50 protein-coding genes and 2 tRNA genes (2 of these 52 cut by a window edge) are annotated in these 57406 nt (G+C 67.4%); 26 read left to right on the top strand and 26 right to left on the bottom strand.

What is annotated here, in order from left to right; genetic code table 11:
- A protein-coding gene (locus MEU52_RS12220; protein ID WP_238122568.1) for a tetratricopeptide repeat protein crosses the window boundary here: on the top strand, positions 1 to 448 show its 3' portion. Its footprint begins 218 nt before the window's first position; only the last 448 of its 666 coding nucleotides appear in the window; the start codon falls outside the window, past its left edge; it ends in the stop codon at positions 446 to 448.
- Positions 445 to 1542, top strand: coding sequence for an alpha-hydroxy acid oxidase (locus tag MEU52_RS12215; protein ID WP_238122567.1), 1098 nt, complete (start codon positions 445 to 447; stop codon positions 1540 to 1542). Before MEU52_RS12220 ends, MEU52_RS12215 begins: the two co-directional genes overlap by 4 nt.
- Positions 1543 to 1549: 7 nt before the next feature.
- Here the strand turns inward: MEU52_RS12215 and MEU52_RS12210 are convergent, their stop codons facing one another.
- The 7 genes from MEU52_RS12210 to MEU52_RS12180 all read right to left on the bottom strand — a co-directional run bounded on the left by MEU52_RS12210 (position 1550) and on the right by MEU52_RS12180 (position 10053).
- Entirely contained in the window at positions 1550 to 3796 is a 2247-nt protein-coding gene (locus MEU52_RS12210; protein WP_238122566.1) for a PepSY domain-containing protein, read from the bottom strand.
- A gap of 296 nt (positions 3797 to 4092) precedes the next feature.
- Positions 4093 to 5439 carry a c-type cytochrome gene (locus MEU52_RS12205; protein ID WP_238122565.1) on the bottom strand — a complete coding sequence of 449 codons (1347 nt, stop codon included), beginning with the start codon at positions 5437 to 5439 and terminating at the stop codon, positions 4093 to 4095.
- 19 nt (positions 5440 to 5458) lie between these two features.
- The gene (locus MEU52_RS12200) at positions 5459 to 7231 is read right to left on the bottom strand and encodes a GMC family oxidoreductase (RefSeq protein ID WP_443266828.1); all 1773 of its coding nucleotides are present in this window, start codon (positions 7229 to 7231) and stop codon (positions 5459 to 5461) included.
- A 3-nt stretch (positions 7232 to 7234) separates the two neighbouring features.
- Positions 7235 to 7936, bottom strand: coding sequence for a gluconate 2-dehydrogenase subunit 3 family protein (locus MEU52_RS12195; protein ID WP_238122564.1), 702 nt, complete (start codon positions 7934 to 7936; stop codon positions 7235 to 7237).
- 333 nt (positions 7937 to 8269) lie between these two features.
- Positions 8270 to 8345 (bottom strand) — tRNA-Ile (locus MEU52_RS12190).
- Positions 8346 to 8511: 166 nt separating this feature from the next.
- Positions 8512 to 9516, bottom strand: coding sequence for a polysaccharide deacetylase family protein (locus MEU52_RS12185; protein ID WP_238122563.1), 1005 nt, complete (start codon positions 9514 to 9516; stop codon positions 8512 to 8514).
- Between the two features lie 114 nt (positions 9517 to 9630).
- Positions 9631 to 10053, bottom strand: coding sequence for a VOC family protein (locus MEU52_RS12180; protein WP_238122562.1), 423 nt, complete (start codon positions 10051 to 10053; stop codon positions 9631 to 9633).
- A gap of 56 nt (positions 10054 to 10109) precedes the next feature.
- Between MEU52_RS12180 and MEU52_RS12175 the strand changes: the two genes are divergently transcribed.
- The 3 genes from MEU52_RS12175 (at position 10110) to MEU52_RS12165 (ending at position 12092) form a co-directional block, all read left to right on the top strand.
- Positions 10110 to 10880 carry an SIR2 family NAD-dependent protein deacylase gene (locus tag MEU52_RS12175; RefSeq protein WP_238122561.1) on the top strand — a complete coding sequence of 257 codons (771 nt, stop codon included), beginning with the start codon at positions 10110 to 10112 and terminating at the stop codon, positions 10878 to 10880.
- A 136-nt stretch (positions 10881 to 11016) separates the two neighbouring features.
- A complete protein-coding gene (locus MEU52_RS12170; protein ID WP_238122560.1) occupies positions 11017 to 11574 on the top strand; it encodes a cold-shock protein in 558 nt (185 codons plus the stop codon).
- A 2-nt stretch (positions 11575 to 11576) separates the two neighbouring features.
- Positions 11577 to 12092: a DUF192 domain-containing protein gene (locus tag MEU52_RS12165; protein ID WP_238122559.1), complete on the top strand. Its 516-nt coding sequence runs from the start codon at positions 11577 to 11579 to the stop codon at positions 12090 to 12092.
- A 24-nt stretch (positions 12093 to 12116) separates the two neighbouring features.
- Here MEU52_RS12165 and MEU52_RS12160 read toward each other — a convergent pair whose 3' ends face one another.
- The 17 genes from MEU52_RS12160 to MEU52_RS12080 all read right to left on the bottom strand — a co-directional run bounded on the left by MEU52_RS12160 (position 12117) and on the right by MEU52_RS12080 (position 30304).
- Complete coding sequence (locus MEU52_RS12160) at positions 12117 to 12644, bottom strand: chromate transporter (protein WP_238122558.1); 528 nt, start codon at positions 12642 to 12644, stop codon at positions 12117 to 12119.
- Positions 12641 to 13255, bottom strand: coding sequence for a chromate transporter (locus tag MEU52_RS12155; protein WP_238122557.1), 615 nt, complete (start codon positions 13253 to 13255; stop codon positions 12641 to 12643). Before MEU52_RS12155 ends, MEU52_RS12160 begins: the two co-directional genes overlap by 4 nt.
- 44 nt (positions 13256 to 13299) lie before the next feature.
- A complete protein-coding gene (locus MEU52_RS12150) occupies positions 13300 to 14136 on the bottom strand; it encodes a hypothetical protein (protein ID WP_238122556.1) in 837 nt (278 codons plus the stop codon).
- A 102-nt stretch (positions 14137 to 14238) separates the two neighbouring features.
- Positions 14239 to 14523 (bottom strand): hypothetical protein, encoded by a 285-nt coding sequence (locus MEU52_RS12145; protein WP_238122555.1) that lies wholly within the window; start codon positions 14521 to 14523, stop codon positions 14239 to 14241.
- A gap of 126 nt (positions 14524 to 14649) precedes the next feature.
- Positions 14650 to 18261, bottom strand: a complete 3612-nt coding sequence (locus MEU52_RS12140; RefSeq protein WP_238122554.1) for a hydantoinase B/oxoprolinase family protein — start codon at positions 18259 to 18261, stop codon at positions 14650 to 14652.
- 136 nt (positions 18262 to 18397) lie between these two features.
- A complete protein-coding gene (locus tag MEU52_RS12135; RefSeq protein WP_238122553.1) occupies positions 18398 to 18763 on the bottom strand; it encodes a 2Fe-2S iron-sulfur cluster-binding protein in 366 nt (121 codons plus the stop codon).
- Complete coding sequence (locus MEU52_RS12130; RefSeq protein ID WP_238122552.1) at positions 18763 to 20460, bottom strand: FAD-binding protein; 1698 nt, start codon at positions 20458 to 20460, stop codon at positions 18763 to 18765. The genes MEU52_RS12135 and MEU52_RS12130 overlap by 1 nt, the downstream gene beginning before the upstream one ends.
- 17 nt (positions 20461 to 20477) lie before the next feature.
- The gene (locus MEU52_RS12125) at positions 20478 to 21008 is read right to left on the bottom strand and encodes a winged helix DNA-binding protein (protein WP_238122832.1); all 531 of its coding nucleotides are present in this window, start codon (positions 21006 to 21008) and stop codon (positions 20478 to 20480) included.
- Between the two features lie 322 nt (positions 21009 to 21330).
- Positions 21331 to 21822 (bottom strand): MarR family winged helix-turn-helix transcriptional regulator, encoded by a 492-nt coding sequence (locus MEU52_RS12120; protein ID WP_443266818.1) that lies wholly within the window; start codon positions 21820 to 21822, stop codon positions 21331 to 21333.
- Positions 21823 to 21837: 15 nt separating this feature from the next.
- A complete protein-coding gene (locus MEU52_RS12115; protein ID WP_238122550.1) occupies positions 21838 to 22542 on the bottom strand; it encodes an ABC transporter ATP-binding protein in 705 nt (234 codons plus the stop codon).
- Positions 22539 to 23321: an ABC transporter ATP-binding protein gene (locus MEU52_RS12110; RefSeq protein WP_238122549.1), complete on the bottom strand. Its 783-nt coding sequence runs from the start codon at positions 23319 to 23321 to the stop codon at positions 22539 to 22541. The genes MEU52_RS12115 and MEU52_RS12110 overlap by 4 nt, the downstream gene beginning before the upstream one ends.
- The gene (locus tag MEU52_RS12105) at positions 23318 to 25216 is read right to left on the bottom strand and encodes an ABC transporter permease (RefSeq protein WP_238122548.1); all 1899 of its coding nucleotides are present in this window, start codon (positions 25214 to 25216) and stop codon (positions 23318 to 23320) included. Before MEU52_RS12105 ends, MEU52_RS12110 begins: the two co-directional genes overlap by 4 nt.
- Before the next feature lie 180 nt (positions 25217 to 25396).
- Complete coding sequence (locus MEU52_RS12100) at positions 25397 to 26593, bottom strand: ABC transporter substrate-binding protein (RefSeq protein WP_443266813.1); 1197 nt, start codon at positions 26591 to 26593, stop codon at positions 25397 to 25399.
- Positions 26594 to 26666: 73 nt separating this feature from the next.
- Positions 26667 to 27251 carry an amino acid synthesis family protein gene (locus MEU52_RS12095; RefSeq protein ID WP_238122547.1) on the bottom strand — a complete coding sequence of 195 codons (585 nt, stop codon included), beginning with the start codon at positions 27249 to 27251 and terminating at the stop codon, positions 26667 to 26669.
- Positions 27248 to 27832 carry an amino acid synthesis family protein gene (locus MEU52_RS12090; protein ID WP_238122546.1) on the bottom strand — a complete coding sequence of 195 codons (585 nt, stop codon included), beginning with the start codon at positions 27830 to 27832 and terminating at the stop codon, positions 27248 to 27250. The genes MEU52_RS12095 and MEU52_RS12090 overlap by 4 nt, the downstream gene beginning before the upstream one ends.
- Positions 27825 to 28760, bottom strand: a complete 936-nt coding sequence (locus tag MEU52_RS12085) for a UPF0280 family protein (RefSeq protein ID WP_443267086.1) — start codon at positions 28758 to 28760, stop codon at positions 27825 to 27827. The genes MEU52_RS12090 and MEU52_RS12085 overlap by 8 nt, the downstream gene beginning before the upstream one ends.
- A gap of 47 nt (positions 28761 to 28807) precedes the next feature.
- Positions 28808 to 30304 carry a 6-hydroxynicotinate reductase gene (locus MEU52_RS12080; protein WP_238122544.1) on the bottom strand — a complete coding sequence of 499 codons (1497 nt, stop codon included), beginning with the start codon at positions 30302 to 30304 and terminating at the stop codon, positions 28808 to 28810.
- Positions 30305 to 30612: 308 nt separating this feature from the next.
- Between MEU52_RS12080 and MEU52_RS12075 the strand changes: the two genes are divergently transcribed.
- The 6 genes from MEU52_RS12075 to MEU52_RS12050 all read left to right on the top strand — a co-directional run bounded on the left by MEU52_RS12075 (position 30613) and on the right by MEU52_RS12050 (position 37555).
- A complete protein-coding gene (locus tag MEU52_RS12075; RefSeq protein ID WP_238122543.1) occupies positions 30613 to 31149 on the top strand; it encodes a (2Fe-2S)-binding protein in 537 nt (178 codons plus the stop codon).
- Positions 31142 to 34696: a molybdopterin cofactor-binding domain-containing protein gene (locus MEU52_RS12070; protein ID WP_238122542.1), complete on the top strand. Its 3555-nt coding sequence runs from the start codon at positions 31142 to 31144 to the stop codon at positions 34694 to 34696. Before MEU52_RS12075 ends, MEU52_RS12070 begins: the two co-directional genes overlap by 8 nt.
- A 175-nt stretch (positions 34697 to 34871) precedes the next feature.
- Positions 34872 to 35201: a ferredoxin FdxA gene (gene fdxA / locus MEU52_RS12065; protein WP_238122541.1), complete on the top strand. Its 330-nt coding sequence runs from the start codon at positions 34872 to 34874 to the stop codon at positions 35199 to 35201.
- Positions 35202 to 35226: 25 nt separating this feature from the next.
- On the top strand, positions 35227 to 36000 hold the full coding sequence (locus MEU52_RS12060) for a ferredoxin--NADP reductase (protein WP_238122540.1): 774 nt from the start codon (positions 35227 to 35229) through the stop codon (positions 35998 to 36000).
- Positions 36001 to 36117: 117 nt separating this feature from the next.
- Positions 36118 to 37317, top strand: a complete 1200-nt coding sequence (locus MEU52_RS12055) for an amidohydrolase family protein (RefSeq protein WP_238122539.1) — start codon at positions 36118 to 36120, stop codon at positions 37315 to 37317.
- Positions 37318 to 37478: 161 nt separating this feature from the next.
- Positions 37479 to 37555, top strand: a tRNA-Pro gene (locus MEU52_RS12050).
- Positions 37556 to 37609: 54 nt separating this feature from the next.
- On the opposite strand, the gene MEU52_RS12045 is transcribed toward MEU52_RS12050, so the two are convergent.
- Positions 37610 to 38527: a LysR family transcriptional regulator gene (locus MEU52_RS12045; RefSeq protein WP_238122538.1), complete on the bottom strand. Its 918-nt coding sequence runs from the start codon at positions 38525 to 38527 to the stop codon at positions 37610 to 37612.
- Between the two features lie 222 nt (positions 38528 to 38749).
- On the opposite strand from MEU52_RS12045, the gene MEU52_RS12040 reads away from it, so the two are divergent.
- The 3 genes from MEU52_RS12040 (at position 38750) to MEU52_RS12030 (ending at position 42134) form a co-directional block, all read left to right on the top strand.
- Positions 38750 to 39052, top strand: coding sequence for a DUF485 domain-containing protein (locus MEU52_RS12040; protein WP_238122537.1), 303 nt, complete (start codon positions 38750 to 38752; stop codon positions 39050 to 39052).
- The gene (locus MEU52_RS12035; RefSeq protein WP_337927143.1) at positions 39049 to 40551 is read left to right on the top strand and encodes a sodium:solute symporter family transporter; all 1503 of its coding nucleotides are present in this window, start codon (positions 39049 to 39051) and stop codon (positions 40549 to 40551) included. The genes MEU52_RS12040 and MEU52_RS12035 overlap by 4 nt, the downstream gene beginning before the upstream one ends.
- 98 nt (positions 40552 to 40649) lie before the next feature.
- A complete protein-coding gene (locus MEU52_RS12030) occupies positions 40650 to 42134 on the top strand; it encodes a CoA transferase (protein ID WP_238122536.1) in 1485 nt (494 codons plus the stop codon).
- Positions 42135 to 42324: 190 nt separating this feature from the next.
- Here the strand turns inward: MEU52_RS12030 and MEU52_RS12025 are convergent, their stop codons facing one another.
- Positions 42325 to 43719 carry an LLM class flavin-dependent oxidoreductase gene (locus tag MEU52_RS12025; RefSeq protein WP_238122535.1) on the bottom strand — a complete coding sequence of 465 codons (1395 nt, stop codon included), beginning with the start codon at positions 43717 to 43719 and terminating at the stop codon, positions 42325 to 42327.
- Between the two features lie 150 nt (positions 43720 to 43869).
- Between MEU52_RS12025 and MEU52_RS12020 the strand changes: the two genes are divergently transcribed.
- The 12 genes from MEU52_RS12020 to MEU52_RS11965 all read left to right on the top strand — a co-directional run.
- Entirely contained in the window at positions 43870 to 44529 is a 660-nt protein-coding gene (locus MEU52_RS12020) for a cysteine dioxygenase (protein ID WP_238122534.1), read from the top strand.
- Positions 44526 to 46160, top strand: a complete 1635-nt coding sequence (locus MEU52_RS12015; protein ID WP_238122533.1) for a rhodanese-like domain-containing protein — start codon at positions 44526 to 44528, stop codon at positions 46158 to 46160. The genes MEU52_RS12020 and MEU52_RS12015 overlap by 4 nt, the downstream gene beginning before the upstream one ends.
- A gap of 240 nt (positions 46161 to 46400) precedes the next feature.
- Entirely contained in the window at positions 46401 to 47396 is a 996-nt protein-coding gene (locus tag MEU52_RS12010; RefSeq protein WP_238122532.1) for a Bug family tripartite tricarboxylate transporter substrate binding protein, read from the top strand.
- Positions 47393 to 47890 carry a tripartite tricarboxylate transporter TctB family protein gene (locus MEU52_RS12005; protein ID WP_238122531.1) on the top strand — a complete coding sequence of 166 codons (498 nt, stop codon included), beginning with the start codon at positions 47393 to 47395 and terminating at the stop codon, positions 47888 to 47890. Before MEU52_RS12010 ends, MEU52_RS12005 begins: the two co-directional genes overlap by 4 nt.
- 71 nt (positions 47891 to 47961) lie before the next feature.
- Entirely contained in the window at positions 47962 to 49449 is a 1488-nt protein-coding gene (locus MEU52_RS12000; RefSeq protein ID WP_238122530.1) for a tripartite tricarboxylate transporter permease, read from the top strand.
- A gap of 14 nt (positions 49450 to 49463) precedes the next feature.
- Positions 49464 to 50825: an MmgE/PrpD family protein gene (locus tag MEU52_RS11995; protein ID WP_238122529.1), complete on the top strand. Its 1362-nt coding sequence runs from the start codon at positions 49464 to 49466 to the stop codon at positions 50823 to 50825.
- 23 nt (positions 50826 to 50848) lie between these two features.
- Positions 50849 to 52192, top strand: a complete 1344-nt coding sequence (locus MEU52_RS11990; RefSeq protein WP_238122528.1) for an LLM class flavin-dependent oxidoreductase — start codon at positions 50849 to 50851, stop codon at positions 52190 to 52192.
- A 587-nt stretch (positions 52193 to 52779) separates the two neighbouring features.
- A complete protein-coding gene (locus MEU52_RS11985; RefSeq protein WP_273546315.1) occupies positions 52780 to 53832 on the top strand; it encodes an ABC transporter substrate-binding protein in 1053 nt (350 codons plus the stop codon).
- 11 nt (positions 53833 to 53843) lie between these two features.
- Entirely contained in the window at positions 53844 to 54872 is a 1029-nt protein-coding gene (locus MEU52_RS11980) for an ABC transporter permease (protein WP_238122526.1), read from the top strand.
- Positions 54866 to 55669 (top strand): ABC transporter ATP-binding protein, encoded by an 804-nt coding sequence (locus MEU52_RS11975; RefSeq protein WP_238122525.1) that lies wholly within the window; start codon positions 54866 to 54868, stop codon positions 55667 to 55669. Before MEU52_RS11980 ends, MEU52_RS11975 begins: the two co-directional genes overlap by 7 nt.
- A gap of 99 nt (positions 55670 to 55768) precedes the next feature.
- Positions 55769 to 56878: an ABC transporter substrate-binding protein gene (locus MEU52_RS11970; protein WP_238122524.1), complete on the top strand. Its 1110-nt coding sequence runs from the start codon at positions 55769 to 55771 to the stop codon at positions 56876 to 56878.
- 197 nt (positions 56879 to 57075) lie between these two features.
- Positions 57076 to 57406, top strand: the 5' portion of a protein-coding gene (locus tag MEU52_RS11965) for an LLM class flavin-dependent oxidoreductase (RefSeq protein WP_238122523.1). Its footprint extends 1013 nt past the window's final position; the window shows 331 of its 1344 coding nt (coding positions 1-331); the start codon lies at positions 57076 to 57078; its stop codon lies beyond the right edge, outside the window.

Raw genomic sequence — 57406 nt, 5'->3', positions numbered from 1 at the left:
ACGCGCAGTGGATCTGGGGGACGGCTGGGCCATGTTCAATCTGGCCGATCTCCACCTGCGTGGCATCGGCGTGCCGCAAAGTGACGAGGCCGCGCACGGGCTCTATGTGCGCGCGGCCCGGAAGGGCAACAGCAAGGCGTTGACCATGCTCGGCCTGCTGTACGAGGACGGGCGGATTTCCGGGCCCACGCTCCGCGATGTCGCGGCCCTCTATGAGGCCGCGGCGGAAGGCGGAGACGGCTGGGGCGCGCTGAACCTCGCGCGGCTGCTGCTGGGCGGCGGAGATGTCGCCAGCGCCTGCCTCTGGCTGGAGCGCGCCCTCGCCCACGGTTTCGGCGATCTGTTCCGCGCCATGGCCGAGCTCCTGCACGATCAGCCCGATCCCCGCATCCGCGCACTGGCGGAGCAGGCGGCCCGGCGCGGTCAGCTGGAGGCCCGGTGCGCATGATGACGGTGCCCGCCGACTGCGTCTGCGCCCAGGATTATGAGCACTATTTCGCCGCCCGCGTCGACCCGGCGGTGCGGGCCTATGTGGACGGAAGCGCCGCCGACGGTCTCACCGCCGCCCGCAACCGCGCCTCTTTCGACCGGCACCTGCTGATGCCCCGCGTTCTGCGCGACATGCGGCAGGCCTCGGCTGCCACCACGCTGTTCGGGACACCGTTCGCCTTCCCGCTGGGGCTTGCGCCCACCGCCTATCATAAGCTGGTGCACCCGGACGGCGAGGCCGCCACCGCGCTGGGCGCCGCGCTCACCGGCACGCCGATGATCGTCAGCACCCTGTCGAGCACGCCGGTGGAAACCCTCGCGGCCATCGATGGCGCGCACCTGTGGTTCCAGCTCTATGCCCAGCCCCGCTGGCCCGACACGGTACGGCTGCTGCGGCGGGCGGAGGCGGCGGGGTGCCGCGCCATCGTGATGACGGTGGATGCGCCCTTGAACGGCATCCGCAACATGGAGCAGCGCGCCGGCTTTCGCCTGCCTGCCCACATCGAGGCCGTGCACCTTCGGGACATGGCGCCCCTCGATGGCCCCGCCATGGCCCCGGGCAGCCCGGTGTTCCAAGGTCTTCTGGCCCATGCCCCCACCTGGGACACGCTGGCGGCCGTGTGCGCGGCGACGGCGCTGCCGGTGCTGGCGAAGGGCATCCTCGCCCCGAACGACGCGGAGCAGGCGGTGGCCGTCGGGTGCGCCGGCATCATCGTGTCCAATCATGGTGGGCGTGTCCTCGACAGCACGCCCGCTGCATTGGAGATGCTGCCCCATGTGGCCGCCACCATTGATGGCCGGGTGCCTCTTCTTGTCGACGGCGGCATCCGGCGCGGCACCGACATTCTCAAGGCGCTGGCGCTGGGTGCGCGCGCCGTGCTGCTGGGGCGGCCGGTTCTGCATGCCCTTGCGGTGGGCGGCCCGGCCGGCGTCGCCCACCTGTTGACGGTGCTGCGCACCGAGCTCGAGGCGGCCATGGCCCTCACCGGCTGTCCGCGCATCTCCGACATCGACGCCGGCGTGCTGGCGGCAAGCACTGTCTCGCCGCGCTGAGCCCCCCTCAGTCGAAGGCATCGACGCGCAGGCGCCCCGAGGCGCGCCAGCGCGCGATTTCGACCGCAGCGACGTTTATGGGCAGCACCGTGGCCTGGGCCAAGATCTCCGTCAGGGTCTCTTCAACGGCACGGGCCATGGCGCCCGCACCGCAGATGTAGACCCGCGCCTGCTTGTTCTGCAGCCAATGGACCACCTCATCCGCCGCCTCCCGCAGGCGATGCTGGACATAGCCGGCCCCCTCGCTGTCACGGGAGAAGACCGTGTCGCAGCGGGTCAAGCTCCCATCCCGCAGGGCGGCACCGAACGCCTCTGCCCACAGATGGTCGCCCGCGCGGTGACGATTCCCGAAGATCAGCCACGCCGGGCCCGCCCGCCCACTGGCCGCCCGTTCCGCCACGAAACCGGGGAACGGCGCGATGCCGGTGCCGGTGGCGATCATCAGCAGCGGCTGTGCCTCGTCCTCGGGGGGATTGAACGCGGGGTGACGCTGCAGATCGGCGACAAGCTGCCCGCCTACGGCCAGGCTGCGCACGAGAAATCCCGAAACCTCGCCGAGCTGCGTAGAGCCCATGGCATCCCGCCAACTGTGGAGCCCCACCGTGAGGCGAATGACCCGCGGCTCCAACCGGCTGGAACTGCCGATGGAATAGGCGCGGGCCCGCCCGCCCTCCGGCGGGGTCAGGCGCAGCAGGTCACCCGGGCGAAACGCCACGTCGCGATCCGCGGCGAAGGCGAGGCTCCAGGTCTCCCGTGTTTCCCCCGCAGTGGGGTCATCCAGGCGCTGGCGCTCCAACAGCCGAAGGCGGACCGGAACACCGGCCTCAATGCGCGGCTGACCGGCCCAGCGCAGACGGAGGGTGTCGCGCAGGCCGTCGATCCAGTGGGACCACCCGGCCTTCGGATCGCCATCCACCCGCGCCAAGGGCAACGCCTCGCGCGCGCCGGCGGCCACCAGAGCATCGCGCAGGATCACCCCGCCCCGGCAGAAGTGCGCATAATGGCGTTCGCCGAGCGCCAGAACCGCGATCCGGGTGCCCGACAGATTGTCCTCAGCTAAGCACTGAGGTACCCGCCTTGCTCCGTCCGGCACCTCGCCATCGCCGGTGGTGGAGGCGACCAGCAAGATGAGTGGAAAGCCCCGCAACTGGGCGGGGGTGAGCGACCCGAGCGGCGCCAGTGCCACGCTCTCGCCGCCCGCCACCAGGCCATCGCGGGTGGCGGTGGCGAGGCGGGCGGCGGTACCGGTCTGGCTGGCATAAGCCACCAGAATATTGCCCGCGAGCGCCCCGCGTCGCCTCCGCCGAATGGCCCGTGCGAGCCACGACCACAGCCCGGTGACGGTCAGCAGCAGCAAGGCGCCCGAAGCCAGGAGATTGAGGAGGCCGGACCAGGCGCCGCCCCAGGTGCCCTCGTGCAGTTGCTTCACCAGATTGGGTGGACGCGTAAGGGCGCTGACGCCCCGCCCGCTGACCATGTGGACAGAGGGACCGGGCCGCGCCAGTTGCACCATCACCACACCGCCCCGCACGCGCCGTGCGCCACGAAACCCGGTGAGGTCCAGCTTGCCCGCCGCCAGCGCCAGGGCTGCGCTCATGCTCGCCGGCGCGTCAGCGCGGGATGGACGTGGCGCCTGCCCTGGCCCACCGCCCTGCCCCACATGCAGCGTCATCAGGATCGCGGTGGCGGGCGACAGAGCGATGAGCGGGAACAACAGCCAGCCGACCGCCGTATGCCAGCCCAGGAGGGTGTTGCGGAAGCGCAGCCACGCCAGCAGCGGCCCCACCAGCACCACCGCCAGCATCACATAGGTCGCCGCCTCCACCACACCCGCGAGACCCACCAGCAAGGCCTTGTGCAGTCGTTCGGCCGTGCGAAAGACATCCGGCCAGAGCGAGGCCTCGCCGCGCCGCGCGGCGGAAGCCAGGTCCCAGCGCCCGGTGAGGCCCGCAGCGCGCCCGCGGACATCCACCGCGGTCCCGTCAGCCACCAGGCTCAGGCTGTCCATCGGCCCCAGACGCTCAAGCCCCTCCACCAGCACCACCAGAGCCGGAACATCCACCCTCACGCTCTCGGCTGGGGTCGCCGACCACTCGGCCACCACCGGCTTCAGCGAGAGCACGGCCCCGGAGAGGATGACCGCCAGAAACACCGGCGTCAGCAGCAGCGCCAGCCAGCGATGCGCAAAACGGAGCGCCTTGCGCAACCCGCCCATGGAAACGGCCCGGCCGCGGGCAACCACGGTCGCGCTCATCACCGGGTGCCCCCATGGGCAGGCGAGTGGCGACCCATGGAATGGCAAAAGCAAGCGCGCACCCGCAAAGGATGCGAGAGAAAACAATAGAACATAACGGGCAAATTCTTGAGCAAGTGGAGAGACTAAAGAGGCCGTCTACTTGTCTGGTTTTGGCCCTTGGCAATGTCAAACAGGATGATTTTTAACCGGTCCAAGTTGCGCCGACGGCAACGCCTTCAGCCGCAGCCTTGGAGGCGATCCGCCCGCTCGGACATGGTGTCCGAGCGGGCGGATCGTGTGGTTGGCGCCGGACGTCAGTGCCGCTGCGCGGCGACCGCCTCCGGTGTAACGGCGGGAGCACTGTTGCCCCAGGCGGTGCGCAGGAAGGTGGTCAGGGCCGCCACATCCGCATCGGACAGACGACCGGCGAAGGCCGGCATCCGCAGCTTTTCCGGCCGGGTGATGGTGGACGGCATCTCGGCGCCATTGAGAATGACGTCGATGAGGCCGGTGGTCTGCTTGGCGGTGACGATGCTGTTGCCCACGAGGGAGGGGAACACCCCCTCGGCGCCGCGCCCGTCCACCATGTGGCAGGCGTTGCAATTGTCGAGATAGAGCAACTCGCCGTGGGTGAGATCCCGTGCCGACTTCAGCTTGTCGGTTGTGGGTCCTGTTGCGGCCGCCAACCGATCGCCCAGGCTCTCCTTGAGACTGGCCGGAGACGGCGCCGGCATCGGCTTGTGCGGCACATCGGAGATCGCCCGCAGGAACGCCACCATGGCGTTCGCGTCGTCGTCGGTCATGTATTGGAGCGAGTCGCCCACCACCAGTGTCATCTCACCTGCGACCGCCGTATGGCTGTTACGCCCGCTGATGAGATACGCCTTGAGGTCCGCATCCGACCACTGCTGCAGGGCCGAATGCGCGGTGCGCAGATCCGGCGCCGACCAGCCGCCGATGGTGCCCCCGGTGAGGAAGGCCGGCGACGTGGGATTGGTGCCATCCTCCGACATGATCAGCGTGCGCGGGCTGTGGCAGGCCGCGCAGTGCCCGGGCCCTTCCACCAGATACGCGCCACGGCTGAGCTGCGCGCTCGCCGCGATCTTCTCCGGCTTGGGCTCGAAGCCCGGCTTGCCCAGCGCCACCCAGTTCCAGAGGCGCATGCCCCAGCGCTGGTTGAACGGGAAAGCCAGCTTGGTCTCCGGCACCCTGTTCGCCACCGCAGGCACCTCGGTCATGAGGTAGCTGTAGATGGCGCGGATGTCCTCTTCCGAGAGCTTGCGATAGTTCTCGTACGGCATGGCCGGATAGAGATGCACGCCGCCGGGCGCCACCCCATCCACCAGGGCGGCGCGGAACTGGTCGAGGGTCCAGTTGCCGATGCCTGTCTGCTTATCGGGCGTGATGTTGGATGCCCAGATCGTCCCCATGGGGCTGTTGATGGCCAGGCCACCGGCGAGCAGCTTGCCGCCGGGCGCCGTGTGACAGGCTGCGCAGTCGGCCATGCGGGCCGCGTACTGGCCCTGCCCCGCTGCCGGCTTCCAATCGGCCGGGAGGGCCTGCACGGGCTTGGTCAGTTGCGGGGGCACGAAGATGATCGCCAGCAACGCGACCACCCCGAGCACCACCAGTCCGACGAGGATGCGAAGAAGTTTGGACATGGTCTTGTTCTCCCTCACATCACATCAGCGGCCGGGGCGACTTGAGGTAGTCCTTGCGGAGCGCCTCGGCCGCCCAATAGGCCAGGCCGCCGAGCGGCCCCGTGGGGTTGTACTGCGTGTTCTGGGGGAAGGCGGAGGCGCCCATGACCCACACGTTGTGACAATCCCAGCTCTGCAGATAGCGGTTGATGGCTGAGGTCTTGGGGTCCGTGCCCATCACCGCGCCGCCCACATTGTGGGTCGACTGATAGGGGCGCACATCGAAATGGGACCCGTCCGCCTTGTAGCCGGCGGAGATCTTGTCCGGCTTGAGGCTGCGGGCGATCTCCTCGATCTTGCCCTTCATGAACTGCGTCATGCGGATGTCGTTCGGCTTCCAGTCGAAGGTCATGCGCATGAGCGGCCGGCCGTGGCGATCCTTGTAGGTGGGATCAAGGTCCAGGTAGCAGTCGCGATACGACATGTTGGAGCCGTGCGAGCCGATGGACATGTTGTGCCCATACCAGTCGCCCGCGGCCTGCTTCCATCCGGCGCCCCAGCTCGGCGTGCCCGGAGGCATAGACAGCTGCTGGATGGGCCGCCCGCCGGTGTGGGAGCCGGTGATGTAGCTGCCGCCGATGAAGCCCTCCTTGGCGAAGTCGATCTGGCCGATGGAGAAGTCATCGATGGACATGCCCCCGGAGCCGGTGCCCACAAACGGGTTGAACACCTTGTCCTTGAACCAGAGGCCGGTGCCACCGGTCATCTGATAGGCATAGTTGCGACCAACCACCCCTTCCCCGCTCACCGGGTCATAGGGCTGCCCGATGCCCGAAAGCAGCAGGAGATGCACATTGTGCAGCGAGAAGGCGCAGACCAGCACCACATCCGCCGGCTGGAACACCGTGTCACCGGAGTTCTCGTCGAAATAGGTCACGCCGGTCGCGGTTTTCCCGTCCTGCGCCTTCTCGATCTTCAGCACTTCGCAGCGGGTCTTGTAGGCGAAGTTGGGCTTGCGCTTGAGCGCATCGAGAATGCAGACCTGCGGGGATGACTTAGAATAGTTGTTGCACCCGAACCGCTCGCAGAATCCGCAGTAATTGCAAGGGCCGAGCTGCATGCCATAGTCGTTCACATAGGCCCGGCTGGCATTGGCGGAGGGGCGTGGGAAGGGATGATAGCCGAGCTTACTGGCGGCATCCGCGAACAGCTCGGAGTCCCAGGTATTCTTCAAGGGAGGCAGCGGATAGTCTTCCGAACGCTCGGCCTCGAAGGGGTTGCCACCCTCCTGGATCTGCCCCTTGATGTTGCCCGCCTTGCCGGAGATGCCGGCCACCCGTTCAAACTTGTTCATGAACGGTTCCATTTCCGCGGCGGTGACGCCCCAGTCCTGGATCTGCATGCCCTCGGGCATGATGTTGGCGCCGAACGCTTCCTCCACATAGGATTTCAGGCGATATTCCACCTCGAGCGGGCGCCAGCTCTGGCCGTTCCAGTGCACGCCGGCTCCGCCCACGCCATCGCCCGGCAGGAAGGCACCGAGGTGCCGGTAGGGTAGCGCCGTTTCCGTGAGATTGCGGCGCACGGTCAAGGTGGACTGCGCCGGCTTCTGCATCAGGCCATAGCGGATGCCGTATTTCAGCTCGTCAAAGGCGTCCGGATATTGAAAGTCCGGCACGGTGTTGCGGTCCGCCCCGCGCTCCAGCGCCAGGATCTCCAGCCCGTCCTGCGCCAGCTCCATGCCGAGGATAGAGCCAGTCCAGCCCAGCCCGATGATGACCACGTCCTTCTTGGGATCGGTTCGCGTCGCCATGGCTCAGGCCCTCTTTCCATCGAGGGCGACCGGGCCCAGCGGGTATTTGACGTTTTCCCGTCCAGCCCACTCGGGGAAGGCCCCGCGGGCGCCGGGAAAGCCGATGTAGACCCAGGCCTGCATCTTGTAATTGCCGCCGTGGCTCGGGTCGGCGAAATAGCCTTCCTTCGTGTTCTGCAACAGCAGGCTGAAGAAGTCGCGCTGCTCGGGCGCCAGCCCGACCTCGCCCTTCTGCAAGGACGTCAGTGCGGCATCCTGCTTCTCCGCCGTCAGCTTGGCGAAGCCAGCGCCATGATGATCGGCGCACCAGGCATCGAACAGCGGAATGGCCTTGCGATAGACCTCTGCGGGCGTGAGCGGGCTCTGATAGCCGAGGCGCGGATCCGCCGCCGGCTCGAACGGGCCTTCCATGTACCAGGTCTCGGCCTTGCCGAACGCCCCGGCCAGTTGCCGATCGATGAACACCGGGACGCGGCACTCGATGGCCCCCGGTCCGTTGCCGTCCGAGGGAATCAGGCGCGCGCAGGCTGCCATGACGAACGCCCACTCCGGAGCGGTGAGATATTGCGGCTTGTATTGATCGAGCGGAGGGAGATCCGGGAGGGTTTCCGCTTGGGCGGGAACCGCCAGGGGAAGGAGCGCCGCACTCGCGACCGAGCCCTTGAGAAAGCCGCGCCGCGAGGGGCGGCCTGGCAGATCCGTCATTGCCTGGTCCTTTCACCGGACGAGCCGGGAGTGATCGAACTGGGTTCGGCACCCGCGACGATTCGCGCGCGCCGAGCGACTTGATCTTTACTATTCCTTTGATTCGGCAAGGCAAGTGCCGCACGCTTCACATCTTGCGGCAACTGCTGCGAGTCCGGCCGCCGCGACGGGCCACCGATTACGTTTGAATCAACGTGATTCCGTGGGCTTGCGGTATCATCGGGCGCGGCACCCGCCGGGCATGGCGCCATCGTCCCAGGGGGAGAAAGAATCGTGGACGAAACCGATCAGGCATCGCGGAAGTGGAGCAGCATCCGCCCACAACCGGATTTGTGGTGGGCCTGGCAGGACTCGAACCTGCAACCAGACCGTTATGAGCGGTCAGCTCTAACCATTGAGCTACAGGCCCAGATGATCTGCGAATGGGAGTCGCAGGTCATAAGGTCTCACAGGATCTAGCAACCCTTGGGGCGCGGAACAACCGTGCCGCCCGCCGCCGGTGCTAGGGGGAGCGGAAACGACAAAGCCGCATCCAGCGGTCGACCGGATGCGGCTTTGTCGTGTTTTGCGGCAGATCAGTACAGATTGCCGTTCTGCGCGCTCTTGCCCGAAGACGGCTGCGACTGACGCGCGGTCTTGTCCGCGGGCTTCTTGTCCGCGGGCTTCTTGGAGGCGGGCTTCGCCGACGTGGGCTTCGGATGCACGGCGGGGGCCAGCGCCACCTTCGGCGCGTGCGGCGTGTCCATGGCGATCAGCTGCGGAATGGTCCCGAACTTATAGCCCTTGGCGATCAGATCATCGAGCACGCGCGCCATGGCGTCGACCGTGCTGGGATAGATGTCATGGGCCAGCACGATGGCGCCCGGCTGCACCTGCTTCATGATCTCGTCGTAGACCACCTGCGAATCCCGCCGCTTCCAGTCCAGCGGATCCACCGACCAGTTGACGATGGTGAGGCCGTACTCTTTCTCCAGATGGTCCCGCAGCGCCGGCTTCATGGAGCCATAGGGCGGACGCAGGAAGTGCGGGCGCTTGCCCGTTACCTGGAACACCACCTCATTGGTGTCAGACACCTGCTTGTCGGCGGCATCGAGCTTGATGCGGGTGAGCTGCGGGTGGCTCCAGGAGTGGTTGCCGATCTCGTGCCCCTCGTCGGCGATGCGCTTGAGCACATCCGGGTGCTTGGCGGCCATGTTGCCGAGCACGAAGAAGGTCGCCTTGATGCCCCGCTCCTTGAGCAGATCGAGCAGCTTCGGCGTGGTCTGGGCATTGGGCCCATCGTCGAAGGTCAGGGCGATATAGGGCCCGTCCACATTGAAGGAGCGGTAGATGTGCCCGGGCACCGGGCCTGCGCTCGGACCGGACGGCACCGGCACCGAATTGGTGGAAATGGAGCCGGTGACGACGGGATCAACCGCCACGGGTGGCGGGGCGACCGGCGCCACCGCGGCGACGGCGGCCACCTTGGCCGCCTCCACCTGGGCCACGGACGGCTCCTGCAGCACCGAGCTGAGGACAAAGCCCGCGCCCGCGGCAGCGCCGAGCGCCAGGACTCCAGAAACGAGCAGAAGCGGCTTCACGGCGCGGACTTTCCGAGTTGGTTTAGACGTTATATCTCCACTTTCGCGCGCCTTAGTGGATAAATCGTGAAGCAACCAAGGTCACGGTGGGGCCGCCGCTCGTCCGGAAGCGGCTCACCAATGGCCGGTGTTCGGCATCGACGCCCAGGGCTCGGCGGGCGCCTTCGGCTCCCCCTTCTGCAGCAGCTCGATGGAGATGTTGTCGGGCGAGCGAATGAAGGCCATCCATCCGTCGCGCGGTGGCCGGTTGATGGTCACGCCGGCGGCGGCGAGCCGGGCGCAGGTCTCGTAGATATCGTCCACCTCAAAGGCGAGATGGCCGAAATTGCGCCCCTCCCCATAGGCTTCCTTGTCCCAATTGTAGGTCAGCTCCACCTCGGCCACATCGGCCTGGCCGGGCGCGGCCAGATAGACCAAGGTGTATCGGCCTTGCGGCACCTCCTTGCGATGCACCTCCTCAAGCCCCAGCTTGGTGCAATAGAAGTCCAGCGACTGGTCGATGTCGGTCACGCGGACCATGGTGTGCAGGAAGCGCATCACGATGCTCTCGGTTATGGCAGGAAAGGGCGCCGGTTGCCCGGCGCTGTTCAATTATGACTTTTGAAGCCGATCTCAAGTCCGCTCAGGCCCAGCTCGGCACCTGGCTCGACACAGCCCGCCACGCCGTGGCCTTCACCGGAGCGGGGATCTCCACCGAATGCGGCATTCCTGATTTCCGCTCCCCGGGCGGATTGTGGACCCAGAACAAGCCGATTCCCTTTGATGCCTTTCTGGCCATGAAAGCCGCGCGCAACGAGGCGTGGCGGCGAAAATTTGTGCTGGAGGAGGCCTTCGCCGGCGCCAGGCCCGGCCGCGGCCACCGCGCGCTCGCGCAGTTGCAGGCCCAGGGCCGGCTTGCCGGAATCATCACCCAGAACATCGACGGCCTGCATCAGGCCTCCGGGGTGCCGGACGATGCGCTCATTGAGCTGCACGGCAACGGCACCTACGCCACCTGCCTGGAATGCGGCACCCGCTTCGAGCTCGATTGGGTGCGGGCGCGCTTTGAGGCCTCCGGGGGAATCGCACCGGACTGCCCCCATTGCGGAGGACCGGTGAAGGCGGCAACCATTTCCTTCGGCCAGGCGATGCCGGAGGGAGAGATGCGGCGGGCCGACACCCTCACCCGGCAGGCCGATCTCTTTATCGTGATCGGCTCGTCGCTGGTGGTCTTCCCGGCCGCGGGCTTTCCCCTGCAGGCCAAGGACAATGGCGCACGGCTGGTGATCATCAACCGGGAGCCCACGGATTTCGACGAGTTGGCGGATCTGGTGGTACGCGGGGAAATCGGTGAGGTTCTCGCTCCCTTTGCCCTCGATGCGTGAATGCCGCATGCGTGGCCCGTGAGTTACGCATGAGAAGGGTGGGCGAACGGTATTTGAGTTGCTATCCTGCCCACGGAAAATCCACGTGCCGCCGCGCGCGGAGGTCGGGGAGCTCATGGGGTCTGACGCATTGGGAATGGGACCGCGGGCGACCGAGGTCGTCAACGAGGGCTCGGCGGAATCCGTCGGGCTCGAGGAGGTTAGCGGCGCCATCAAGTGGTTCGACGCCTCCAAAGGCTATGGATTCATCGTGCCGGACGATGGCGGTGCCGACGTTCTGGTCCACGTCACGTGTCTGCGGCGGGATGGATTCCATACCGCCATCGAGGGCGCGCGCGTGGTCTGCGAGGCGGTGCGGCGCGCCAAGGGGCGGCAGGCCTTCCGGGTGCTGTCCGTCGATCTCAGCACCGCCGTGCACGCCCCGCCCGAGCCGCCGCGCACGCGGGTGGAAGTGGAAGCCACCGGCAGCTTCGAGCGCGCCACGGTGAAGTGGTTCAATCGCCTGCGCGGGTTCGGCTTCCTGTCGCAGGGCGACGGCACACCCGACATCTTCGTGCACATGGAGACGCTGCGTCGCCATGGCCTCACCGAATTGCGCCCCGGCCAGACCGTACTGGTGCGCTACGGCGACAGCCCGAAGGGCCTCATGGCCGCCGAGGTCAAGGCCGACACGGGCAACAGCGGGAATCACTGATCATGTCCTTGAAGGGGATGCCGTGCGGACGGCGTTCGGGCGGTCTGCTCGGCGGCGCGGTCGCTGCGGCCCTGTCGGTGGCGACGCCCATGGTCGGCACGCTGCTGCCCGGTGCCGTGGTCAGCGCTCAGGCCATGGAGGTGCAGCCGCTGGAGATCGCCACCGCCAAGGGGGTGATCGTGCTGGAGGTGGAGGTGGCGCAGACCGACGCCGAACGCACCAACGGCCTCATGTATCGCACATCCCTCCCTGAGCAGCACGGCATGCTGTTCGACTTCAAGGAAGACCAGCCCGTCTATATGTGGATGAAGAACACCTACATCCCGCTGGACATGCTGTTCATCCGTTCGAACGGCACCATTGCCCGCATCGCCGCTAACGCGACTCCACACTCCACCGAAACCATCTCTTCGGGCGAGCCGGTGCGAGCGGTGGTGGAGATCGGCGGCGGCGAGGCCGCGCGGCTGGGCATCGCCCCTGGTGATCGCGTCGCCCCTTCCATCTTCAAGGGCAAATAGCCATCAAGGGCAGGTCGCCGGCGGCTAGCTCAAGGTGAAGAAGCCAACGGCGCCGCCCGCCAGGATGAGCAATGCCGGATTGATGCGCGGCCCGAAATAGACGAGGCCGAACACGGCGGCAGCGATCAGGCTGGTTTCCACGCCGACGATAGCGGTGCGGGCGATGGCGATGAGGCCCGCCCCCATCAGCCCCACCACGATGGGAGCCAGAGCCCGCTGCAGCGCCTCCCGCCAGACAGACCCCTCGAATCGGTTCCACAGCCGCGAGGCCCCGATGGCAATGACGGATGCCGGCAGGAAGAAGCCACCAAAGGCGAGCAGGGCCCCGGTGAAACCGGCCACGTGGTAGCCGATGACGATCACCATCAGCATATTCGGACCCGGGGCCACTTGCCCGAGGCTGTAAACGTCCCGGAACTGACTGTCGGTGAGCCAGTGGTGGACCTCCACCGTGAGCATCTTCATTTCCGGCAGCACCGCCGTGCCGCCACCGATGGCCAGCACCGAGAGCAGGCTGAACACGCCAAGAATACTGAGATCCGTATCGTTCATGGTGCGTCCTCCGGCGGCGGGCTTTTGCCGTCATCGGGCAGAGCGAGGCGCGGCCTGTAGATGAACAGGGCCAGCGGCAGCACGATCAGAAGAACGATGACCAGAGAGGGGTGGAAGCCGCTGACCAAAGCGATGGTGAGGACGATGAGCCCAATCTCGCGCAGGTGCTCCAGCTGCTTGTGGCCGATCTGAACGGTCACCGCCAGCAGCAGGCCCACAGAGGCGGCACCGATTCCCGCCAGCACCTTGTGCATATCGGGATTGCCATGGTTCTGGGCGTAGAGCACGGCGAGGCCCAGCACCAGCAGGCCGCCCGGCAGCGTCATACCCAGCAGCCCGGCGGCGGCACCGAGGGGGCCGCGCAGCCGGTCCCCGACGATCACGCTCATATTGGTGGCGTTGAGCCCGGGCAGCGCCTGGGCAATCTCGAGCACGGTGAGGAACTCGTCCTCATCAAGCCAGCGCTTACTCAGCACCAGGGCATTGCGCAAATAGGCTACCACCCCGCCGCCGAAGCTGGTGGCGCCGATCAGCAGGAAGGTGAAGAAGATTTCACGCAGCGGCACCGGCGGCGCCGGCTCCGTCGCGGGAGGGGAAAGGCTGGGATCCATGACCGCGGGCCTCAGGGGGAGAAGGGAGCGAAGAGAGCGACGGCCTATTCCCCGTTGGCCAGGGCATGAGGACCGACGCCATAGATCATCGCGGTCTTGGTTGTGCCGAGCTGGACCCATTCCGGCGCCTCGTTCTGCAGGGCCCGGAAGAAGTCTTCGGAGAGATGCTCCGCCTTGCGGTGGATATCGTCATAGTGCTGAAACTTCGCCTGAAAGGCGAATTCGCCCACCAGGGAGCTTTCGGAGGCCCGATCCCGCCAGATGGCGATGGTGGCCTTGGCCGCGAAGCCGTGGCCGAAGTCGAAATAACCGGGATCCACCTGGATCTCCTCCACCGCCATGTTGTTGACGAGGTCGATGCGGGCATCCTGGTCGATATCGGCACTTTTCATGGAGGGAAAAACCTCCAGAATGTGGCGCAGCCCCTGGTTCAGCACCACGTTGGGCGAAATGACGATGCAGTTGTGGGAGAACAGGCTGCGCATGCCGCCCAGTTCGTCCTTCAAGGGCAGCAGCTCTTCCTTGAACTTGACCTCGGCGGCGCCGACCATGCGGGGCACCATATCCACCGCCGCCGCCTTGGCGCGGTCGGCGTTGCGGAACTTCACCGCCAGCTCATGCTCGGGGCGCGGCCAGCCATCGTCATAGAAGGTGCGCTTGCGCAGAATAAAAGAGTTCCGATACAGGTCGAAATTCGGCGTATCGTAGAATAATACCTCACGAACCTGCCGGTCGAAGGCGCGCTTGCTGGTGTTTACCACCACGCCCAGCTTGCGGCCGATGGTGTCCACCTGGTCCCAATAATCGGCAAATCGCTTCGGCGCGTAGAACTGCTCGGGCCGCAGAAGAATTTTATATTCTCTGTAGTGAATGTCTTCCATCTTGCTGCCCCAACGTGATCCAGTAAGGAGCCCGATTGGAAGCAAGTCTACGAAAAGCGGAAAAAAAAGCGATCGCCGAGCGAAGCCCGTCGGCCGGTGTGCTCAGGATTTTGTGAGGGAATGGCCCGCCTGGGTGAAGAAGCTCTCCACATACCACCGCATTTCGGCCTCGACATCCGGCTTGCCGGCCAGCTCGCACTGGTCCACCAGCCCGCTGATGCGCTCGAACATGGCGGCCACATAGGCTTCGCCATCGCCCCGCGTGCGCGCCATCTGGATCACCAGATCCCGCAGAATGAAGTGCTGCACGGTGGAGCGCGCCTGCTCCACCGCCACAGCCTTGATCAGGCCATTGAGCCATTCCAGGCTTTGGTCGTCCCCATCCATCGGTGCCCCCTGCCCTCGGCCTCGCCCCGCACCGGCAACCGCCGCAAGGTTTAGCTTCCCCATTTGCCGCGCTGAGGCAACAGAGGTGTTGCCGCAGCGCCGGGAGACCGCTGGTGGCTTGAGCGCTCAGCCCTCGCGCAGGGCCGGATCGCCGAAGCCGCCACCGGTGGGCGTGATGATGGTGATGGCCTCCCCCGCCTCCAGCCGCACCTGGTCGCAGCCGCCCAGCTCTTCCACCGTCCCGTCGGCGCGCCGGGCGAGGTTGCGGCCCAGCTCCCCGGGCGCGCCGCCATCGACACCGAACGGTGCCACCCGGCGGTGCGAGGAGAGAATGGCGCAATCCATGGGCTCCAGGAAGCGGATGGTGCGCGCGGTGCCATCACCGGAATTCCACCGCCCCTGGCCGCCGGATCCCGTTCGCAGGTGGAAATCCTCCAGCACCACGGGATAGCGGAATTCCAGGATTTCCGGATCAGTCAGCCGCGAATTGGTCATGTGCGACTGCACGCCGCCGATGCCATCGAAACCGGGGCCCGCGGGCGAGCCGGAGCAGATGGTCTCGTAATATTGGTAGGTGTCGTTGCCGAAGGTGAGGTTGTTCATGGTGCCCTGGGCCGAGCCCAGCGCCTTCAGCGCCCCGAACAGGCAATCGGTGACGTGCTGGCTCACCTCCACATTGCCGGCCACCACGGCGGCGGGATAGCGCGGCGCCAGCATGGAGCCCTCCGGCACAATGATGTGGATGGGCCTGAGGCACCCGGCATTCAAAGGAATGTTGCCGTCCACCATCACTCGGAACACATAGAGCACGGCCGCCTGGGTGACCGGACCGGGGGCGTTGAAATTGTCCGGCCGCTGCGGCGAGGTGCCGGTGAAATCCACCGTCGCCTCCCGCTTCTCCTTGTCCACCGTCACCTTCACCTTGATGACGGACCCCTGGTCCATCTCCACCTCGAAGGCGCAGTCGGAGAGGCGATCCAGCACCCGCCGCACGCTTTCGGCGGCATTGTCCTGCACATGGCCCATATAGGCCGCAACCACATCGGCCCCGAAATGGTCGATCATCTTGCGCAGCTCGGCGACGCCGCGTTCCGAGGCGGCGATCTGCGCCTTGAGGTCATTGACGTTCTGCACCACGTTGCGCACCGGGTAGCGCGCGCTGGTGAGCAGCTCGACCAGCTCCGCCTCGCGGAAGCGGCCACGCTCCACCAGCTTGAAATTGTCGATATAGACGCCCTCTTCCTCGATATTCGAGGCACGTGGCGACATGGAGCCGGGGGCCACCCCGCCCACGTCCGCATGGTGGCCGCGGGCCGCCACATAGAACATCACGCGGCTGCCGGCGGCATCGAACACCGGGGTGACCACGGTGATGTCGGGCAAATGGGTGCCGCCGTTGTACGGCGCGTTCAGGGCATAGACGTCGCCCGGCTCGAACTTGCCCCCGTTGGCACGGATGACGCTCTCCACCGACTTATCCATGGAGCCGAGGTGCACCGGAATGTGCGGCGCATTGGCCACCAGATGGCCATTGGCGTCGAAGATGGCGCAGGAGAAGTCCAGCCGCTCCTTGATGTTCACCGAATAGGCCGTGTTCTGGAGCGTGAGCCCCATCTGCTCCGCCACCGACATGAACAGGTTGTTGAACACCTCCAGCAGCACCGGATCGACGCTGGTGCCCAAAGCCGGAGCGTGGCGCGCGGCTTCCCGGCGGCTCAGCACCAGATGGTCACGGGCGGTCACCTCCACCGCCCAACCGGGCTCGATGACGATGGTCTGGTGCGGCTCGATGAGCAGCGCCGGGCCGGTGATGGTCTGCCCCCGCGCCACATCCGCGCGCCGATAGACCCCGGCCTCATGCCAGGCACCCTGGGAATAGAAGCGGGTGCGGGCGGCCGCCTCGGGGGTGCCTTCTGTCAGCGCCGCCTCATCCTCGCGCACCTTGGAGCCCCCACCCACGGCCTCGGCGGAAATGGCCTCGATGACCAGCACCTTGGTGGTGTCAATGAAGCCGAAACGGGTGCGATGGGCGGTCTCGAACGCCGCCTTCATCTCCTCCACGCTGCCGAAGGGCACGATCAGCGCCGTGTCGGTGCCGGCATAGCGCACATGGGCGCGTCGGAAGACGGTGATGTCCGCATCGGCGACCCCCTGCCCCATCAGCTCCGAACGTACCACTTCGCCGGCGATTTCCAGCGCGGAGGCGGCAGCGGTGAGGCCCTCACCGTCCAGCGGCGCCTCCACTGCCCGCTGGCGGGTGGCGCGGATGTCGGCAAGGCCCATGCCATAGGCCGAAAGCAGACCAGAGAAGGGGTGGATGAGCACCTTGCGCATGCCCAGCACGTCCGCCACCAGGCAGGCATGCTGGCCGCCGGCGCCGCCAAAGCATTGCAGCGCATATTCGGTCACGTCATAACCGCGCTGCACTGAGATCTTCTTGATGGCGTTGGCCATGTTCTCCACGGCGATGCGGATGAAGCCATCGGCCACCGCCTCCGCCGGGCGCCCATCGCCGATGCGCGCCGCCAGGGCCTCAAAGCCCTGGCGCACCGCCTCCCCATCCAGGGGCTGATCGCGGCCGGGGCCGAAGATCTTCGGGAAAAAGTCGGGGCTCAGCTTGCCCACCATCACATTGGCGTCGGTCACCGCCAGCGGGCCGCCACGGCGATAGCAGGCCGGGCCGGGATTGGCGCCGGCGGAATCCGGGCCCACCGTCAGCCGGGCACCGTCATAATGGAGGATGGAGCCGCCGCCTGCCGCCACCGTGTGAATGGACATCATCGGCGCGCGCATGCGCACGCCGGCCACCTCGGTCTCGAAGGCGCGTTCATATTCGCCATCGAAATGGGAGACGTCGGTGGAGGTGCCGCCCATGTCGAAGCCGATGACCTGGCCGAAACCAGCCAGCCGCGCGGTCTCCACACAGCCCACAACGCCGCCGGCCGGGCCGGAGAGGATGGCGTCGCGCCCCTGGAACAGCCCGGCATCGGTGAGACCGCCGGACGACATCATGAACATCAGCCGGCAGCTGCCGGTCTCGCCCTGAAGCTCGCTCGCCACCTGGTCCACGTAGCGGCGCAGGATGGGGGAGAGATAGGCGTCCACCACCGTGGTGTCGCCGCGCCCCACCAGCTTCATCAGCGGCGACACCTCGTGGCTTACCGAAACCTGGGCAAAGCCCACCTGACGGGCGATCTCCGCCACCGCCTTCTCGTGCTCGGGATAGCGATAGGCATGCATGAAGACGATGGCGCAGGCCTCCGCGCCCGCAGCGTGCGCCGCCACCAGGTCCGCGCGCACCTGGGCAAGATCAGGCGCCGCTTCCACGGTGCCGTCGGCGCGCACGCGCTCGGCCACCTCGATCACCTGGGAATAAAGCTGGTCGGGCTTCACCACATGCTTGGCGAAGATGTTGGGCCGGTCCTGGTAGCCGATGCGCAAAGCATCGCGGAAGCCCTTGGTGGTGACCAGGACGGTGGGCGCACCCTTGCGCTCCAGCAAGGCGTTGGTGGCCACCGTAGTGCCCATCTTCACCGCAGTGATGCGATCGGCGGGGATGGGGGCACCGGGTGCCACGCCCATCAGCTCGCGGATGCCCTGGATGGCGGCGTCGCGATAGGCTTCCGGATTCTCGGACAGGACCTTGTGCGCCACCAGCGCGCCGTCGGGCCGGCGCGCCACGATATCGGTGAAGGTGCCGCCGCGATCGATCCAGAAATCCCAACCAGAAGCCGTCATCGCTCGTCTCGTCGCTCAAGACCCGGCCGGCACGGGAGATCGGGGCAAAAATGCGCAGGCTCGCGCGCCGGCGGGGCGGGCCTTCGGAGTGCGGGCGCCCCTCGCAGAAGGGCGCCCGTCGTCATGGAATGAAGCGTCAGCCTTCGGCCTTGGCCCGGGCGGCCAAAGCATGGGCGAGGCGCTCGTCGGGCGGCGCCACTTCGGTCACGAGGTCCCGCAGGTGCGCCTTGTTGCCGAGCGGCTCCAGCAGCATCTCCCGCGGCTCCAGGCGGGCGGTGCAGGCGTAGTCCACCTTGCCATCCACCTGGATCATGCATTCCTTGCAGGTGTTGGCGCTCAGGCAAGAATGCCGGATCGCCACCGTGGGGTCGAGATGGGCCCGCACGTAGCGCAGCCCGTCCAGCACCGACTGGCCCGGCGTGTAGGGCACTTCGTAGCTGCTGGTGGTGGTCATCTGCCCGCCTTCGCCACGGCGGACGGTCAATGTGGCAGTGATGGACATCAGGCAACCTCGACCAGGGTGGAACCTTCGACCGGCACCCGGTCGAGAACGATGGCATCGCCCGCGCGGCGCACCCGGTGGTGCAGCACATAGGCGGGGTCCATCAACGGGAAGTCATCGCGCTGGTGGGCGCCGCGACTCTCCTTGCGGGCGAGCGCGGAGCGGGTCACCATTTCCGCCACCTCCAGCATGGTGCGCAGGTCGAACCAGTCGAGCCGCGCCATGTCGTAGAGGCCGGGCACGCCGGGCGGAAGAGCCCCCAGCCGCGCCTTGATGGCGGCGATGCGGGCGAGCGCCTCGGTCAGGCCCGCCTCGGTGCGGAAGGGACCGACCAGATCGGCCATCACCTTCTGCAACTCCTCGATGTCGCCGGCATAGTTTTCCGTCTCGACACCAGTCGTGGCGGTCACCAGATCCAGGGCCGCCTGCGGCGCCCCAGCGGTGCGGCCGGTGCCGCGGGCGAAGCGCGCCGCGGACTCACCGGCATGCCGGCCGAACACCAACGCCTCGGTGATGGCGTTGCCGGACAGGCGATTGGCGCCATTCGAGCCGCCATTCACCTCGCCCGCCGCATAAAGCCCGGGCACCGTGGTTTCCATGGCCCGGTTCACCCGCACACCGCCCATGTGGTAATGGGCGATGGGTGCCACCTCGATGGGCATCTGGGTCAGGTCGATGCCATTGGCCGCCAGCCGGTCGATCACCGGCCCGAAGGCGGCACGCAGGTCGGCCTCCGGAATATGCTGGAACGAGAGATAGGCACCGCCGGCCGGCGAACCCCGGCCCGCCTTCACCTCGGAGAGGATGGCGAAGGTGGCCCGGTCGCGGGTCACGTTGTAGCGGCCCTCTTCCTCGTTGCCGTAGTCGTTCACGAACTCGCGGAACTCGGCATTCAACAGCTTGCCGCCCAGCTTGTAGCGGAACGGATCCCACATGATGGGGTCCATGCCCACCAGGCGCGGGGCGAGATGGCCGATGGGGAAGAACTGCACGAACTCCATGTCGATCAGTTCCGCGCCGGCGCGCAGCGCCAGGGCGAAGCCGTCGCCGGCCATGTTGGCGGAGGCGCTGTTGCGCCCATAAAGACGGGTGAGGCCACCGGTGGCGAGCACCACGGCACCAGCGGCGATGGTGATGGCGCGTCCATCGGCCATGGAGAAGCCGACCGCGCCGGTGACGACGCCATCGGTGACCGTGAGATCGGTGATGTAGAGATCGCCGATGCGGGTCACGCCCTTCTCGCGCAGCACGCGGCCGCGCAGGGTTTTGGCCACCGCCGGGCCGGTGGAGAGGAAGTCCACATAGACGCAGCGCGGGCGGTCATGGCCGGGCGCATGGGCCTGGCGGATGCTGCCATCCTCATTGCGGGCCCAGCCGACCCGCCATTCATCGAGCTTGAGAATGTCCTGCGGCCCTTCCTCGCACACCAGGGAGGAGAGCGAGGGCTCGCACAGGTCGCGACCCGCCTTGAGCGTGTCCGCGAGGTGGAATTCCGAGGCGTCGGGGGTCTGCGACCCCAGCGCCACGGCCACCGTCATCTGCGCCATGATGGTGGCGCCCGAGCGGCCGATAAGGCTGCGATCGGCGATAATGACGGAGGCGCCGGCACCGCCGGCGGAAAGCGCCGCCGCCATGCCGGCCGCGCCAGAGCCGATCACCAGCACATCGGTTTCAAAGTGGACAAGGTCCTGAGACACGCGCGCGCCCTTTTCCATCAGATGGTGGCCGCCGCGCGGGCGGCCTGGTTGAAGTATCCCGAGAGGGCGCGCAAGACCTCGCCCACATCGGAGAGCATTTCTTCGGACGGACCGGAGGTGCGCAGCGGCTTCACCAGCAACTGCTCACGCACTGCCGCATAACGGGTGCAGGCCTCGATGCCGGCGGCGGTCGCCTCCACCACCTTCTCCTTGCCGGCCCGCCGCATGGTCACCAGCCCGGCCTTTTCCAGCTTGCGCAGGGCGTAGGTGGCCACATGGGTTTCCTCGATATCGAGGATGAGGGCGATGTCCGCGCAGGGCTTCGGGCGATCCCGATGCCGCACGATGTGCAGGATGATGACTTCCAGCGGCGAGAGGTTCGGCGTGCCGGCCGCCGCCATGCAGCGCACCACCCAGCGCTCGAAAGCGTTCACCGCCAGCATCAGGCCGAACTCGGTCTCCGACAGGGCCGGCGAGCCCCCCGCCGCCAGATGCGCCGAGGAGACGATGGGCGCCCGCAGATCCGCGACAGCATCCGTCGCCGGCATCTCGTCCCCATCCAAACGGTTCTTGGGATCAGTCACCCGCCTCACCTTCATCCCGGGCGAACCGCGCCAGCGCAGGCCCCCCTTACGATGAGGGGACCCTAACACCGGGCCCAAACCGCTGCCTAGAGAGATTCGATATTTTGATGATAATTTATCGACAAATTATCATTATTGCTCACGATCCGTTGTCGCTGCTCACTTTTTGCACCAGATGATGCTCACGTTGTGGGCAGCAAGCAGGGCTTCAAATGCGAAAAGGGGCGGAGTTGCCTCCGCCCCTTCGGGTTTCGTGACTGCACCAGAGGCCGCAAGGGCCGCGGTATCAGGTCAGCCGCTCCAGCAGCGCCATGAACTGCTCGCGCTCCTCCACCTCGAGAGGCGCCAGGGTCTCCTCGGTGATCCCGTTGGCCACCGGAATGAGCCGCTCGGTGAGGGTGACGCCGGCGACGGTCAGGGCCACCACCAGGCGCCGGCCGTCCTCGGGATCGGGGCGGGTTTCCACCAGACCCCGCTTCACCAGCCGGTCGACCACCCCCTTGATGGTCGCCGCATCCATGGCCGTGCGCCGCCCCAGCAGGTTCTGGGAACAGGCGCCCTTCTCATAGAGCTTCGACATGGCCGCCCACTGGGTGGCCGTGAGGTCAACACCGAGACGCGCTGCGAAGATGGTGGTGTGCCGCTGCATCGCGCGACGCAGCATGTGCCCCACCTGATCGTCGAGGATATAGGCGGAGGCCTCCCTCGGCGTGCGCCGTCGTCGCGGCGTTACGGCCTTCGTGCTCACGTTCGGCCCTTCCCCACTGCCGTTCGCCATTGTGCTGCGCCAGGCTCACACGGCGAGATACGCGTCCCTGATTTCCGGATTGGCCTCGAGGTCCGCCATGGTGCCGGAGAATCGAATTCGCCCTTTTTCAATGATATAGGCGCGGTCGGAGATCAGCTTTGCAAAATGCAGATTCTGCTCCGAAATGATGATGCTCAAGCCTTCGCGCTTCATGGCCATGATGGCATCCGCCATCTGCTCCACGATCTTCGGCGCCAGACCTTCCGAGGGCTCGTCGAGCAGCACCAGCGAGGGGTTGCCCATCAGCGTCCGGCCGATGGTGAGCATCTGCTGCTCGCCGCCGCTCATATGGCCCCCTGGCCGCCGGCGCATCTCGCCGAGATTGGGGAACAGCTCGTAAATGCGCTCCGGGGTCCAGGTGGCGACCCCCGAACGCGGCGCCTGCCGGCCCACCACGAAGTTCTCCTCCACGGTGAGCTCGGTGAAGATCCGCCGATCCTCCGGCACATAGCCGAGGCCCCGGCGCACGATGTCATAGGTGGGCAGGCGCGAGACATCCTCCCCCTCGAACATCACCTTGCCGGTGCGCTGGCCCACCAGCCCCACCACCGAGCGGAAGGAAGTGCTCTTGCCGGCACCGTTGCGACCAAGCAGGGCCACCACCTCGCCCTCGCCGACCGCGAAATCCACGTCGAACAGAATATGGGCCTGCCCGTAGAAGCTATTGAGGCCCGAGACTTCGAGTTTCATTGCGCGCTCTCCTCGCGGTGCCGGGCGTCATACAGCAGGCCTTCGCCGAGATAGATGGCCTGAACATGGGGATCGCGCCGCACCTCCTGCGGCGTGCCCCGGGCCACCAGCTCGCCGCGGTTGAGAACCATCACCGTGTCCGCATGCTCGAACACCACGTCCATGTCGTGTTCGGTAAACAGCACGCCGATGCCCTTCTCGCGCGCGATGGCGGCGGTCAGGCGCATCAGCTCCACACGCTCCTTCGGCGCCATGCCGGCGGTGGGCTCATCCATGAGCAGCAGGCGCGGCGCGTTGGCGAGGGCGATCGCCAGCTCCAGGCGCTTGAGATCGCCATAGGCGAGCTCGCCACAGGGACGCCCGGCCTGGGCCTCCATGCCCACCAACGCCAGCAGCTTGTTCGCCTCGTCCAGGAAGGCCGCGCCAGCATAGCCCAAAGCGGAGCGCAGGCGCTTGTGGAACGACAGCAGCGCCACCTGCACATTCTCCCGCACGGTCATGGAGGAGAAGGTGGCGGTGATCTGGAAGGTGCGCCCCACGCCGCGCCGCCACACGGTGCGCGGCGGCAGGCCCACGATCTCCTCCCCCGCCAGCTTGATGGAGCCGGCATTGGGACGGATCTGCCCATTCAGCATGTTAAAGCAGGTGCTCTTGCCGGCGCCGTTGGGGCCGATCAGCGCCAGGATCTCGCCGCCGTTCAGGGAGAAGGACACGCCGCGCACGGCATGCACACCCGCATAGGACTTCACCAGCCCGTTCACTTGCAGCAGCGCGCTCATCGTGCGGCCTCCACCTTGGCGACGTCCACGGCGCCCTCGGAGCCGGCTCCGCCCGGCGCCTTGGGTCGGCGATGACGCAGATCCTCCAGGAAGCCGACGATCCCCTTCGGGAAGGCCACCACCAGCAGCACGATCACGCCGCCGAGCACCAGCTTCGACAGTTCGGTCTTGCTCATGAGCCAGATGGCCAGAGCCTTGTAGACCACCGCACCGACCACCGCGCCGGAGACCGTCTCGATGCCGCCCAGCAGCACCATCACCAGGCCGTCCACGGAGGTGGGGATGCCGAGGGTCTCCGGGAACACCGAACCCTTCAGGAAGGCGAACAGGGCACCGGCGATGCCGGCGAAGGTGCCCGCCACGATGAAGGCGATCCACTGGGTGCTCTTGCCATTGATGCCGATGGCTTCGGAACGCAGGGCGCTGTCGCGGGCCGCCCGCAGGCCGAAGCCGAAGGGCGAGAACACCAGCATGCGCAGCGCCGCCACACAGACCACGACAATAGCCAGTGCCAGCCAGAAGAAGCCCTGGGGCGTCGACGCCCAGGACGAGGGCCAGATGCCGAGGATGCCGTTGTCGCCGCCGGTCACCTCCACCCACTGGAAGGCCACCGACCAGGTGATCTGAGCGAAGGCCAGGGTGAGCATGGCGAAATAGACGCCGGAAAGCCGCACGCAGAACCAGCCGAACAGCACCGCGCCGACGAGGCCCAGCACCGGGCCGATGACCAGCGCCGCCTCCATGGGTGCGCCGAAATACTTCACCAGCAGCGCCGCGCCATAGGCGCCGAGGCCGAAGTAAGCAGCGTGACCGAAGGAGGACAGGCCACCCACCGTCATCAGGAAGTGCAGGCTCGCGGCGAACAGCACGTAGACCAGGATCTCCGATCCCACGCTCAGGGTGTAATCGCCGGCGAAGAGAGGCATCAGAGCCACCACCACCACCACGGCGGCGACACCGGAGCGCTCCAGATTGGTCATGGGCCGCCAGGGCCGTATGGAGATGCCTGCCGCCGCCCGCGGGGCGCCTTCCGGCTTGCCGAACAGGCCGTAGGGCCGCACCACCAGCACCACCGCCATCACCAGGAACACGGTGATCATGGAGATCTGCGGCAGGATGAGGATGCCGAAGGCATTCAGCTCCGACACCAGGATCGCCGCCACGAACGCACCGGTGACGCTGCCGAGGCCACCGATGACCACCACCACGAACACCTCGACGATGATGGACAGGTCCATGGCATGGCTCACCGTGGTGCGCGGGATCTGCAGCGCGCCACCGAAGGCCGCGAGGAAGACGCCGAGCGCGAACACGCTGGTGAACAGCCACTTCTGGTTCACACCCAGCGAAGCGACCATTTCACGGTCCTGGGTCGCGGCGCGCACCAGCACGCCCCAGCGGGTGCGGTGGAACAGCAGCCACAACAGGCCCAGCACCAGTGGTCCAAGCGCAATCAGAAGAAAGTCATAGGAGGGCACGAGGCGGCCGAACACGCTCACCGCGCCAGTGAAGCCGGGGGCACGCGGGCCCATCAGATCCTCGGAGCCCCAGATCAGGACCACGAGGTCTTCAACCATCAGCGTGACGCCGAAGGTGGCGAGCAGCTGGAACAGCTCGGGCGCGTGGTAGATGCGCCGCAGCAGCACCATTTCCATCAGCGCGCCGACCGCTGCGACCACGAGGCTGGCCACCAGCACGCCGCCCCAGAACCCCAGCGGGCCGGCGAAGCGATCGGTCAAGGTGAAGGCGACATAAGCGCCGAGCATGTAGAACGCGCCGTGGGCAAAGTTCACAATGCGCATGACGCCGAAGATGATCGACAGGCCCGACGCCACTAGAAAGAGGGACGCGGCACTGGCGAGGCCACTGAGGGCCTGGACCAATAGGAATTCCACGGCTGAGCCTTTCGTTCACCGTTCTAAAAGGCGATCTCGTCCTGGGGATGATGGTCCTGGGGACGATGTCGTTTTGGGCAGCCCGCCGCCGCTGGCGAACCTGCCGGGTGCTGCATGTGGGGGCCGGCGCCTGCCCTGCCCTCGCGGTCGAAAGCAGGCGCCGGGAAGATCAGTCCTGCCTCACTCGGCGGGACGCATCTTGGCCGCTTCCTCCTCGGAGGGGAGGTAGTCCGGGCCCTTCTTGAACACGACGTCGACCATCACGCCCTTGCCGTCCTTGAGGGCAGTCTTGCCCACATAGGCGCCGAGGGTCGACTGGTGGTCGGCCGCGCGATAGACGATGTCACCGAAGGGCGTGGAGACCTTCAGGTTCTTCATGGCCTTGAGGAGCCCCTCGGTGGAGTGGTCATCGGTGGCCTTGAGGGCGGCGGCGATGGACTTGACGGTGGAATAACCCACGATCGAGCCGAGCCGCGGATAGTCCTTGTTGAGCTGCTGGTAGGCGTCGAGGAACGCCTTATGCTCGGGGGTATCGATCGAGTACCAGGGATAGCCGGTGACGATCCAGCCCTCGGGGGTCTCGCCCTTCAGCGGGTCGAGATACTCGGGCTCGCCGGTCAGGTAGCTGACCACGGCGCGATCCTTGAAGACGCCACGGGTGTTGCCCTCGCGCACCAGCTTCACCAGGTCGCCGGCGAAGGTGGCGTTGAGGATGGCGTCCGGCTTGGCGGCGTCGATGGCCTGCAGCACCGGGCCGGCGTCGATCTTGTTCAGCGGCGGCCACTGCTCGGCCACGAACTCCACGTCCGGGCGCTTCTTCTTCAGCAGGTCCTTGAACACGGCCACGAACGACTGGCCATACTCGTAGTTGGGGGCGATGGTGGCCCAACGCTTGGCCGGGAGCTTGGCGGCCTCTTCGGCCAGCATGGCCGCCTGCATGTAGTTCGAGGTGCGCAGGCGGAAGGTGTAGGGATTGCCCTTCGACCACACGATGGCGTCGGTCAGCGGCTCGGCCGCCAGATACATCACCTTCTTCTGCTTGGCGAAGTCGGACAGCGCCAGGCCGACGTTCGACAGGAAGCCGCCGGCGATCATCACCACGCCGTCCTTCGAGATCAGCTCGTTGGCGGCGGTGAGCGCCTCAGCGGGCTTGCCGGCATCGTCCTTGGAGATGATGACCAGCTTCTTGCCGTTGATGCCACCGGCGTCGTTGATCTCCTTCAGCGCCAGTTCCATGCCCTTGCGGTAGGGATCGGTAAACGCCGGCAGCGCCGAATAGCTGTTGATCTCGCCGACTTTGATCTCGCCCTGCTGGGCCTTCGCTGCGGTGGAGGCCAACAGAACGGCCGCCAACGCGATTCCCATCGTCTTTTTCATATGGTCTTCCCCTCTGACTTCCGACCCACCGGGCACGCGGCCCGGTGTCTGTCGAACCCACTGCGTGGCGAGCCTAGCGCAAGCCGTCCTCGCCCTTGATGTCAGTCACCGTCAGTCCGCCCACCCGCGGCAGCGGACGGCCGGAATCGGTGACGGCCACCGCAACCACGATCTCATTGGCGCGCGGCGCATCGTTGATGCTCACCTGCATGCCGTCAAAATGGCTCCGGACATAGGCCGCATCCTTGTGACCCAGCGGGATGTCCAGCTCCGCACCGAGGCCGCCACGGCGCTTGGAGGACGGGATCAGGGCCGCGCCCTTGCCCAGCACCTTGCGCACCGGTGTGCCCATCTTGGGGTGGAGAAGCGCGGCGGCGTGCTCGAGCTCGCCATTCTCCCCCACCAGCGCCGCCTTGCCGTAGCTCTGCGCCTTGTCGCCGGCGATGCCGAGGGCCTCCACGGCCTTCTGAGCCAGGATGCCGCCCAGCTCTTCCCCCTGCGCCATCAGCTCGGAGAGGTCCTCCACATAGCGACCGGCGAAGGGGTTCTCGATCACCGCCACCGCCGCGGCGCGACGGGTGGGCGGCGACACCGGCTGACCCATCTCGGTCAGCGTCTCTTCCACGAAGGTGACGATCTTGCGGATCTTCGCGCTCATCGCAGCCCGTCCTCTCCCTTGATCTGGTCCGCCGCCAGGCCACCCACGCGGGCGTGGACGCGCGGGCCGCAGGTCATCACCAGCGCGAACACCAGTTCATCGGCGCGCGGGCTGTCGGGCACGCCGACTTCCATGGAGTCGAAATGGCTGCGCACGTAAGAGGCGTTCACATGGGTGATCGGTACGTCGAGCTTGGTGCCCGGTCCGCCCACCTTCTTGGCCGACGGGACGATGGCCTTGGCATCGCCGAGGATCTCGCGCATGGCGTAGCCGCCGGGCACATGCCACAGGGCGCCGTGCTCCAGCTCGCCGGCGGCGCCGACGATGGAGCCCTTGCCGTAGCCGTCCACCGCCGACACATCGCCGCCAAGGGCCGCCAGCAGTTCCTGGGCCATGGCAAGGCCGAGCGGCTTCAGATCGTCCATGAAGCCGGTGATGTCTTCCACATAGCGGCCGGCGTAAGGGTTCTCGATGACGGCCAGTGCAGCGCCGCGCTTGCGCGGAACGGCGGCCACCGGGCCACCCTCGTGGTAGATTTCCTCGGTGATCAGGAGTCTCTTTCGGACTTTCACTTCAGGCATGGACGGCCTCTTTGGCTTCTTCGATGGGGGCGGATGGGACGGCTGCGGGCGCGGGCGCCGCCGGCAGGCTGTCGGTGAACAGGTCGAGCTGCGGATCGGTGGAAACGCTCTCACCCTGCAGATGAAGAGCGGCGCCACAGATGAGATTGCGCGCCACCAGGGCAACCGCGCAACTCAGGCCCTCGGCCAGCGCCGCCTTGCGCTCGGCCCTTGTGAGCTGCGGGACGTCCCGTGTCACCTTGAGCGCGCCAAGGTCACTGTCGGGAGCCACCTCGCGCGCCGGAACCCGGATGATCCCCGGATGGCCCGGTAGATTGACCGCATTGGCGATGATGGTTGCCGCGGCATCGGCGGCCGCGGCGGTCGGCGCCAGCACCGTCACCGCATCGGCGATGCCGAGCGAGAAGGACCGGCCACGCCAGCCGCTGGTGGCAATGCCGCGCACCGGCGACGCCTCCACGATGCGCGCCGTGCCGATCAGCCGGGGCTGATCGGGCCGATCCACCAGCCCCACCACATAATCCGAGCCAGGGGCCAGATAGAGCGCGATGTCGCCGCCATTGTTGACGAAGGCGCGGGTGATGCCGGGCCGCACCAGCGCTGCCAGCACCTCCTCGGCCACCGCGCCGGCCACCGCCGCCATGGGGGTGATGAAGGCGGCGCGGGCCAGAGGCGAGACCGCCGCCCACATGCGCTGCGCCGCCGGATCCCGCAGCGGGCACGGCCCGGGATAGGCCGGCCGCCGCAGCAGCGGCAGCTCCTCGCACAAGCCGTCGAGCAACCCCGCCAGGCGCGCGGCAGCGGCCCGATAGCCCGCCGCTACAGCCTCCGGGGCCCCGCTGGCCTCGATGATGAGGTCGATGGGGCCATCCTGGAGATGCAGCCGGCGACCGTCGGGCAGCATCGCCACATGTGGCGCGCGCGGCACCAGCGGTACGGCGGCGATGGACGGAAGCGGCAGGGCCATGACAGCGATCAATCGTTGTTGCGGTGGGCGGGACGCCACGCCAGGGGCCAGGGATTGTCCTGCATCGGCGCCAACTCGCGCAGGCCCTCATGGCCCGCCAGTGACGACACGGGACGCACCGCATCCATATGACCACCCAGTGCCGCGTAGTCCTCCAGCGTCAGGGTGAACTCGATGGGTGCCACCAGCGCCGGGGTCGGCACATAGCCGAACGCATTCTCCGGCACCCGCGTCACATCCACCATGAAGGTGATGCCGCCACCCGGCCACACATAGACCGGCGCGCCGCCGCAGGTGACATTGGTGATGGCCTCCTTCACCGAGCGGGTGAGGCGGACGGGATTCTCCGTCACGCCCGCCCGCAGCGAGCCGCCGGCACCCGCCATGAACAGCACCGAGCACAGGGCCGGTTCGCAATTCTCGCGGATCCGCTCCACCGAGGGGGCCAGATCATCGGGAATCGGCGTTTCGACCGGGACCAGATCCTCGTTCAGCACGTAATAACCGTAGTGCTCACCAGTGGTGGACACCAGCAGCATGCGCAGGCCGGGCCATGCCACTTTCGGATCGAACGGGCCGAGGATGGACAGGGGATCGGAAATATTGGTGCCGCCCCAACCCGAGCCCGGCTCGGCCACCTGGAAATAGCGACCGGGCGTGGAGCGCCGGCCCTTCATCTTGATGCCGGTGTCGCGGATCCCCAGAAGCTTGCCCGCCTGATGCTCGGAGAGCACGCCGGTGATGTGGTCATCCACCACCACCACCTCGTCGGCGTGGCCGAACCACTGCTTGGCGAACATGCCGATGGTGGCGGAGCCGCAGCCCACCCGCATGCGCTCTTCCTGCACCCCGTTGACGATGGGCGCCTTGCCGGCCTGAACGATCAGCGTGGAGCCGCCATCGATGGTCAGCTCCACGGCCTTGCCGTTCGACAGGTCGAGCACCGCCTCGCAGGCGACGCGCCCTTCCTTCTTCGAGCCGCCGGTGAGATGGTGCACACCGCCCAGGGACAGCATCTGCGAGCCGTATTCGCTGGTGGTCACATGGCCGATGGCCTCGCCCGCCGCCCGGACCGTCGCCTGCTCAGGGCCGATGAAGCGATCGGTATCGATCTTCACCTTCACGCCGCCGTAGCTGAACACGCCCTCGGTGACGACGGTGACCATATCGACCCCGTTCACCTCCGCCGAAACGATGAACGGCGCCGGCTTGTAATCGGGATAGGTGGTGCCCGAACCCACCGCGGTCACGAACTTCTCGGCATCCGACAGAAGCCGGCCGTCCCAGTCGCCATCGCGATGGAAGGGCACCACGGCGCCGCCGTGGGCGAGGGTCCGGTCCAGCACCACATGGGGATCCACCCGCACCAGCTCGCCATTGTTGTTGGCATAGCGATCGCAGGCGCCCGTCATACCCGGCTTGATGTAGCACATCACCGGACAGGCATCGCACCGGATCTTCTCGTCACCCGTGGGTCGCGCCCCGGCCGTCGTTTCGTTACCCATGTGGCCCTCTGCTTAGAGCACGCGACAGCGGCCTTCTCGGCGTCCCGATGGCCCAGCGCAGTTCATATGTATACTAATGAAATCTGAGGCCGCCATCCTGTCAAGCACAAGGAATAAGCACGCTGCCTTAAAGGGCATCTTTGCCCTCACCGCCCTTGACGGCATTCATTGGTATAGAAACAATCTAGACGAACGATCGCCCTGCGCAAGCCATCGAGGGGCACTTATGAATCTGAAGAAAACCGCTGCACTGCAATGTTTTGCGTGCGTTGCGGCAAACCGCATGCAAGCGGCGGAGCGGGATCGAGATGTCACTGCCTGAACATGCAGCGCCGGTGTCTTTCGAGGTCAACGGCGTCGCCCACAGCCTCGATCTGCCCCGCGAAACGCGGCTCATCTATGTGCTGCGCAACGACCTGCAGCTCAATGGCCCCAAGTTCGGCTGCGGGCTCGGGGAGTGCGGCGCCTGCACGGTGCTGGTGGACGGGGTCGCCGCCCGCGCCTGTGTGCTTACCCTGAAGAGCGTCGAGGGGCGCAAGGTCACCACCCTGGAGGGCCTCGGGACCCTCGATCTGCCGCATCCGGTGCAGGCCGCCTTCATCACCGCCCAGGCCGCGCAATGCGGCTATTGCCTCAATGGCATGATCATGACCGCCGCCGCCTTCCTCTCGCGCCATCCCGCCCCCACCCTCGACGAGGCCCGCGAGGCGCTGCGCTACAATCTGTGCCGTTGCGGCACCCATGTGGAGATCCTCCGCGCTGTGATGCTGGCGGCGCAGGCCATGGGCGCCGGCTCCACCGCCGCGGGCGCCGCGACCACCCTTGAAGGCGCCGACCATGACTGAGCCGACCCCCACGCCCTCCGCCCTTCTCGAACGCACCGGCACCCTGGCGATTCTGCGCCCGTCCCAGCATGTGCGCGGGCTGGTGCCCACCGCCCCGCCCCCGGAGGGCGCGCTGGACCTGTTCCTGTTCCTGGACGACGCCGGCGCGGTGATGGCCTTCAACGGCCATGTGGACCTCGGCACCGGCATCCGCACCGCCCTCGCGCAGATCGTGGCGGAAGAGCTGGACCTGCCGCTGGCGGCCGTCACCATGGTTCTCGGCCACACCGGCGGCACCCCGAATCAGGGTGCCACCATCGCCAGCGACAGCATTCAGGTCTCCGCCATTCCGCTGCGCCGCGCCGCCGCGCAGGCCCGCCATCACCTGGTGGCGCTGGCCGCCGCGGCCCTGGGCGTGCCGGCGGACGAGCTGATCGTCAGCGATGGCGTGGTGCATCCGCGCGCCAGCGGCAGCAACGCCGGCATCTCCTATGCCACCCTCCTCGCCGGCCGACAGGACCGGCTGATGCTGGAAGACAGCGTCACCCTGAAGCCCGCCGGCGATTATCGCATCGTCGGTCAGAGAGTGCCGCGGGTGGACATTCCCGCCAAGGCCACCGGCGCTTTCGTCTATGTGCACGATGTGCGCGTGCCCGGCATGCTGCACGGCCGCGTGGTGCGCCCGCCCTATGCCGGCGTCGACGCGGGCGACTTCATCGGCCACAGCCTCATCAAGGTGGATGAAGCCTCCGTCGCCCACATTCCCGGGCTGGTGGCGGTGGTCACCATGGGCGATTTCATCGGCGTGGTGGCGGAACGCGAGGAGCAGGCCGCGGAAGCCGCGCGCTGCCTCAAGGTGGAATGGAAAGCGCCGCCGCCCTTGCCGGAGCTGAAGGACCTCGCCCAGGCCCTGCGCGCCAATCCCAGCACCACCCGCGTCCTCGCCGACCAGGGCGATGCCGATGCCGCCCGCGCCGCCGCCGCCATTCCCATGGACCGCACCTATGTGTGGCCCTACCAGATGCACGGCTCCATCGGCCCCTCCTGTGCGGTGGCCGACGTCCGGGACGGACAGGCCACCATCTGGTCCGGCACCCAGAATCCCTTCCCGCTGCGCCTCGACATCTCCATCCTGTTGGGGATCGAAGAGGCCGACATCGAGATCCTGCGGTTCGAGGCCGCCGGTTGCTATGGCCGCAACTGCGCCGACGACGTGGCGGCCGATGCCGCTCTGCTGTCGCGCGCCGTGGGCCGCCCGGTGCGGGTGCAGCTGACCCGGGAACAGGAACATGCCTGGGAGCCCAAGGGCGCCGCCCAGCTGATGGAGGTGAAGGGCGGGCTGAATGCGGATGGCACCCCTGCCGCCTATGATTTCGCCACCTCCTATCCCTCCAACGCGGCCACCACATTGGCGCTGCTGCTCACGGGCCGGGTGCCGGCGAACAATCCCGTGTTCGAGATGGGCGATCGCACGGCGATCCCGCCCTATGCCTATGACAATCTGCGAGTGAAGGCGCACGACATGGCGCCCATCGTCCGCGCGGCGTGGCTGCGCGGCGTCTCGGCCCTGCCCAACTCCTTCGCCCATGAAAGCTATATCGACGAGCTGGCCGCCGCCGCCGGTGTCGATCCGGTAGAGTATCGCCTGCGCTACCTGCACGATCCCCGCGCGGTGGATCTAGTGAAGGAAGTGGCCGCCCGCGCCAGCTGGGAGCATCACACCGCCCCCCGGCAGGAAGTCGTGGACGGCGACGTGGTGCGCGGCCAGGGCTTTGCCTATGCCCTTTACGTGCACTCCAAATTCCCCGGCTATGGCGCCGCCTGGTCGGCCTGGGTGGCCGATGTGGAGGTGAACAAGCGCACCGGCGACGTGGCGGTGAAGCGGGTGGTGGTGGGCCAGGATTCCGGCCTCATGATCAACCCCGCCGGTATCGAGCACCAGATCCACGGCAACGTCATCCAGGCCACCAGCCGGGCGCTGAAGGAGGAAGTGAGCTTCAGCGAGACCGCGGTGGCAGACAAGGAATGGGGCGCCTACCCCATCCTCACCTTCCCGGAAGTGCCGGTGATCAACGTGGTGCTGATGCCGAGGCCGGACGATCCGCCCCTCGGCAGCGGCGAATCCGCGTCCGTGCCCTCCGCCGCCGCCATCGCCAACGCCATCTTCGACGCCACCGGCGTGCGCCTGCGCGAACCGCCCTTCACGCCAGAGCGGGTGCGCGCGGCATTGGGCAATCCGCTGCCGCCCGAGCCGCCGGCCCCGCCCGCCAAGAAGCGCCCCTGGTTCGCGCTGGCGGGTGCGGCCCTTGCCGGCGCCTTGGGCATGGCGGCGGTGGCGCTGCCGATCCGCGGCGCGATCGCGCCTATCACGCGCCCCGATCCCGCCTCCTTCTCCGCCGACATGATCGCCCGCGGCCGCCAGCTGGCGGCGCTGGGGGATTGCGCGGTGTGCCACACGGTGCCCGGCGGCACCGTGAACGCGGGCGGCCGCGCGCTGGAGACCCCGTACGGCACGGTCTATTCCACCAATCTCACGCCTGATCCCGAGACCGGCATCGGCCGCTGGTCCTATGCGGCGTTCGAGCGGGCCATGCGTGAAGGCATCTCGCGGGATGGCCGGCACCTTTATCCGGCCTTCCCCTACACCTCCTTCACCCGCACCTCGGATACCGACCTGCAGGCCCTCTATGCCTTCCTGATGTCGCAGGCGCCGGTGGTGGCGCCGACCCCCGAGGCCAAGATGGCCTTCCCCTTCAACATCCGCCCGCTGATGGCCGGCTGGAACACCCTGTTTCTGCGTCCCGGCCAGATGCAGGCGGACCCGGCCCGCTCGCCGCAATGGAATCGCGGTGCCTATCTGGTGGAGAGCCTCGGCCATTGCGGCGCCTGCCACACCCCGCGCAACCTGCTGGGCGCGGAAAAGACCGGCGCCGCCTATCTCGCCGGGGGCATGGTTGACGGCTGGGAGGCTCCGGCCCTCACGGCGCTGTCCAAGGCGCCAATTCCCTGGACCGAGGCGGAGCTCTTCTCCTATCTGCGCACCGGCTTTTCACGCTTCCATGGCACCGCCGCCGGCCCCATGGCGCCGGTGGTGGAGGAATTGGCCGCCCTGCCCGACGCGGACATCCGGGCCATGGCGACCTATCTCGCCTCCTTCTCTGGCCCCGTTCCCGCCGACCCGGTCGCGCAGGCGGCGGCGCTGCAGGCGGAGGCCACCGCCTCCCTGCGTCCCCTCGATTCGCTCGGCGGCCGGCTTTATGAGGGTGCCTGTGCCGCCTGTCATGCGGAGAGCGGGCCGACCCTGTTCGGCGTGCGCCCAGCCCTCGCCCTCAACACCAATGTGCACGCGGCACGCCCCGACAACCTGATCCGCGTGATCCTGGATGGCATCCCCAAGCCCGCCGCCCGGGACCTGGGCGACATGCCCGGCTTCCGCGACAGCTTCGATGACGGCCAGGTGGCGGCGCTGGTGCGCTATCTGCGGGCTAAGTTCGCGCCGAACGCGCCGGCGTGGAGCGGTGTCGACGAAGCGGTGGCCCTGGCCCGCGCCAATCCCGGCAGCCATTAACCCCTTTGAGCAGGGCGCGACGCCACCCTGCTCAAATCATCGGCACCATTGCTCGAAAACTCCGCACGCCGAAGCCTTGTGCGTCATTGACAGCGCCGGTCGCCGATTTTATTTTCATTTGTACACAAACAAAAAGACGAGGCCGTCTGACGGCCCTGCCGAGCGAGATCCTTCCATGGCCTATGTGGTGACCGAGAACTGCATCCGCTGCCGCTACACCGACTGTGTCGCCGTGTGCCCGGTGGATTGCTTCTATGCCGGCGAGAACATGCTGGTGATCAATCCCGACGAGTGCATCGACTGCGGCGTGTGCGAGCCGGAATGTCCGGCGGAGGCCATTGTCGCCGACAGCGATCCGCGCGCGGCCACATGGACCGAGCTGAACGCCACCTATGCCACGCAGTGGCCCAACATTACCGAGAAGACCGACGCCCCCGCCGATGCCGACGACTGGAATGGCAAGGATGGCAAGCGCGATCTGCTCTCGTCTGCCCCCGCCGCCTGATCGACGACCTATCCGGAGCCCTCCCGTGAGCAATCTGATGGAAGAGCGCGTGCTCAGCGTGCGCCACTGGACCGACCGCCTGTTCTCCTTCACCACCACCCGTGACGCCGGCTTCCGCTTCCGCAACGGCGAATTCACCATGATCGGCATCAAGGTGGATGGCCGGCCGCTGATGCGGGCCTATTCGGTGGTGAGCCCGAACTACGAAGAGACCCTGGAGTTCTACTCCATCAAGGTGCCGGACGGCCCCCTCACCTCCCGCCTCCAGCATCTGAAAGAAGGCGACCCCGTCATCGTCGGCCGCAAGGCCACGGGCACCCTGGTCATCGACAATCTGCGCCCGGGCGAGAACCTCTATCTGCTGGGCACCGGCACCGGCCTGGCCCCGTTCCTCTCCATCATTCGTGATCCGGAAACCTACGAGCACTTCAACAAAGTGGTGCTCGTGCACGGCTGCCGGCAGGTGGGTGAGCTCGCCTATGGCGAGGAGATGGTGAACGCCCTCAAGACCCATGAATTCCTGGGCGACGAGGTGAACGCCAAGCTGATCTATTATCCCACCGTCACCCGCGAAGACTTCCGCAATCAGGGCCGCATCACCGACCTCATGGACAGCGGCAAGCTCTATGCGGACATCGGCCTGCCGCCCATGGACAAGTCCCGCGACCGGGTGATGCTGTGCGGCTCGCCGCAGATGATGGTGGATCTCAAGAGCCGTCTGGTCGGCCTCGGCTTCGAGGAAGGCAACCACGGCGAGGCCGGCGACTTCGTGCTCGAGAAAGCATTCGCCGAGCGCTGAAAAAATTACCCCCGGCGCGGTTTTCAAGGATCGCGCTGGGGCTTACCATTCATATGCTTACAAATAAACGGCCGGGGCTCCCCGTGTCTCCGACCGTCGCTTCCGGAGACTTCGCACATGGCTCACGACGCACCGGCAGGCCCCAAGGGCCCCACCAAGCTCGTCATCCGCAATATCGGCCTTCTGATCAGCGGCGCCCTTGAAAACCCGATCCTCGATGCCGACACCATTGTCGCCGAGAACGGCCGCATCACTGCCATCGGCCGCCTGAAGGACGTGGATGTCGAGGGTGCCACCACCACGGTGGATGCCAATGGCGCCGCCGTTACCCCCGGCCTCATCGACAGCCACGTGCACCCGGTGGCCGGTGACTGGACGCCCCGGCAGAGCCAGATGAACTGGATCGATTCCTCGCTCCATGGCGGCGTCACCACCATGATCTCCGCTGGCGAGGTCCACTATCCGGGCCGTCCGCGCGATGTCATCGGCATCAAGGCGCTGGCCATTACCGCCCAGCGCACCTTCTCCTCGTTCCGCCCCGGTGGCGTGAAGCTCCACGCCGGCGCGCCGGTGATCGAGCACGAGATGGAAGAGAACGACTTCAAGGAACTGGCCGCCGCCGGCGTGACGCTCCTGGGCGAAATCGGCCTCGGCGGCGTGAAGGATGGCCCCACCGCCAACAAGATGGTCAATTGGGCCCGCAAATACGGCATCCAGTCCACTATCCACACCGGCGGCCCCTCCGTCCCCGGTTCGGGCCTCATCGACAAGGATGTGGTGCTGGAAACCGATGCCGACGTGGTGGGCCACATCAACGGCGGCCACACGGCGCTGCCCGATGGCCAGATCCGCTGCATCTGCGAGGGCTGCAAGCGCGGCCTGGAGCTGGTGCACAACGGCAATGAGCGGGCCGCCCTGTTCACCCTGCGCACGGCGCGGGAGATGGGCGAATTGCACCGGGTGATCCTCGGCACCGATGGCCCTGCCGGCTCGGGCGTCCAGCCCCTCGGCATCCTGCGCATGGTGTCGCTGCTCTCCTCCATGGGTGACCTGCCGGCGGAAGTGGCCTTCTGCCTCGCCACTGGCAACACCGCCCGCATGCGCAAGCTGGATTGCGGCCTGATCGAAGTGGGCCGCACCGCCGATTTCGTCATCATGGACACCGCCCAGAACTCCGCGAGCGCGAACCTGCTGGAGAGCGTGCAGCTCGGCGACCTGCCCGGCGTCGGCATGACCATCATCGACGGCATCGTGCGGACCGAGCGCTCCCGCAACACCCCGCCGGCGACCCGCCTTCCGTTCGTGGTCAAGGCCTGAACAGGCCTTCAATCCATCAAATGAAGGGGCGCCGCTGATGCAAGGTGGCGCCTCTTTTCTTTTGAGCACCCGTCCCGTGGTGCGGGTCCGGAACAAGAGAACCCGCCCCCTTGCGCCGACGGGGGATCGGATGCCATAACGGCGCGGCGTAAAATGCGCGTCGGAGCATAGCGCAGCCTGGTAGCGCATCTGCTTTGGGAGCAGAGGGTCGCAGGTTCAAATCCTGCTGCTCCGACCATTTCAGCCCCTTGGCACTCAATCCAAATTTGCCCCGCCGGTGCGCTTGTGAGCATCAGGATTGGCCCGTCGCTCCGACTTGACCTGCGGACGGGAAAGGAGCGCCGCCCATGGCCAACTGCGCGACATCCAGAAAGGCAGTGAGGGCAGGGGATACATAGACCTGCGCCCGGCGGATGAAGAGCGTTTCCACCTTCCCCTCCTCCTCCGGCAGGGACAGGATGGATAAGGCGTGACTGCGCGCGTGGGATGCGACGAGATCCACCGGCAGCAATGTCAGCCCCATGCCCGCGGAGACGCAGGCGAGAATGGCATCGAGGCTGCCATATTCCAGCGTCCGCCCCACCGCGATGTTCCGGCGCGCAAGCAGCTGTTCCAGGCGCTGACGATAGGAGCAGCCCCGCCGGAAAACGAAAATGTTGGCTTGTCCACGCTCAACGAAGGGGTCCAGCGAGCGCACGTCCGGCCCGGCCAGCACCGCGAGTTCTTCCAGGAATGCGCGGCGCGCCACAAGGCGGGGATGCGCCACCGGCCCACAGACATAAGCGCCCTCCAGCTCCTGTTGCAGCACCTGCTCCGTCAGCTCGGCCGAAGTACCGGTGCGCAGAGTCAGATCCACATCGGGATGCAGGCTGGAGAAGTTCACCAGGCGTTCGCTGAGGCGCAGCGCCATCGTGGTCTCCATGGCGCCGATCTGAAGGGGGCCGCGCGGTCGGTCGGACGCTGTCACCGACATCCGCGCTTCACGCAACAGCCGGCTCACTTCGGCGGCGAACGGCAGCAGTCTCTCGCCCGCCGCCGTAAGCTTCACACCGCGCGAATGCCGCTCAAACAAGATGACACCAAGGTCCGCCTCAAGCTTCTTGATGCGATTAGTGACATTGGATTGGGCGGTGTTCAGGCGCGTCGCCGCGCCGCCGATCGACGCCTCCCGGCTCACCGCGATGAAGAATTCGAGATCGGCACTCTGCATCAGACATCTCATTTTCAGATGACTACGATCGCATCAAACCATTTTTGGAATACAGAAGCCACTGCTAGCCTCGATAATGATCAGGGCAACACTCTGATCAGAAATGAGGCAGCCACCGGCCGGACCCGTTCCCAACCGTGACGCCGCATTCCGTGACACGCCTGCGCCCCGCTTGGGAGGACGGGGCCATGCGCGTCAGCCTTCCAAGACGGGAACAAAAACATGACCCTCCAGCCCCATCCGCCACACCCCTCCTCAGGGGGCAGCGGCCGCCTGGGCCTTGCGGCCACCGCAATCCTCGCCGGCGTCTATCTCACTTTCACGGCGCTTGGCGCCTTTGCGCCGCAACTTCTGGCCGCGCCCATCCAACCGGGCGGCATCTTCACCTGGGCCTTCGCACTGGGCCTCGGGGTGATCGGTCTCGGTTTCGTGCTCACGGTCATCTACGCCGTGATTGCCAACCGGCGCGAAAGCGTCGCGCTCGCCGCCCGCGCCCTGGTCCCGGCAGAAGGGGGCGCGCGATGAATATGATCGCCATCTCCTGCTTCCTCGCCATCGTTGCGCTGTCGCTGGCCATTACCTGGTGGGCCGCGCGCAACACGAAGGGAACCAACGATTTTTATGCCGCAGGCGGCAATGTCACGAGCCTGCAGAACGGCCTCGCCCTGGCTGGCGACGCCTTGTCCGCAGGCGCTTTTCTGGGTCTCACCGGCCTCATCTTCGCCAACGGGTTCGATGGCTACATCTTTGCCATCGGCTATTCCACCGGCATGCCCATCGTGGTGTTCCTGCTGGCGGAACGGCTGCGTCAGATGGGCAAGTTCACCTTCTCGGACGTGGTGAGCGTCCATCTCGACGAAACACCGATGCGCATCTTCGGCGCAGCGGCCTCTCTGGTGGTGATTGCGTTCTACCTGGTCGCCCAGATCGTCGGCGCCGGCGCCCTCATCGAGCTGTTGTTCGGCATCGATTTCAAGGTCGCAGTGGCGCTCGTTGGGGGGCTCATGATCTGCTACGTCATGTTCGGCGGCATGATGGCCACCACCTGGGTGCAGATCGTCAAGGCCTGCCTCATGCTGGCCGGCGGCGCGCTGATCGCCGTGCTGGTGCTGCAGCGGTTCGGCTTCGATCTCGCGGCCCTGCTCTACGGGGCGGCGTCGGTCCGCCCCAACGGCGCCGACCTGCTTGCCCCGCAGGCGGCGGCACGGTCCCCTTTCTCTGCTTTGTCTCTGGCCCTTGCGCTCATGTTCGGAACGGCTGGCCTGCCGCACATCCTGATGCGCTTTTTCACGGTCCCGGATGCGCGGGCCGCGCGCAATTCGGTGGTGTGGGGCACGGCCTTCATCAGCACCTTCTACGCCGCCACAGCCATCTTCGGCTTTGGCGCCATCGTGATCCTGTCGGGCGACGCCACGGCCGTCGGTGCCGGCGGCAAGGTGATCGGCGGCATCAACATGGTGGCCATCCATCTGGCCCGCGTGCTCGGTGGAGACATCATGCTGGGCCTCGTCTCCGCGGTCGCCTTCGCCACCATTCTCGCGGTGGTGGCCGGGCTGACCCTGGCCGGGGCCTCCGCCGTCAGCCACGACCTTTATGCCCGCGTGGTGCTGAAGGGCCATGTGGATGAGGCGCGGGAACTGAAGATCTCACGCATGGCCACGGTGGCGCTCGGGATGCTCGCCATCGCCCTTGGCATCGCCTTCCAGGGGCAGAACGTCGCCTACATGATCTCGTTGGCCTTTGCCATCGCCTGTTCCTCCACCTTCCCGGTGCTGGTGCTCTCCATCTACTGGCGTGGATTGACGACGCGCGGCGCCATCGCCGGTGGCAGCATCGGCCTTCTTGCAGCGCTCGGGCTCACCGTCCTTGGGCCATCCATGTGGGTGAAGGTGTTCGGCTTCGCCGCTCCGGTGGTCAGCCTCGATCCGCCCACGCTCATCTCCATGCCGCTGGCGTTCCTCACCTGCTGGTTGGTTTCGATGACGCAGCGGCGTGGCGCGCAGATGTTGCCTGGCGTGGCCTGATCAACGCGGCCGGGGGCGCCATGTCCCCGGCCCCCTCCGCCCATGGCGGGAGCGGTCGCTCGCCGTCGCGCCCCGCTTGAAGAGACTTTGGAATGCCCATGACCACCATCGATCCACAAACCCTCAACACCTTCCGGGAACTGATGGACATCCGCTCCGGGACAGCACTGCCCGCCGATGAGGTGACCCTCACCGGTAGCGACCCTTTCTACCGGACGCCGTTCCGCATCGGCGAAGTGACGGCGGCGGTACTCGCCGCGCGCGGGGTGGCCGCCAATGACCTGTGGGCGATGCGCACCGGGCGCCGCCAGAAGATCTCCGTGGATGCCCGCGCCGCCGCGGCCACGTCCCTCTCCGGCGGCGAGGAGACCCTGCTGAAGGGCGAAGATGGGCTTTACCATTCCATTCCCACCTCAGCGGCCATGAAGCACATGGTGGCGCTGACCCAACCCTGGGCCACCGCCGACGGCGGCTGGGTGCTGCCGCATACCAACCTGCCCCATCTGGAACGCCGCGTGCTTCACGTGCTCGCCTGCAACAGCACGGTGGAGGATGTAGCGGCCGCGGTAGGACGCTGGGACGCCGACGCGCTGGAGAACGCCCTTGCTGACGCCCGCGCGTGCGGCGGCAAAGTCCGCACCCCCGAGGAATGGCTCGCCCATCCGCACGGCGCCTATCTCGCCGCGCGCCCGGTGGTGGAGATCACCAAGGTGGCAGACAGCGCGCCGGAGCCGCTGCCGAAAGGTGGCAAGGCGCCGTTGTCTGGTCTGCGGGTGCTCGACCTCACCCGCATCCTCGCCGGCCCCACGGCGGGCCTCAGCCTGGTCGAGCATGGTGCCGAGGTGCTCATGGTGACGGCGCCAGAGTTGCCCCAGGTCCCCGCCTTCGTGCGCGATACGAGCCATGGCAAGCGCAGCACCTTCCTCAACTTCACCCGTCCGGAGGAGGCAGATCGTCTGCGCGAGCTGGTTGAGATCGCCGACGTGTTCATCGACGGCTACCGGCCGGGCCGACTTGCCGCCTATGGGTTCGGCGCCGAGCAGCTCAGGGCCCTGCGACCCGGCTTGATCCATGTTTCCGTGAACTGCTTCGGCTCCGGTGGACCCTTCGCCGATCGGGCGGGATGGGACCAGGTGGCGCAGGCGGTTACCGGCATCTGCCATACCCAGGGCGAGTTGAACGGGTCCGGACGCCCAGAGCTGACCCCGGTCTTCATGTGTGACTTCATCACCGGTTTTCTCGGCGCCTATGGCGCCATGCTGGCGCTGGCCCGCCGGGCGCGTGAGGGCGGCAGCTACCGGGTTCAGGTCTCCCTGTGCCAGTCGGCCATGCTTCTGCAACGCGAAGGACTGATCTCGGACTTCGCCGACGCCCCCGGCCACCTCTCGCCGGAGGAGTTCGAGGCGCTCTCCATCCGTGTCGACGGCACCTGCTACGGCGATTTGAAAACCCTCGCCCCCGTGCTGCGGATGTCAGAGACGCCCTGCACCTGGCCGCGCCCCACCCCCGCCCTCGGCAGCGATCGGCCCGAATGGCAGCACTGGGTTACGCCGGCGCCTAAAGCCGCAGGTGCAGTCCGCTAGGCGCACAGCCACCCCTGTGACTTGCCCTCGGCGCGTCGATCCTACAGGGATGCGCGGCGTGTGCCCACCTGGCTTCAGTGCAGCGAGGTGAGGTGATGGCCCGGCCCTCCTTCGCCTGTAGATGGACGCGTTCACACACCCAGCGGACCGTGATGAAGCCCGCACACGCTTAGGCAGGAGGGGACGACCGTCACGCCCCCACTGCGGCCTCGCCACGAGAAAATTGGACGCCATCTGCCCTCGGTGGACACGGGGATCCGGATGGAGAGGGCGAAATCGGCACCGGTGGAAGACCATAGCGGGCGCGCAGGGTCTCCTCCTCATATTCCTCGCGGAACAGCCCACGGCGTCGCAGCAGCGGAAGTACATTGTCCGCGAAGCGGTCGAACTGGTCCGGCAGCACCGGCGGCATGATGTTGAAACCGTCGGCGGCCCCACCCTCGAACCAATCGATCATCAGGTCGGCGATCTGCTCAGGCGTGCCCGCCATGGTGAAATGACCACGGGCGCCGGCAAGGCTCGCCAGCAATTGTCGCAAGGTGGGCCGGGTGGCGGCCACATGGGCGACGATGGCTTCCGCCCGGCTGCGCGAGGCCTCCACCGCCTTGGGATCGGGGAGATCATCCACGGTCAGCGGGTGATCCAGAGGCAGATGGGAAAAGTCATGGCCGCCGAAGCGGTTCTTCAGGCGCTCCAGGCCAACGCTGGGGTGGGCGAGCGCGTTCAGCTCTTCGAGCACACGGCGGGCTTCCGTCTCGGTGGAGCCGATGGCTGCCGAGAGACCGGGCAGCACCACGATCTGCTCCGGCGGGCGACCGAAGGCGCCGGCCTGCTTCTTCAGGTCCCCATAGAAAGCGGTGGCGCTCTGCTTGCTCAGATGGGCGGTGAAGACCGCATCCGCATGGCGGGCGGCGAACCGGCGCCCATCTTCAGATGAGCCGGCCTGCACCAGCAGCGGCCGGCCTTGCGGCGAGCGGGGCACGTTGAGGGGCCCTTCCACGTCGAAATGCGGACCGTGATGGGCGATGGCGCGCACCCCATCGCGCCGCGCATAGATGCCACCGGCACGATCGTCCCGCACCGCATCAGGCGCCCAGCTGTTCCATAGCGCGCGGGCCACGGCAACGAACTCATCGGCCCGCGCATAGCGCTCCGCCTGCGTGTCCTGGCCCGTGCGGCCGAAGTTCGCGGCGGCGGCCGCCATCCAGGAGGTGACGATGTTCCAGCCCACCCGGCCGCCGCTCAGGTGATCGAGGGAGGCGAACTGGCGGGCGAGATTGAACGGCTCGCCATAGCTGGTGGAGGCGGTGGCGATGAGGCCGATGTGGCGGGTGGAGGCCGCCAGCGCCGCGATCAGCGTCAGCGGCTCCAGCTCCCCGCGCGCGGCATGGTCCAGATCATCCGCCAGCGCCAGGTGATCGGCGAAGAAAATGGAATCAAGTTTGGCCGCCTCCGCCTTCAGCGCCAGCTCGCGATAATAGGCGAGGTCGGTCAGCGCGCGCGGCGTCGCCGCAGGATGCCGCCAGGCCGCCTCGTGGTGGCCCCGGCCATTGATGAACAGATTGAGGTGCAGCTTTCGGGTCATGGCCTGCATCAGAAATGCACGTGGGGGAACGCTGAGCTGCGCCACGAGGCTTGTGGTCCGCTCCGCTTCGCATTAAGTACACTATATCGATTAATTTATGGAAGTTAAATCGAGATCCGGTCGCCAACGATCGTTAGGATGCAAGAAGCCATGTCCACGCAGCCCTCCGCCCTTCGTGAGCCGTCGCGCTCCACCCCCATCGAATCATTGAGCCCGCTGCGGGATTTCGTGGTGGCATTTGGACGGCTGCTCGACGCCCAGCCCGACGAACCGTGCATCCTGCGCGAAGGCGGCGCGCTGCTCACCACTTTGGTGGCGAATGACAGCTGGCTGCCGCAGGCCTATGCCCAGCCCCATCCGAATTACTACCAGCAATATCTGCTGCATGCGGATTCCACGGAGCGCTTCAGCGTGGTGAGCTTCGTGTGGGGTCCCGGGCAGGCGACGCCCATTCATGACCACACGGTCTGGGGTCTCATCGGCATGCTGCGCGGCGCCGAATATAACCAGCCCTACGCCCTCGATGCCGCCGGCCGGCCCCTGCCCCAGGGCGCGCCGAGCCGGCTGGAACCGGGCACAGTGGAAGCGGTTTCCCCCACCATCGGCGACCTGCATCGGGTGAGCAACGCTTTCGCCGATCAGGTCTCCATCTCCATTCACGTCTATGGCGCCAACATCGGCGGCGTGCATCGCCACACCTACCCCGAGCAGGGCGCGCCCAAGCCTTTCGTTTCGGGCTACAGCAACACCACGTTGCCCAACCTGTGGGATCGCTCCAAGGACGGGCTCAAGGATCGCGTGCCGGCATGACCTTTCAAGACACCGCCATCTTCCCCGTTCTGTCGTTCGCCGAAGTGCGCGCGCGGCTGCTGGCCCGCCAGGAAACCGCGCTGCTCGACGTGCGCGAGGAAGCCCCCTTCGCCGAGGCCCATCCCCTGTGGGCCGCCAACCTGCCCCTGTCTCGGCTCGAGCTCGACGCCTGGCGACGCATTCCGCGTCGCGACACGGTGCTGGTGCTCTATGGCGACCACGACGGAGAGGACATCGCGCCCCGCGCCGCCCGACGCCTCGCCGCGCTTGGCTATACGGCGGTCCATCTGCTGGAAGGCGGCCTGGAGGGCTGGCGCGCCGCCGGCGGCGAGTTGTTTCGTGATGTGAACGTGCCGTCCAAATCGTTCGGCGAGTTGGTGGAGCATGAGCGGGCCACGCCCTCGCTGCCGGCCGAGGAACTGGCACAGCTGATCGCCGATCAGGCCGACGTTGTGGTGCTGGATGCCCGGCGCTTCGATGAATATCGCACCATGAGCATCCCCACCGCCACCTCGGTGCCGGGCGCCGAACTGGTGCTGCGGGCGCGGGCGCTGGCGCCGGATCCGCACACCCGGATCATTGTCAATTGCGCCGGTCGCACCCGCTCCATCATCGGCACCCAATCCCTGGTGAATGCGGGCCTGCCCAATCCCATCGCGGCACTGCGCAACGGCACCATCGGCTGGCTGCTGGCCGGCCAGACCCTCGACCACGGCGCCGATCGCCGGCCGCCGGAGGCACCCCCCGCCGCCCGCGCCCAGGCCCAGGCCGACGCGCGCGCGGTGGCCGAACGCGCTGGCGTGCGCCCCCTGCCCTATCCCGAACTTGTGGCATTGGACGCGCCCGATCGCACCACCTATCGGCTCGATGTGCGCACGCCCGAAGAATATGCGACAGGCCATCTCCCCGGCTTCCTTAGCGCCCCCGGCGGCCAATTGGTGCAGGAGACAGACCACCACGCCCCGGTGCGAGGCGCCCGCTTCGTGCTGGATGATGACGATGGCGTGCGCGCCCGCATGAGCGGCTCCTGGCTCGCGCAGATGGGCTGGGAGGTGCATGTGCTCGAAGGGGTGACGGCCGACGCCCGCAGTGCCACCGGCGACGCGCCCGTCAATCGCCCGCCTCTGCCCGAGGTGCCTCTGATCACCGCCGAAACGCTGGCCGCCCGGCTCGCCGCCGCCGAGGGTGATCCGGCCGCGCTCCAGGTGATCGACGTCAATCCCGGCATCGACTATGTGCGCGGGCACATTCCCGGCGCTTGGTATGCCATCCGCGCCCAGCTCCCGGCAGCGCTCAAGGCGGTGCCCCGCGCCCGGCATTATGTGGTCACCTGCGGCCGCGGCATCCTGGCGCGTTTGGCCGCGGCAGACCTGATCGCGCTCCTCGGACAGGAGGCCGAAAAGGAGGCCGCAGTGTCGGTGCTGGAGGGCGGCAATGCGGCCTGGGTCGCGGCGGGGCAGCCGCTGGAGAGCGGCGAGACCCGGCTCGCCGTGCCGCGCACCGATCGCTATCGCCGGCCCTATGAGGGCACCGATGCGCCGCGCGCCGCCATGCAGGCCTATCTCGATTGGGAATTCGGCCTGGTGGACCAGCTGGCCCGGGATGGCACCCACCATTTCCGGGTGATCTGACCTCCACACCGCATCGCCTGCGACACCTGAGCATGCGTCGCAAGCCGTCGCTCGGGGCGCCGGTCCGAGTGCTCCCTGTGACGCGTCTCGCCGTGTGCACGGCGCGTCCCCGTGCGCCCTGACACCCTGCCACCTGACATCTCGACAGCGCTCCGCGCCGCCGCCGAGCGCTGGGGAAAGTGCGCTTGACTTCATTCTATATTTGATCAATCAGTTTAGTGTGTTTTAGAGAGATCCACCATGCTCCTTACCCGTCGCGGCGTCCTCAAGGGCGCCTTCGCCGCCACGTCTGCCCTGGCTCTGCCGGCCCTGCTGTCGCGCCCGGCGGGCGCCGCCGGCGACTATCCGACAAAGCCCATCACCCTGCTCTGCCACACTGCGCCGGGCTCGGCGGCGGATGTCTATGCCCGCGAACTGGCCCATGCCATCGAGCCGGTCCTGGGCCAGCCGGTGGTGGTGGTGAACCGGGTGGGCGGCAACGGCATGGTGCAGATGGCGGCGCTGCAGGCGGCCCCGGCGGATGGCTACACCCTCGGCATCAACACCCTTTCCCATCTGTCGATTCTGCGGACGGGCGGCAAGGACGTCTACACCCTCGACAGCTTCTCCTGGATCGCGCGGGCGCAACTGGAAGGCTTCTTCACCGTGGTGCGGGCCGACTCGCCCTGGAAGACGCTGCCGGAATTCGTCGATCACGCGAAAAACGCGAAGACGCTGGTGAATATCGGCGGCCAGGGCGCGCCCGGCTCGGCCCATAATATCCATTTTCACCTGCTAGCTGACGCTGCGGGATTCAAGTTTAACTGGATTCCCTTCCCCGGTGGCATCGAACATCTGACGGCCCTGTTGGGCGGCACCCTCGATGCCACCAGCAACAACCCGCAGACCATTGTCCAGTTCGCCGAGGCCAACCGGGTGCGGCCCCTGGGCGTGGCCAGCGAGACCCGGCTCGAAGCCTTCCCCAAGGTGCCCACCTATATCGAGTCGGGCTATGCGGTGGACCCGGCCTGGAACCAGATCCGCGGCATCATCGGCCGCAAGGGCCTGTCGCCGGAGATCCAGCAGAAGCTGGCGGACGCCGTGGCCAAGGGCACCCAGTCCGACGGCTGGAAGAGCTATATGAAGAACGCCAGCCTGACGGAAGGCTTCCTCGGCCCCGAGGACTACACCGCCTTCATCGTCAAGCAGGACGCGCTGACCTATGCGTGGCTGAAGAAGCTCGGCCTCGCGGCATGACCACGACGAACGCCAACACGCCAGACCCCGCGCCGCGCCCGCTGCTCTCGGCTCGCGGCGCACGCATCAGTGCCGGACTTGCGGCCGCCGGGATCGCGAGCTGGTTCCTCTGGCAGAGCCTGCTGCTGCAGGGGGCGGCCGGCAGCGATGCGGTCGGCTCCGGTGCCTTTCCCGGCCTAGTGGCGGCGCTGATGCTGCTTGCCGCTGTGGCGCTGATCCTCGGCATCGGCGAAACGACGGCCAGCGACGATGCGGAGGCCGAGGAGGGCGTCTCCATTGCCCATCCCGGGGCGGTGCTGGCCCTGTTCCTGGCGGTGGTGGCGCTGGTGCTCTCGTTCGATAGGCTGCCGGTTTATCTCGCCATCGCCGGCTTCACCTTCATTGTCCAGTTCGCCTTGGGCGAGCGCCGGTGGGCGCTTCTGATCGGCGGCAGCATCGCCCTGGCTGCTTTGGTCTGGCTGCTGTTCGCGCAGCTGTTGCGCGTGCCGCTCTGAGCGCCCGCAAGGCGCGCCCCTCTCCCGCCGGAGCACGACCTCTGGCCTGATGTTCCGCGAAAGAAGACGCCGTGTTCGAACAGCTCGCCCTCGCCGCCGGCCATGTGCTCCAGCTTGGCCCCCTGCTCGCCATCCTCATCGGCACCGTCATCGGCTATGCCATCGGCGCCATGCCGGGGGTGGGGCCGCTGCTCACCATCGCCCTCTTGATCCCCTTCACCTACGGCATGGACCCGTCCACCGCCGTCGTCGGCCTGATCGCGCTCTATGTGGCGGCCGAATATGGCGGCGCCATCACCGCCATCCTCCTCAACACGCCGGGCGAAGCGGCCGCGGTGGCCACCTCGTGGGATGGCTATCCCATGGCGCGCAAGGGCGAGGCGGCCAAGGCGCTGCACATCTCCATGATCGCCTCCGGCATCGGCGCGCTGATCAGCGCCGTGCTGCTGATCTTCACCGCCGTGCCGCTGGCGGAACTGGCGGTGCAGTTCGGGCCCAGCGAGTATTTTGCCCTCGCGCTGCTCGGCCTCACCCTGGCCGTGGGGCTCGGCCGCGCCGGCGCCGCCCGGGGCATCATCGCCGTGACGCTGGGATTGCTGCTCGCCACCGTCGGTGTCGATCCCATCTCCGGCGTGCCGCGCTTCTCGCCCACGCCCGGGCTTTACGACGGCATTCCCCTGGTGGCGGCCCTGACCGGACTCTACGCTTTGTCCGAAGCGCTGCTGCTGGCGGAAGAAGCCCGCCGACCGGCGCCGCGGCCGGCACCGTTCGGCTCGCTGCTGCATTTCCCCCTATCGCTCTACCGCGGGCTGATGGGCACCATCCTGCGCTCGTCGGTCATCGGCTTTGTGGTGGGGGTCATCCCCGGTGCCGGCGCGGTGATCGCCTCGCTGGTCGCCTATAACGAAGCGGTGCGCACCTCGCCGGAGCCGGCGAGCTTCGGCAAGGGCAATCCCCACGGCGTCGCCGCCGCCGAAGCGGCCAACAACGCCGCCGTGCCCGGGGCGCTGGCGCCGCTGCTGGCCCTCGGCATTCCCGGCTCGTCCACCGCCGCGGTGCTGGCCGGCGCGCTGATGATCCAGGGCATCCAGCCAGGGCCGCTGCTGTTCGCCAAGCACCCGGAAATTCCCTACGCGGTGTTCGCCTCGCTCATCATCTCGGTGCCCATCATGGTCATCACCGGCCTTGCCGGCGCGCGGCTGTGGGCGCGGGTGATCGAGGTGCCCAAGCCCCTCTTGGCGGCAGGCATCGCCGTCACCTGCCTGGTGGGGGCCTATTCCACCACCAACGATGCCTATCCGGTCTATGTGACCCTGGCGTTCGGCCTCATCGGCTGGGGCTTGCGCAAATGGGGTATCCCGCTCGGGCCCCTGGTGCTCGCCTTCGTGCTTGGCGACATGCTGGAGATCAATTTCCGCCGGGCGCTGATGGTCGCCCAGGGCGATCTGTCCATCTACCTCCACCGGCCCATCACCCTGGTGCTGCTGGCGCTGGTGGTGGTCTCCCTCGGCCTTGCCCTGGCGCGCCGCCATCGCGCCAAAGCCGCCCTCGCCGATTGAGCCGGAGGCCTATCATGCCCCTGACCGCACACTTCGCCCGTCACATCTCCGAAGCCCGGCTGGAGAGCGCGCCGGAGGCGCTCGCCGCCGCCCGCGACGGGGTGCTCGATTTTCTCGCCTGCGCCTTCGCCGGGGCTGAAGATCCCTCCACCAGCCAGCTCCGGCGGGTGCTGGCCCCGGCGGCGGGCGCGCCGGTGGCGCAGCTCATCGGCCGGCCGCAGCGGGTGGATCTTTACACGGCGGCCCTCATCAACGGCCATGCCGGCCATGCCCTCGATTATGACGACGTGCACGCCAGCGTGCGCGGCCACCCCAGCACCGTGATCCTGCCGGCGCTGCTGGCCCTTGCCGAGGCGCGTGGGGCAAGCGCCCGCGCCCTGCTCAGCGCTTATGTGGTGGGGGTGGAGGCCATGGCCCGGCTGGGCCTCGCCCTCGGCAGCCGCCACTATGAGCTCGGCTTCCATTCCACCGCCACCCTGGGCACCATCGGAGCCGCGGCGGCCGCCGCCCATCTGCTCGGGCTCGATGCCGCCGCCACGGCCAATGCGCTGGGGCTCGCCGCCACCCAGTCCGCCGGCCTGCGACTGCAGTTCGGCACCGATGCCAAGCCGCTGCACGCGGGCCTCGCGGCGCGCTCCGGCCTCCTTGCCGCGAGCCTTGCCGAAGCGGGCCTTGCCGGCTCATCCGCCTTCGCCGATGGCCCCATCGGCTTCCTGACGGCCTACGGCGCGGGCGCCGAGGCGCCGGAACGGCTGGTGGAGGGCTTCGGCGCGCCCTGGCAGATCGTGGCGCCCGGCCTGATCTTCAAGGAATTCGCCTGCTGCACCGGCACCCATTGCGCCGCCGAGGCCACCCTGGCGCTGCGGACCGAACACGCCATCGATCCGGCCCAGGTGACGGCGGTGACGGTGACCTTCCCACCCGGCGGCGACGCGCCCCTGGTGGTGCAGCGGCCCGCCACCGGCACCGAGGGCCGCTTCAGCGTGGAATATGTGGTGGCCCGCGCCCTCATCGACGGCCGCCTGCCGGTGGATGCCTTCGACGAGCGGCCGGTGGAGGCCGATGCCGCCCACCTGCTCGCCAAGGTGGCCCGCCGCACCGATGCGGCCGCCCCGCCCATGCGCAATGACGCGCACACCCGCTTTTCGGTGGTGGAGATCACCTTGGCCGATGGTCGCAGCGTTTCCCAGCGGGTCGCCAAGGTGCGCGGCGCCTGTGATCTCAGGGCCAAGTTCCTCGATGCCGCCGGCCCGGTGCCGGCCCGCCAGGCGCTGCCCGACCTCATCGCCCGGATGGAGAGCGCGGCCGATCTCGCCGCCCTGTTCACCGGCCTTGCTTCTGCCCCCTCGTCCTCGCGCCGCACCGCCGCGGCCTGATTGATCGCAAAAGGACTTTCCCCATGGCGGACGCTCCCCGACATCTCCACCTCGGCCTGTTCCTGCAGGGCGCCGGGCACCATGTGGCCGGCTGGCGCCACCCCGATGCCCAATCCGGCTCGGAGAATTTCGCGCTGCTGCAGCAGGTCGCCCGCACCGCCGAGCGCGGCAAGTTCGACATGGTGTTCCTGGCCGATGGCCTGTCCACCACCACCGACGCGCACCCCTCCATGGTGGTGCGGCTGGAGCCGCTGACCCTGCTGTCGGCCCTGGCCCTATCCACCAGCCGCATCGGCCTGGTGGCGACGGCGTCCACCACCTATGGCGAGCCGTTCCACACCGCCCGGGTGTTCGCCTCCCTGGACCATATTTCCGGTGGCCGGGCGGGTTGGAACGTGGTGACCACCTCCTACGCCCGGTCCGCCGCCAATTTCGGCCGCGCCCACCCCTCCCATGCGGAGCGCTACGCCATTGCCGGCGAATATGTGGACGTGGTGAAGGGCCTGTGGGACAGCTTCGAGACCGGCGCCGTGGTCGCCGACAAGGCGAGCGGCGTCTATGTGGATCCGGAACGGGTGCATGTGCTCGAACACGAGGGCGCCTATTTCTCAGTGAAGGGCCCGCTCAATTCCTCCCGCAGCCCCCAGGGCCAGCCGGTGATCATCCAGGCCGGCTCGTCCGATCCCGGCCAGGAGCTGGCCGCCCGCACCGCCGACGTGGTGTTCACGGCGCAGACCGACGTTTCTGAAGCCCGCACTTTCTATCGGGGGCTGAAGGACCGCCTCGCCCGCCATGGTCGCCGGCCCGAGAGCCTCGCCATCATGCCGGGCCTGTTCCCGGTGATCGGCCGCACGCCGCAGGAGGCGCGGGAGAAGCTCGACCTGCTGCAGAGCTGGACCGATCCCACCTCCGCCTATCCGCTGCTCAACGAGCGCCTGGGCGCGGATGTCTCCGGCTATCCCCTCGATGGGCCTTTGCCGGACTTGCCGGACAGCGACCAGATCAAGAGCCGGGCGCGGCTGCTGATCGAGCTGGCGCGGCGCGACACGCTGACGATCCGCGATCTGCTGAATCGCGTGGGCGCGGCCCGCGGCCATTGGATGGTGGTGGGCACCCCGGTGGATGTGGCGGATGCTGTGGAAGCCTGGTTCAAGGCCGGCGCCGCCGACGGATTCAATGTGATGCCGCCCTATTTCCCCGGCGGTCTCGACGATTTCGTCGATCACGTGGTGCCCATCCTGCAGGAGCGGAACCTGTTCCGCACCGATTACGAGGGCTCTACCCTGCGCGCGCATCTGGGCCTTGCGGCGCCGGAGAACCGCTACACCGCCGCCCGCACGCCCGCGCCCACCAGCGCAGCCTCCTGAGGCCGCCGCGACAGCGAACCCGGCCGCGCCTTGCGCGGCTGGTCCCGGCGGTCGGCCGACAGGTGCCAAGTGGCCCGCCAAGCGCTGCCCCATGCTGGCATCGACCAAGCTGGGGCCGCCTCCTGCCGCAATAGTCCCACATCGCCCGCGCGTCCCCGTCTCTGCGGCCCCATATGCGTCGGCCGCACTTACCGGCCTGCGCCGATCCGGCCCGACCGCCGCTCAACAGACGTGACCCACTGACAGGGCCACAAAAGGCACGCTGACAGCCTCCCGCACGACCCAGCCGGCAACCCCAACCGCTCTCCGGCATCGCCCCGACGAACCGGAGGCCAGCCGCTGGCTTCGGGCTGTGCCCGCGCGCCGTCGCAACTGCTGCGCCAAACACCACTGGACAAAGGTCGATGAGATCATCGCTTGACTCATAGTTTATTATTTCAATAAATTTTGTAAACTAATGACTCACCGTGGAGATGTCCGTGCCCCGACCTCCCGTCCCACCCAACGGCCGACCACCACAGGCGGTCGCCACGTCCACCCCCACCAGCCGGCGGGCGCTGCTGCGTCTTGGCCTGGGTCTCGGCGCCATGACCGCCTTGGGCGGCGCTGGTGGCCACGTGCTCGCGGCCAATCTTTTGCGCGCACCGGCAGCCATCCGGCCCGCCATCGATGCCCAGTTCCCGCTTTGCCGCACCGCCGCCGACGGCACCACGCCGACTGGCCCGCTGCGGCCGCTGAAGCTTGCCTGGACGGCGAGCGGCATCTGCACCGCCGCCGCGCCTGTGGCGAAGGAAACCGGCATTTTCGCCCGCCACGGCCTCGACGTGGATTTCGTCAATTTCGGCGCCTCCACCGAAATGCTGCTGGAGGCACTCGCCACCGGCAAGGCGGACGCCGGCCTCGGCATGGCCCTGCGCTGGCTGAAGCCACTGGAGCAGGGCTTCGACGTGAAGATCACCGCCGGCCTCCATGGCGGCTGCATGCGGCTTCTGGGTGCGCCGCAGGCGGGGGTGAGCGATCTGCAATCCCTGCGCGGCAAGACCATCGCCATCGCCGATCAAGCCGGGCCGGCCAAGAACTTCTTCTCCATCTACCTCGCCGAGCGCGGCATCGACCCGTTCAAAGAGGTGGAGTGGCGCCAATATCCCGGCGAGGCGCTCACCCTGGCGGTGGACAAGGGCGAGGCGCAGGCCATCGCCCATTGGGACCCCTTGACCTGGCTGTTCCTCAAGGAGCGGCAGGCGGGTGGCGAGAGCGCGCGCTTCGTGGAGATCGCCTCCAATCTCTCAGAGAAATATGCCACCCGATCGTGCTGCATCATCGGCGTCAACGGCAGCCTGATCCGCAATGACAAGCCGGTGGCCACCGCCCTCACCCGCGCCATCCTGGAAGGCGGCCATGTGGTCCACCAGGACCCGCGGCGGGCCGCCGAGATCTTCTCGGCGTATGGCGGCAAGGGCTCGGTGGACGAACTCGCCGAGATGCTGCGCAGCCACACCCACAATCACGCCCCCGTCGGCCCTGCCCTGAAGCAGGAGATCGCCCTCTACGCCGAGGAATTGAAGGTGGTCCAGGTGTTCCGCCCCACCACCAACACCCAGCGCTTCGCCGAAAAAGTCTATGCGGACGTGCTGAGCTGAGGAGACATGTGATGACCGACCAGCTCGTCGAAACCGCCGCCGGCCGCGCCGTCGCGGCCACGCGGCCACCACGGGCGCAGCGCATTGGCGCGCGGCCCGGGATCTGGACCACCGGCCTTCTCGCCGGCGCCGTCTGGCTCGCCACCGGCGCCTATTCCGGCCTGGTGCCGGATGCGGACGATTTCCCCTACACCTTCGATTTCGCCGTTGGCCTCAGCGTCATCGGTGCCATCCTCCTCGGCCTCGCGCTGCTCGGTCCGACAGCCCGCATCCCCCTGCGCACCCTGCGCTATTGGGGGCCCTGGCTGGTGGTGGTGCCGCTCGGCCTTCTGGCGTGGGAGATCGTCACCGCCAAACTGGAGCTGCTGCCCCGCCCCTTCTTCGTACCGCCGCAGGCACTGGTGGAAGTCTATTTCGATGATTGGGAAAAGCTCGGCCTCAGCACCGTTGCCTCGCTGAAGCTGCTGGCCTGGGGCTATGGCATCGGCGCCGTGGTCGGGGTGGCGCTGGGCGTCGCCATCGGCTGGTGGCGGGCGGCCGGCTACTGGGCCCACCCGGTGCTGCGTTTCATCGGCCCGCTACCCGCCACCGCGTGGCTGCCTGTGGCCTTCTTCCTGTTCCCCTCCAGCTGGAGCGCCAGCGTGTTCCTGCTGGCCCTGGCCACCGGATTTCCGGTGACCATCCTCACCTGGTCGGGCATCGCCAGCGTCAACAAGGACTATTACGACATCGCCCGCACCCTCGGCGGCAACCAGCGCTTCCTGGTGCTGAAGGTGGCCATTCCCGCCGCCCTGCCCCACGTGTTCGTGGGCCTGTTCATGGGCCTCGGCACCTCGTTCGCGGTGCTGGTGGTGGCCGAGATGCTGGGCGTGAAGGCCGGCCTTGGCTGGTACCTGCAATGGGCCCAGGGCTGGGCCGCCTACGCCAACATGTATGCCGCGCTGATCGTGCTGGCGCTCATGTGCTCCGGCCTCGTCACCCTGCTGTTCCGCGTCCGTGACCACGTCCTCGCCTGGCAGAAGGAGCTCGTGCGGTGGTGACCGAAACCCTTTCCCGCGACATTCCAGCGGTATCTGCGGCCTCCGGCATCCGGCTCACGGTGGAAAACGTGAGCCATGCCTTCACCCTCAAGGATGCGCCCCTGCCGGTGCTGAGCCAGGTGAGCTTCACCGCCGAGCCGGGGGAGTTCGTGGCGCTGCTCGGCCCCTCCGGCTGCGGCAAGTCCACCCTGCTGCGCCTGGTGGCGGGGCTTGAGCAGGCCACCGAGGGCCGGGTAGATGCCGATGGCGCGCCCATCCGCACGCCTGATCCCTCCCGCATCCTGGTGTTCCAGGACCCCACCCTCTACCCCTGGCGGACCGTGGGGGACAATGTGGCCCTCGGCCTGGAAGCCCGCGGCATCCTGCGGCGCGAGCGGACACGGGTGGGCAAGGCGCTGTCGCTGGTGGGGCTGGCGAGCTTCGCCGGCGCCTATCCCCGGCAGCTCTCCGGCGGCATGGCGCAGCGCGTGGCCCTCGCCCGAGCCCTGGTCAACGACCCGCGCCTGCTGCTGCTGGACGAGCCTTTGGGCAAGCTCGACTCCCTCACCCGCATCACCATGCAGGCTGAGCTGCTGAAGCTCTGGGAGGACGCCCGCTTCACCGCGCTCCTGGTGACCCACGACGTGGAGGAAGCCCTGTTCCTGGCGGAGCGGGTCATCGTCTTCTCCGAGCGCCCGGCCCGCATCAAGGCCGATGTGAAGGTGGACGTGCCCTACCCGCGCCATCGCGGCGACCCGCGGCTGGCGGAACTGCGCCATCACCTGCTCGGCCTGCTCGGCCTCGACGCCACTTGGTGAGGCGCCGCCCACGCGCTCGCCCCCAGCCCACGCGCGCCGCGGCCCCCGACGGCCCCGGCGCGCTGCCCGTTTTGCCCGTTCCTCACCCAGGAGCCCCTGATGTCCCGTGATACCGAAGATCGTTCCACCTCCCGCCGCGCCCTGCTGCGCTATGGCCTTGCCGCCGGTGCCGCCACCGCCCTCGGTGGGCTCGGCGGCCGCGGGCTGGCAGCCAATCTGATGGGCGCGCCCGGCGCCATCGGCACTGCGGTCAATGCTGAGTTTCCCCTCTGCCTCACCGCCGCCGACGGCGCCGCCCCCACCGGGCCGCTGCGGCCGCTGAAGCTCGCCTGGAATGCCAGCGCCATCTGCACCGCGGCGGCGCCGGTGGCCAAGGAGACCGGCATTTTCGCCCGCCATGGGCTCGACGTGGATTTCGTCAATTTCGGCAGTTCCACCGAGCAATTACTGGAAGCCATCGCCACCGGCAAGGCGGATGCCGGCATCGGCATGGCACTGCGCTGGCTGAAGCCCCTGGAGCAGGGCTTCGACGTGAAGATCACCGCCGGTGTCCATGGCGGCTGCCTGCGGCTGCTGGGTGATGCCGGCGCCGGCGTCACCAGCGTGGCGGCGCTGAAGGGCAAGACCATCGCGGTCTCCGATCAGGCCTCTCCGGGCAAGAACTTCTTCTCCATTTATCTCGCCGAACTGGGCATCGATCCGGTGAAGGACGTGGAGTGGCGGCAGTATCCACTGGAGGCGCTGCCGTTGGCGATCCAGAAGGGCGAGGCCCAGGCGCTGGCCGATGCCGACCCGCGCACCTGGATCTGGATCAAGGAATCCAACGGCAAGCTGGTGGAAATCGCCACTAACCTCTCCGGCAAATATGCCGACCGCACCTGCTGCATCATCGGCGTGCGGGGCAGCCTGGTGCGCGATGAACGGCCGGTCGCCACCGCCCTCACCCGCGCCATCCTGGAAGGCGCGCACAAGGTCGGCGCCGACCCCGAACTCGCGGCGCGGGTGTTCGCGGGCTACGGCGGCAAGGGCTCGGTGGATGATCTGGTGGCCATGCTGAACAGCCAGGATCATCACCACAGCCCCATCAACACCGCCCTGAAGCAGCAGCTCGCCCTCTATGCCGACGAACTGAAGCTGGTGCAGGTAATGAAGCCCACCACCAACAGCCAGCGCTTTGCCGAGAAGATCTATGTGGATGTGTTGAGCTAAGCCCCGGCCATCCCGCAGGAGCGACGGCGAGCGGCATCGGGCACCGCTCGCCGCATAACTTTATATAATTTCGATTGATTAAGTGGATATATATTCTAAGCTGGCTTCGACCGATCGCCAGTCGTTGCCCGACCTCTCCGAGGATCTCCCGCACGGAGCCGAAGCACGGGCCAGGCTTCAAGCCGAGGAGCAAGACCATGAGCAGGCGCGAGCTGCATCTCAATGTGAACACCCTCAACTCCGGCTTCTACGGCTCAGCGTGGCGCGCGCCCGGCGCGGACCCGGCTGCGTTCATCGATGTCCGCCATTATGTGCGGGTAGCGCAGGTCGCCGAGCGGGGCACCTTCGATGCCATCTTTCTCGCCGATGTGCCGAGCTTCGCCGACCGGCCCGAGCATCGCCCCTTCCAGGCCCTGGAACCGACGATTGTGCTCGCTCACGTGGCCGCCGCCACCGAGCACCTGGGGCTGATCGGCACCGCTTCCACCAGCTACAATCACCCCTACAATCTGGCCCGACGCTTTGCCT

The sequence above is a fragment of the Xanthobacter sp. NM-25 genome (assembly GCF_022138605.1).
Classification (GTDB): domain Bacteria; phylum Pseudomonadota; class Alphaproteobacteria; order Rhizobiales; family Xanthobacteraceae; genus Xanthobacter.
The sequence above is the reverse complement of the archived record's forward strand: the minus strand, read 5'-3'. Positions and strand labels throughout refer to the sequence as shown.

Bases quoted from the DNA above. Each gene is read 5' to 3' on its own strand.
- MEU52_RS12020 (WP_238122534.1), top strand. From the start codon at position 43,870: ATGTCCACGCAGCCCTCCGCCCTTCGTGAGCCGTCGCGCTCCACCCCC.
- MEU52_RS12075 (WP_238122543.1), top strand. From the start codon at position 30,613: ATGTCACTGCCTGAACATGCAGCGCCGGTGTCTTTCGAGGTCAACGGC.
- MEU52_RS12045 (WP_238122538.1), bottom strand. From the start codon at position 38,527: ATGCAGAGTGCCGATCTCGAATTCTTCATCGCGGTGAGCCGGGAGGCG.
- MEU52_RS12140 (WP_238122554.1), bottom strand. From the start codon at position 18,261: ATGACGGCTTCTGGTTGGGATTTCTGGATCGATCGCGGCGGCACCTTC.
- MEU52_RS11980 (WP_238122526.1), top strand. From the start codon at position 53,844: ATGACCGACCAGCTCGTCGAAACCGCCGCCGGCCGCGCCGTCGCGGCC.
- MEU52_RS11995 (WP_238122529.1), top strand. From the start codon at position 49,464: ATGCCCCTGACCGCACACTTCGCCCGTCACATCTCCGAAGCCCGGCTG.
- MEU52_RS12095 (WP_238122547.1), bottom strand. From the start codon at position 27,251: ATGAGCGCGAAGATCCGCAAGATCGTCACCTTCGTGGAAGAGACGCTG.
- MEU52_RS12005 (WP_238122531.1), top strand. From the start codon at position 47,393: ATGACCACGACGAACGCCAACACGCCAGACCCCGCGCCGCGCCCGCTG.
- MEU52_RS12155 (WP_238122557.1), bottom strand. From the start codon at position 13,255: ATGGATCCCAGCCTTTCCCCTCCCGCGACGGAGCCGGCGCCGCCGGTG.
- MEU52_RS12150 (WP_238122556.1), bottom strand. From the start codon at position 14,136: ATGGAAGACATTCACTACAGAGAATATAAAATTCTTCTGCGGCCCGAG.
- MEU52_RS12200 (WP_443266828.1), bottom strand. From the start codon at position 7,231: ATGGCGACGCGAACCGATCCCAAGAAGGACGTGGTCATCATCGGGCTG.
- MEU52_RS11970 (WP_238122524.1), top strand. From the start codon at position 55,769: ATGTCCCGTGATACCGAAGATCGTTCCACCTCCCGCCGCGCCCTGCTG.
- MEU52_RS12025 (WP_238122535.1), bottom strand. From the start codon at position 43,719: ATGACCCGAAAGCTGCACCTCAATCTGTTCATCAATGGCCGGGGCCAC.
- MEU52_RS12160 (WP_238122558.1), bottom strand. From the start codon at position 12,644: ATGAACGATACGGATCTCAGTATTCTTGGCGTGTTCAGCCTGCTCTCG.
- MEU52_RS12070 (WP_238122542.1), top strand. From the start codon at position 31,142: ATGACTGAGCCGACCCCCACGCCCTCCGCCCTTCTCGAACGCACCGGC.
- MEU52_RS12145 (WP_238122555.1), bottom strand. From the start codon at position 14,523: ATGGATGGGGACGACCAAAGCCTGGAATGGCTCAATGGCCTGATCAAG.
- MEU52_RS12120 (WP_443266818.1), bottom strand. From the start codon at position 21,822: ATGGCGAACGGCAGTGGGGAAGGGCCGAACGTGAGCACGAAGGCCGTA.
- MEU52_RS12205 (WP_238122565.1), bottom strand. From the start codon at position 5,439: ATGTCCAAACTTCTTCGCATCCTCGTCGGACTGGTGGTGCTCGGGGTG.
- MEU52_RS12055 (WP_238122539.1), top strand. From the start codon at position 36,118: ATGGCTCACGACGCACCGGCAGGCCCCAAGGGCCCCACCAAGCTCGTC.
- MEU52_RS12035 (WP_337927143.1), top strand. From the start codon at position 39,049: ATGAATATGATCGCCATCTCCTGCTTCCTCGCCATCGTTGCGCTGTCG.
- MEU52_RS12100 (WP_443266813.1), bottom strand. From the start codon at position 26,593: ATGAAAAAGACGATGGGAATCGCGTTGGCGGCCGTTCTGTTGGCCTCC.
- MEU52_RS12175 (WP_238122561.1), top strand. From the start codon at position 10,110: ATGACTTTTGAAGCCGATCTCAAGTCCGCTCAGGCCCAGCTCGGCACC.
- MEU52_RS12040 (WP_238122537.1), top strand. From the start codon at position 38,750: ATGACCCTCCAGCCCCATCCGCCACACCCCTCCTCAGGGGGCAGCGGC.
- MEU52_RS12195 (WP_238122564.1), bottom strand. From the start codon at position 7,936: ATGACGGATCTGCCAGGCCGCCCCTCGCGGCGCGGCTTTCTCAAGGGC.
- MEU52_RS11990 (WP_238122528.1), top strand. From the start codon at position 50,849: ATGGCGGACGCTCCCCGACATCTCCACCTCGGCCTGTTCCTGCAGGGC.
- MEU52_RS11985 (WP_273546315.1), top strand. From the start codon at position 52,780: ATGACCGCCTTGGGCGGCGCTGGTGGCCACGTGCTCGCGGCCAATCTT.
- MEU52_RS12015 (WP_238122533.1), top strand. From the start codon at position 44,526: ATGACCTTTCAAGACACCGCCATCTTCCCCGTTCTGTCGTTCGCCGAA.
- MEU52_RS12210 (WP_238122566.1), bottom strand. From the start codon at position 3,796: ATGAGCGCGACCGTGGTTGCCCGCGGCCGGGCCGTTTCCATGGGCGGG.
- MEU52_RS12215 (WP_238122567.1), top strand. From the start codon at position 445: ATGATGACGGTGCCCGCCGACTGCGTCTGCGCCCAGGATTATGAGCAC.
- MEU52_RS12090 (WP_238122546.1), bottom strand. From the start codon at position 27,832: ATGCCTGAAGTGAAAGTCCGAAAGAGACTCCTGATCACCGAGGAAATC.
- MEU52_RS12080 (WP_238122544.1), bottom strand. From the start codon at position 30,304: ATGGGTAACGAAACGACGGCCGGGGCGCGACCCACGGGTGACGAGAAG.
- MEU52_RS12030 (WP_238122536.1), top strand. From the start codon at position 40,650: ATGACCACCATCGATCCACAAACCCTCAACACCTTCCGGGAACTGATG.
- fdxA (WP_238122541.1), top strand. From the start codon at position 34,872: ATGGCCTATGTGGTGACCGAGAACTGCATCCGCTGCCGCTACACCGAC.
- MEU52_RS12125 (WP_238122832.1), bottom strand. From the start codon at position 21,008: ATGCCGGCGACGGATGCTGTCGCGGATCTGCGGGCGCCCATCGTCTCC.
- MEU52_RS12170 (WP_238122560.1), top strand. From the start codon at position 11,017: ATGGGACCGCGGGCGACCGAGGTCGTCAACGAGGGCTCGGCGGAATCC.
- MEU52_RS12135 (WP_238122553.1), bottom strand. From the start codon at position 18,763: ATGTCCATCACTGCCACATTGACCGTCCGCCGTGGCGAAGGCGGGCAG.
- MEU52_RS12165 (WP_238122559.1), top strand. From the start codon at position 11,577: ATGTCCTTGAAGGGGATGCCGTGCGGACGGCGTTCGGGCGGTCTGCTC.
- MEU52_RS12110 (WP_238122549.1), bottom strand. From the start codon at position 23,321: ATGAGCGCGCTGCTGCAAGTGAACGGGCTGGTGAAGTCCTATGCGGGT.
- MEU52_RS12010 (WP_238122532.1), top strand. From the start codon at position 46,401: ATGCTCCTTACCCGTCGCGGCGTCCTCAAGGGCGCCTTCGCCGCCACG.
- MEU52_RS12115 (WP_238122550.1), bottom strand. From the start codon at position 22,542: ATGAAACTCGAAGTCTCGGGCCTCAATAGCTTCTACGGGCAGGCCCAT.
- MEU52_RS12180 (WP_238122562.1), bottom strand. From the start codon at position 10,053: ATGCGCTTCCTGCACACCATGGTCCGCGTGACCGACATCGACCAGTCG.